This window comes from Streptomyces sp. NPDC015532, from assembly GCF_043078065.1.
In the GTDB taxonomy this organism is placed as follows: domain Bacteria; phylum Actinomycetota; class Actinomycetes; order Streptomycetales; family Streptomycetaceae; genus Streptomyces.
In genome coordinates this window covers 73,589-131,259 of record NZ_JBIBSY010000020.1, presented here as the reverse complement: position 1 = coordinate 131,259, position 57,671 = coordinate 73,589, and the positions used below count along the sequence as shown (strand labels likewise).

The following is a 57,671-nucleotide window of genomic DNA, read 5'->3' as shown; positions in this document are numbered from 1 at the left end:
CAGCCCCGGCGAACGCAGAGCGCCCAGCCAGTGCGCCTCACGCGGAGCCGAACGCCACGCGCGCGAGGGCTCCGAGACGACCACGGAGAGGGCGCCCAGGACACCGATGACGCCCAGGATCAGCAGGGCGGCCTGCGCGGACCAGAGCGACACGCACAGCGTCACCAGCAACGGTCCGACGGTGAACATGATCTCCTGCGCCACCGCGTCCATCGCGTACGCGGTGTGCACCTGCTCCTCCTTGCCCAGCACGGAGGGCCACAGCGCCCGCAGGCCGCCCTCCAGCGGAGGCGTGAAGAGCCCGGCCACCGCCATCGCGGCACAGGCGAGCGCCACCGGCTCCGTTCCGGCCAGGGCGAAGACGCCCATGCCGAGCGCCGAGACGACGGCGGCGGGCAGCTGCACCCGGGGCTGGCCGTACAGGTCCACGAGCCGGCCCAGCAGCGGCTGCCCGACCGCGTTGGCCACCCCGTACACGGCCGCGAGGGCGCCCGCCAGGCTGTACGTGCCGCCCCCGGCCCGCACGAAAAGCACGACGGCGATGGCCGCCGTGGCGTTCGGCAGCCGTCCCACCAGCGTCCCCGCGAGCAGCCTGGCGGCATGCCTCGCCCTGAGGATCTCCAGGTATCCCGCGGCCATGGCGTGCCCTTCCGGTAGCGCGTGACGTCCAAGTGTTACGTATAACGTCCTCCTCAATACGTACCATGTGCGCTGACCGGGAGTCCAGACGAAGGAGCAGGCCCACGGTGGCAAGAGGTAGCACGCGCCCCACCAGCCGGGACGTCGCCGAGGCCGCCGGGGTCTCCCAGGCGGCCGTCTCCCTCGTCCTCGGCGACAAGTGGCGCGGCCGCGTCTCCGCCGCGACCGCCGACCGCGTCCGCGACGCGGCCCAGGAACTCGGCTACCGCCCCAACCTCGCCGCCCGCAACCTCCGCCTCGGCCGCACCCGCACCGTCCTGCTGGTCGTCCCCGCCCTCACCACCGAATTCTTCGCGGGCGTCTACACCGGCGCCGCCCGCGTGGCCGCCCAGCACGGCTTCGGAGTCGTCCTCTACCCCTCCCCCGAAGGAATCGGCCCCGCCCGCGACCCCTTCGGCTCCGCCCAGGCCGCCCTCGACGGCGTCATCGCCTCCTCCATGGCGGCCGACGCCCTCACCGCGATCCGCGGCGACCAGCTCCCCCTCGTCATGCTCGACAGCGACCCCGCCGGCAGCCAGGGCGCCGCCACCGTCAACCTCGACATCGCCGACGGCATACGCCAGGTCACCGACCACCTCCTGGAACTCGGCCACCGCCGCTTCCTGCACCTCGCGGCCGACATCCCCTCCTGGACCTTCGAGGTCCGCGCCCGCGAACTGGCCTCCTGCCTCGTCGAAGTCCCCGGCACCAGCCTGCGCGTCGCCCGCGCCCCCATCTCCTTCGAGGACGCCCTGGCCGCCGCCCAGACCGCACTCTCCACCCCGGGACCCCGCCCCACCGCGATCATCTGCGACGACGACAAACTCGCCGCCGGCGCCTACAAAGCCGCCCGCCGCCTCGGCCTGCGCATCCCCGACGACATCTCCGTCACCGGACTCGACGACCTCGCCCTGGCCCGCGCCCTCGACCCCGAACTCACCACCGTCCGCCTGGACGCCGAACGATTCGGCGAACAGGGCATGAAAGCCCTCCTGGCCGTCCTGGACGGCCGCACGCCCCCACAGGAGGACATCCCCGTCGAACTTGTCGTACGGGGCTCCACGGCCCCACCGGGCCCGTAGAACAGCCCTCGCCTCCCGGCGCACACGGAAGGGGCCGCACCGGTCTGCACCGGCACGGCCCCTTCCGTACGGACACCAGGTCCGACCACGAACTCACTCGTCGTCGGCGTCCTCGGCCTCCGTCGCCGTCTCCGCGCCCCCGGCCTCCAGCAACCGGGACAGCTGACGGCCCACGATCCGCTTGAACTTCCGCTTCTGCGGCCGCGACCGGTCCAGCACCGCGACCTCCAGCCGCTCCGCCGGAATCTCCCGCTCGCCACCGTTCGGCTCCCGGGACAACGACTGGACGGCCAGCTTCAGCGCCTCGGCCAGCGACATGCCGTCCTGGTGCTGCGTATCCAGATACGTACTGATCTGCTCGGCGTTACCACCGACAGCGACCGAACCGTGCTCGTCCACGATCGAACCGTCGTGCGGCAGCCGGTAGATCTGGTCGCCGTCCGGCGTCTCCCCGACCTCGGCGACCACCAGCTCCACCTCGTACGGCTTCTCCGCCGCCGACGAGAAGATCGTGCCCAGCGTCTGGGCGTACACGTTCGCCAGACCACGGGCGGTCACATCGGCACGGTCGTACGTGTAGCCGCGCAGATCGGCGTAACGCACACCGCCGATCCGCAGGTTCTCGTACTCGTTGTACTTGCCGGCGGCCGCGAAGCCGATCCGGTCGTAGATCTCGCTGAACTTGTGCAGCGCGCGGGACGGGTTCTCGCCGACGAACACGATGCCGTCGGCATACTGCAGCACGACCAGGCTGCGGCCACGGGCGATGCCCTTGCGGGCGTACTCCGCCCGGTCGGCCATCGCCTGCTGGGGTGAGACATAGAACGGCGTCGACACCGGCTATCCGTCCCTTTCTGTCGAAGTCACTGGATCACCTGGGAAAAGAGGCCGGACTCAGAGCAGCGCGGCGCGCGGGCCGTCGGGCTGCTCCAGTCGCCGCTCCAGGATCGTGCGGGCGATCTCGGAGGACTCCTCGTCGGTGAGCCGGCGGAAACCGCTCTCGGTGATCACGGTGACGATCGGGTAGATCCGGCGCGCGACATCGGGACCACCGGTCGCCGAGTCGTCGTCGGCCGCGTCGTAGAGAGCCTGGATGACCAGCGTCGTCGCCTGGTCCTCCGTCAGATCCCTGGCGTAGAGCTTCTTCATGGCACCGCGCGCGAAGAGCGAGCCGGAGCCCGTGGCCGCGTAGCCGTGCTCCTCGGAGCGGCCGCCGGTGACGTCGTAGGAGAAGATGCGGCCCTTGCCGCGGTCCACGTCGAAGCCCGCGAACAGGGGGACCACGGCCAGGCCCTGCATGGCCATGCCGAGGTTGGAACGGATCATCGTGGACAGGCGGTTCGCCTTGCCCTCCAGGGAGAGCTGCGCGCCCTCCACCTTCTCGAAGTGCTCCAGCTCCAGCTGGAACAGCTTCACCATCTCCACGGCCAGGCCCGCCGTGCCGGCGATGCCCACCGCCGAGTACTCGTCGGCCGGGAAGACCTTCTCGATGTCGCGCTGGGCGATGACGTTCCCCATCGTGGCCCGCCGGTCACCGGCGAGGACGACTCCCCCCGGGAACGTGACGGCGACGATCGTCGTGCCGTGCGGGGCCTCGATCACACCCTGGACGGGCGGCAGTTGCCGCTTGCCCGGGAGCATCTCCGGCTGGTGCTCGGACAGGAAGTCCATGAAGGACGACGACCCGGGCGTCAGGAAGGCAGCCGGTAGACGCCCGGTGCTACGAGTGTTGGCTTCCACGCGTTTCCTTCCAGGTATGTCGCAGCCCGCCTCATGACATCGGGCCGATCCTTGAACTGCCCCAGCGCAGCGTTGCAGCTGAAGCACAGTACGCCTCGGACCCTACCCGTCTGATGGCAGTGATCCACATGTTCGGCAGGGGCGGTTAGGCAGATACAGCAGATTCCCCGCTGCTCCGCGACCATCGCGTCCAACTCGGCCGGAGTGAGGCCGTACTTGCGCTGGAAATAGCTGACCCGGTTCCGCCCCGCACGACACTCACGGCAATAGCTGGCCCAGCCGTCCGAGGAGGACTTGTTGCGCTCCCATTCGGAGTGCGGTTTCACGGCCTCGCACTGCGGACAACGCTTGTGACCGCGAGGTACAGGCACCTTGACGCGCACGGTGCTGCCCTTGGCCTCCTGACGCTGCCGGTAGTACTCCGCGGAGCACTCCCGGCAATACGCCTGGAGGCTGTCAGGCATGGACCTGTTGCTCGCGAAGGCCGCCCGCGGCTTGTTCTGCTTACACCGCGAGCAGCTCCGCTCTCCCAGTTCCTCAGCCACACTCGACCCGAACCTACGATTCGATGGAAAAGGCGGCTTACTGCCCGCCCTTCTGAACGAAGGACCTCACGAAATCCTCGGCGTTCTCTTCCAAGACATCGTCGATCTCGTCCAGAACCGAGTCGACGTCGTCGCTCAGCTTTTCCTGGCGTTCCTTGAGGTCGTCGGTCGCCTGCGCGTCCTGTGTCTGCTCCTCGGCCTCCTCGGTGGAACGCGTCGCCTTCTGCTGTCCGCCGCCGGTGTCCTTGGTCGCCATAACCCTCACCCCGCTCGGTTCGACGTTCTTGATCAGACCCTACAAGCAGGGTCCGACATCGGCCCCGCAGTTGCTTCAACGTACGGGGACCACCTCGATGATTCCCGTAACGCCGTGTGTTCCACCCTGTCCGGCCGGTGCCGTCCCGGGGGAATCTCAGTTGCCCGACAGCACCCTGACCAGGTCCTCGGCCGTACGGCAGCGGTCCAGGAGCTCCTTGACGTGATTACGCGTTCCGCGAAGCGGCTCCAGGGTTGGGACGCGCTGGAGCGAGTCCCGGCCGGGCAGGTCGAAGATCACCGAGTCCCAGGAGGCCGCCGCCACGTCGTCCGCGTACTGCTCCAGGCAGCGTCCGCGGAAGTAGGCGCGGGTGTCCTCCGGTGGTGTCGTGCGGGCCCGCTCGACCTCTCCCTCGTCCAGCAGGCGCTTGATCTTGCCCCGGGCGGCCAGCCGGTTGTAGAGGCCCTTCTCGGCCCGTACGTCGGCGTACTGGAGGTCGACCAGGTGCAGCCGGGCGGCGTCCCAGTCGAGGTCGTCGCGGCGCCGGTAGCCCTCCATGAGCTCCCGCTTGGCGACCCAGTCGAGCTCTCCGGCGAGGCTCATCGGGTCGTTCTCCAGGCGGTTCAGGGTGTCCTCCCAGCGCAGGAGGACGTCCTTGGTCTGTTCGTCGGCGTCCGCCCCGAACCGCTCCTCCACGTACTTGCGCGACAGCTCGAAGTACTCCATCTGCAGCTGCACGGCGGTGAGCGTGCGGCCGCTGCGGAGCGTGACCAGGCGCTTGAGGGTCGGGTCGTGGGAGACCTGGTGGAGGGTGCGCACGGGCTGGTCGACGGCCAGGTCGACGGCGATGAAGCCGTCCTCGATCATGGAGAGGACCAGTGCCGTCGTGCCGAGCTTGAGGTAGGTCGAGATCTCGGAGAGGTTGGCGTCTCCGATGATCACGTGCAGCCGGCGGTACTTCTCGGCGTCGGCGTGCGGTTCGTCGCGGGTGTTGATGATGGGGCGCTTGAGGGTGGTCTCCAGGCCGACCTCGACCTCGAAGTAGTCGGCGCGCTGGCTGAGCTGGAAGCCGTGCTCGTGTCCGTCCTGGCCGATGCCGACGCGGCCCGCTCCGGTGACGACCTGGCGTGAGACGAAGAACGGCGTGAGGTGCCGCACGATGTCCGAGAAGGGGGTCTCCCGCTTCATCAGGTAGTTCTCGTGCGTGCCGTAGGAGGCGCCCTTGTTGTCGGTGTTGTTCTTGTAGAGGTGGATCGGCTGCGCGCCGGGAAGCTGGGCGGCGCGCTCCGCGGCCTCGGCCATGATGCGCTCGCCGGCCTTGTCCCACAGGACCGCGTCCCGCGGGTTGGTGACTTCGGGGGAGCTGTATTCCGGGTGTGCGTGGTCGACGTACAGCCGTGCACCGTTGGTGAGGATGACATTGGCCAGGCCGATGTCCTCGTCGGTGAGCTGGCTGGTGTCGGCGGCCTCCCGGGCGAGGTCGAAGCCTCGCGCGTCCCGCAGCGGGTTCTCCTCCTCGAAGTCCCAGCGGGCGCGGCGCGCCCGGTGCATCGCCGCCGCGTAGGCGTTGACGATCTGGGACGAGGTGAGCATGGCATTGGCGTTGGGGTGACCGGGGACGGAGATCCCGTACTCCGTCTCGATGCCCATTACTCGCCGTACGGTCATGCGGCCCTCCTAGCCCGGCGGCGCCCTCGGTCGGGGGCGCTGCTCAAGTACCGCTGGCGCTCCGGTGCGTGTGCGGTGCCCGTCCCCGCACTGCGCGACTCGGCGGTACGAAAGAGCCTAGAACGCCTCTGCGCTGGTGGGGAGATCATTTGCGTCATTGCTGTACTCCGGCCTTGTCCTGAAAAACAGTCGGCTGCGGGTACCCGTCGAGGGCACCCGCAGCCGCCCTGTCTTTTACAGGTACTGACCGGTGTTGGCCACCGTGTCGATGGAGCGTCCGGTGTCCGCGCCCTGCTTTCCGGTGATGAGCGTACGGATGTAGACGATCCGTTCGCCCTTCTTTCCGGAGATCCTGGCCCAGTCGTCCGGGTTGGTGGTGTTGGGCAGGTCCTCGTTCTCCTTGAACTCGTCCACGCAGGCCTGGAGGAGGTGGGAGACCCGGAGGCCCTTCTGGCTGTGTTCCAAGAAGTCCTTGATGGCCATCTTCTTGGCGCGGCCCACGATGTTCTCGATCATGGCGCCGGAATTGAAGTCCTTGAAGTAGAGGACTTCCTTGTCACCGTTGGCGTAGGTGACCTCCAGGAAGCGGTTCTCCTCCGATTCGGCGTACATCTGCTCCACGGCTGTCTGGATCATGCCGTGGACGGTGGCCGCCCTGTCGCCGCCGTGCTCTCCGACGTCCTCGGAGTGCAGGGGGAGACGCTCGGTGAGGTACTTCTGGAAGATGTCCTTCGCCGCCTCGGCGTCGGGGCGCTCGATCTTGATCTTCACGTCGAGCCGGCCGGGTCGCAGGATGGCGGGGTCGATCATGTCCTCGCGGTTCGAGGCGCCGATGACGACCACGTTCTGCAGGCCTTCCACGCCGTCGATCTCGGCGAGCAGCTGCGGGACGATGGTGTTCTCCACGTCCGAGCTGACGCCCGATCCACGGGTGCGGAAGAGGGATTCCATCTCGTCGAAGAAGACGATGACGGGGGTGCCCTCGCTGGCCTTCTCCCGGGCACGCTGGAAGACGAGGCGGATCTGCCGCTCGGTCTCGCCGACGTACTTGTTCAGGAGCTCGGGGCCCTTGATGTTGAGGAAGAAGCTCTTGCCGGTGGCCTGTCCGGTCACTTCGGCGACCTTCTTGGCCAGTGAGTTGGCCACGGCCTTGGCGATGAGCGTCTTTCCGCATCCGGGGGGTCCGTAGAGCAGGACTCCCTTCGGCGGACGCAGTTCGTGTTCCTTGAAGAGGTCGGGGTAGAGGTACGGGAGCTCGACCGCGTCGCGGATCATCTCGATCTGGCCGCCCAGACCGCCGATCTGCTCGTAGCCGATGTCCGGGACCTCTTCGAGGACGAGTTCCTCGACCTCGCTCTTGGGAACGATCTCGTAGACGTAGCCGGAACGGGGTTCGAGGAGGAGGGCGTCTCCGGGACGGATATTGACGTCCAGGAGTGGTTCGGCGAGCCGTACCACCCGTTCCTCGTCGGTGTGCCCCTGTACGAGGGCGCGCTCGCCGTCCTCCAGGATCTCCTTGAGGGTGACGATGTCGCCGACGCTCTCGTACTCCATGGCCTCGACCACGTTGAGGGCTTCGTTGAGCATCACTTCCTGGCCGCGCCGGAGCTCGTCGAGCTCGACGCTGGGGCTGACGTTCACCCGGAGCTTGCGGCCCCCGGTGAAGATGTCGGCGGTGCCGTCCTCGTTCGCCGTGAGGAAGACACCGAAGCCGGCCGGCGGCTGTGCGAGCCGGTCGACTTCCTCTTTGAGGGCCACGATCTGGTCGCGGGCCTCACGGAGCGTGTTCGCCAGTCGTTCGTTCTGTGCGGACACGCCTGCCAGGTTGGTCTGCAACTCGACGATCCGCTCTTCGAGAATCCTCGTGTGTCGCGGAGAGTCGGCGAGCTTGCGTCGCAGGACGGCGATCTCCTGCTCAAGGTAGGCAATCTGCCCGGCGGGGTCATCGGACCCTCTTCCCGGGCGGATGCCGCGGTTCATGTCGTCGTCGTGGGCTGCCACGGTCCTCACCTCCTCCAAGGGGAGCTGGACGCTTCCAGACCCTACCTGGGTGGGTGTCGATTGAAACCCCTAGATCACAAAGACTGTCGGGGTGTGTCCGATCTTCACCCTTGCGCTCTCCCTCACGCCAGGGGAATACCCACCGAACATGATTGGGAAGCGGGCGGAGGTAGGGTCGAAGTGTTCAACACCCGTCAGAGCTGGCCCGATTCCCCAGTCTTCGGTTCGCTCGACGCAGAAAATGGCAGGAGAAATGACCGTGCAGCAGGAGGCCGGAGTCGACGGCGAGGCGCTTGAGGTCTGGATCGACCAGGATCTCTGTACCGGCGACGGGATCTGTGTCCAGTACGCGCCCGAGGTCTTTGAGCTGGACATTGACGGCCTGGCCTATGTGAAGGGCGCCGAGGACGAGCTTCTGCAGGCCGTGGGGGCCACAACGCCCGTGCCCCTGCCGCTTCTGCGCGATGTGGCGGACTCGGCGAAGGAGTGTCCGGGGGACTGCATCCATGTCCGTCGCGTTTCGGACAAGGTCGAGATCTTCGGGCCGGACGCGGAGTGACCTCCCGGGTACCCCGCGTCACCGGGTGACCGGTTCCTCACACCCTCCGCGTCGCGGAGGGTGTCGTCTTTTGTTCGGGTCTTGCGCCGGGGGCGCGTTCAGGCGCCGCGTGCTTCGGGCGGTGTCGAGCGGATGAACGCGCCGTTCTTCCACTGCCACTTGGCGGTCTGTCTCAGGTCCGGGCAGCAACTCGGTACGTCGGCCGAGGAGTAGCCCAGCAGCGTGGCGGTGACGTCTCCGTCGCGGACCGCGAAGTCCGTGACGCTGAGGCGGTCCTTGGGATCGATCAGGGTCGCGACGATCCGGGGCCGCTGTGCTTCCTCGGCCTGGGTGAGGACGTAGACGCCGTTGGGCGGGGTGCCGGAGCCGGCGTCGCAGCGGACGACGGCCACGGTCTCCGGGCGGCCGTCGCCGTCCAGGTCGCCGGAGGCCTTCTTCTGGACGAGGACCTTCACGGGGCCGCAGTCGATCGGGTAGTCCACGCCGGCCGGGTCGGGGGCTTTCGCCGGGGCCGCCGGGGCCGCCGCCGCGCTGGGGCCCTTGCCGGACTGGGCCGCCGTCGCCGGATCGGGCTGGACGAGGGAGGACAGCGCCACGACTCCGGCGATGGCGGTGGCCGTGGCGACCCACTGGATGGGGCTTGTCTGTGTATGCGCCAGTTCCGGGACAACGGATTGCTGCACTTGGAGTGTCTCCCGCGAGGGCTGTGCCGGTGGGGTGGGTGTCCCGCATGGTGCCACACGTCACAGGCTGGTGGAACGGCGGGGTCCGGACTTTTGAGGGGTTCCCGCGCGCCCTCCGGCGGGGCTCCCGCACGGCTCCGGCGAAGACTCCGGGAGGGGTCAGGAGGGGTGCGCGGTCTGCCGAGTCCCGGCGGGCCGTGCCGCTGAGGTCAGGGCATGGCGGGACGGTCCCGGGGTTCGTCCGCGACGCGGTCCGCGGACGCGCGGGTGAGAGGCGTGAGCGGGGCGTCGGCGGCCGCCGACGGCCCGGGGCCGGCGGCGCTGTGCCCGGCCGGCCGGGACGGCCCCGGGAGGTCGGTCGCCGCGGCTTCGGCGGTGCTTCCACCGGTTACTGGTGGCGGGTCAGCGGGTCGGCGGGTCGGCGGGTCAGCGGGTCAGCGGGTCAGCGGGTCAGCGGGTCAGCGGGTCAGCGGGTCAGCGGGTCAGCGGGTCAGCGGGTCAGCGGGTGGGTCAACGCGAAAGCACTGTGGCCGAGTTCCCGGAGGGTTCCGGGAACTCGGCCACAGGCGTGGTGCGTTGGGTACGTCAGCGGGCAGCGCCGCCGTCGGCGTTGGGACCGGAGTAGTCCTCGCCGTACGCGCCCTTGGCGGGGCGGCGGCGGCGCATGGGCGGCTCGACGCCGTCCGCGAGGCGGCGGGCGGTGAGCAGGAAGCCGGTGTGGCCGATCATGCGGTGGTCCGGGCGGACTGCCAGGCCCTCGATGTGCCAGTTGCGGATCATCGATTCCCAGGCGGTCGGCTCGTTGAAGCAGCCGATCTCGCGGATGGACTCGACGGTCCGCGCGAGCTGGGTGGTCGTCGCCACGTAGCAGCAGAGGATGCCGCCGGGGACGAGTGCCTTGGAGACGGCCTCCAGGCACTCCCAGGGAGCGAGCATGTCGAGGATGACCCGGTCGACGTCGGCGTCGCTCAGGTTGTCCTGGAGGTCGCCGACGGTGAGCTGCCAGGCGGGGTGGGGGCCGCCGAAGTAGCGCTCCACGTTCTGCTGGGCGATCTCGGCGAAGTCCTCGCGGCGCTCGTAGGAGTGCAGCATGCCCTGGTCGCCGATGGCGCGCAGCAGGAAGCTGCTCAGCGAGCCGGAGCCGACTCCCGCTTCCACGACGCGGGCGCCGGGGAAGATGTCGGCGAAGGCCAGGATCTGCCCCGCGTCCTTGGGGTAGACCACGGCGGCGCCGCGGGGCATGGACAGGACGTAGTCGGGGAGCAGGGGGCGCAGCGCGAGATAGGCGACGTTTCCCGTGGTGCGGACAACGCTGCCCTCGGGAGCGCCGATCAGCTCGTCGTGGGGGAAGGAACCCTTGTGGGTGTGGAAGTTCTTCCCGGCCTCGAGCGTGAACGTGTAGTGGCGGCCCTTGGGGTCGGTCAGCTGAACCTGGTCCCCGACCTTGAAGGGCCCGCGCCTGCGGGCGGCACCGGTCGGTTCGGACATGTGAACAGCCTACCGGTCCCCGGCGGGGCCGCCGACCACGGTCAGGAGGGGCGTGCCATGGCCTTCACGAAGGCGCGTTCCACGTCGGCGGCGGACAGGACGCCGTAGATCTCGCCGGAGTCCTCGACGACGAGGTATTCGGTGGCGGGGCTGGCGCGCAGGACGTCAAGGAGGTCTTCTCCGGCGAGTTCGGCGGAGACCCGCATGCCGTCGGTGAGGTCCTGGGCGAGGCCGCCGACGGCGACCCAGGGGCGGCGGTGTTCGGGGACGCCGACGATGGCGGCTTCGCGGACCAGGGAGAGGGGTTCGCCGTCGGCGTCGACGACGACGAGGGCGCGGGCGCCGACGTCGTTGGCGCGGCGCAGTGCCTCGGAGAGAGGGGTGGCGGTCTCGACGGGGACGGCGCGGCGGGTGAGGGAGCGGGCGCGCAGTTCCGGCAGGTGTTCGCGCAGGCGGGCCATGCGGAGGCTGTTGCCGGCGCCGGTCCAGATGATCGCCGCGAGGATGGCGGCGAGGAGGGCGTCGGTGATGGTGTCCATGCTGCCGACGTTCTCGGGGGCGGCGCCGAGTGCCTCGGACTGGGTCAGGAGGGGCAGTCCGACGAGTACGGAGACGGCGAGGGCGCGGCCGACCCAGGCGGCGGCGACGGTGCCGCTCATGGCTCTGCCGGTGATCTTCCAGACGACGGCGCGGAGCATGCGGCCGCCGTCGAGGGGGAGGCCGGGGAGGAGGTTGAAGGCGGCGACGATGAGGTTGGAGATCATCAGGCCGGCCAGCAGGACGCCGGGGACGGTGCCGGGCTCGACGGGCAGCATGGCGAGGTAGAAGAGGCCGGACAGGACGAGGGAGAGGAGGGGGCCGACGAAGGCGAGGACGAATTCGCGGCCGGGGGTCTCGGCTTCCTTCTCGATCTCGGAGACGCCGCCGAAGAACTGGAGCTGGATGCGGCGGACCGGGAGTTTGAAGCGGAGGGCGGCGACGGTGTGGGCGAGTTCGTGGACGAGTACGGAGGCGTAGAAGGCGACGGCGAAGAAGAGGGAGACGAGGTAGCGGGCGGCGCCGAGTTCGGGCAGGACGCGGTCGAGCTGGCCGCCGAAGACCCAGGTGATCAGGGCGGCGACGAGGAACCAGCTGGGTGCGACGTACACGGGTACGCCGAAGGGGCGGCCCATGAGGAGTCCGCCGCCGGGGTCCTTGGGCCGGCGCGGGGGGCGTCCTTTGGTGGTGCCGGTGCGGCGGGCGGTGCGTCCGTCGTGGTCCTCGCCCTGGGCCTGGCCGTAGGCCGGCCGGGAGGGATCAGCGGGCTCGGAGGGTTCGCCGTGGGGGGCGGTCTCCTCGGTGCGCCCGGTGGAGGCGGGTGCCTTCGCCAGGGGGTCGCGGGCCGGTGCGGGGTGGGCCGCGGGCTCGGGTCGGGGCACGGGGGGCGTCTCGGATCCGGGCACGGGGGGCGTCTCGGGTCCGGGCACGGGGGGTGTCTCGGGTCCGGGTCGGCCGCGATCCGTGGTGGCGTCGTGGGGGCCGGTCTCCGGCTGGTGAGGGGTCTCCCCGCCCGGGCGGGGGGTGTCCTCGGATGGTGCGGTGGGCTCGCTCCCGGCCCGGGGACCGGCGTCCGTGCCGGACCGCGTCCGGGTCCGGGATTCGTGATCGGGGGCCGTGGGCTTCGGCCCGGTGGTCTCGGGGCCTGCCGGTCCGGGGTGCGCGCCGGAGGCCGGGCCGGTGGAGGCCGAGGGCCTCTCGTGGCGCTCGGTCGCCTCGCCCGTGCCGGACCGCGGCTGCCCGCTCCCGCCGCTCTCGTCCACGATGTCCCCTCGTTCGAAGCGTCCCCCGCCCCCGGTTCCTGCGGAGCGGGAGGGTCTGGGTCGATGGTATGCGGCCGTCGCGGCGCGTTCCGCCCCGGCACCCCTTCTCTTTTCCGCGCCGCCGGGCCCGCCGGGACCGGTTCGCTGTCGGTGGCGGGCCGTATGGTCTGTTGTCATGGAAACCAGCACCGAGGGCGCCGTGCCCGAAGAAGCGGCCGTGGCGGGCGGAGCCGTCGCCGACGGTCCGGCTCCCGTCCTCGCGCGCGCACCCGCCTCGCTGTCGCCCTCGCGTGCCAGTGACTTCATGCAGTGTCCGCTGCTGTACCGGTTCCGGGTGATCGACAAGCTGCCGGAGAAGCCGAGTGAGGCGGCGACCAGGGGGACGCTGGTGCACGCGGTCCTGGAGCGGCTGTTCGACGCGCCGGCCGTGGACCGGACGGCACCGCGTGCCAAGTCGTTGATCCCCGCTCAGTGGGACCGGCTGCGGGAGACGAAGCCGGAGGTCGTGGAGCTGTTCGCGGACGACCCGGAGGGCGAGCGGCTGGCCCGCTGGCTGTCCGAGGCGGAGCGGCTGGTGGAGCGCTGGTTCACGCTGGAGGACCCGACGCGGCTGGAGCCGGCCGAGCGGGAGTTGTTCGTGGAGGCGCGGCTGGATTCCGGGCTGACGCTGCGCGGGATCATCGACCGGGTCGATGTGGCGCCGTCGGGCGAGGTCCGGATCGTGGACTACAAGACGGGGAAGGCGCCGCGGCCGGAGTACGCCGAGGGTGCTCTGTTCCAGATGAAGTTCTACGCGCTGGTGGTGTGGCGGCTGAAGCGGGTGGTTCCGCGCCGTCTTCAGCTGGTCTATCTGGGCAGCGGTGACGTGCTGACGTACGACCCCGAGATCGGGGATCTGGAGCGGGTCGAGCGCAAGCTGCTCGCGCTGTGGGACGCGATCCGGGAGGCGACGGAGACGGGCGAGTGGCGGCCGCGTCCCACGAAGCTCTGCGGCTGGTGTGATCACCAGGCGGTGTGTCCGGAATTCGGTGGTACTCCCCCGGCATATCCGCTCCCGGTCAGGGCGCCCGGGTCGGGCACCGGCCGGCAGGGCATGATGGGGCCGGACTAGCGAAGGAGACTTACGTGGCCATCCGCGTCCTACTGGTCGACGACCAGCCGCTGCTGCGCACCGGCTTCCGGATGATTCTGGAGGCGGAGCCGGATCTCGCGGTCGTCGGCGAGGCCGGTGACGGTCTCCAGGCGCTCGATCAGGTTCGTGCCCTGCAGCCCGATGTGGTTCTGATGGACATCCGTATGCCGCGGATGGACGGTGTGGAGGCGACGCGGCAGATCACCGGCCCCGGGCGGGACGGTCCGGCGAAGGTTCTGGTGCTGACGACGTTCGACCTCGACGAGTACGTGGTGGAGGCGCTTCGGGCGGGTGCCAGCGGTTTCCTCCTCAAGGACGCGCCGGCCAATGAGCTGGTGCAGGCGATCCGGGTGGTCGCGGCGGGCGAGGCGATGCTCGCGCCGAGCATCACGCGTCGGCTGCTGGACAAGTACGCGGGTCATCTGCCGTCCGGGGACGAGCCTGTTCCGGACACGCTGCACACGCTGACCGACCGTGAGGTCGAGGTGCTGAAGCTGGTGGCGCGTGGTCTGTCGAACGCGGAGATCGCGGCCGATCTGTTCGTCAGCGAGACGACGGTCAAGACGCATGTGGGGCATGTCCTGACGAAGCTGGGGCTGCGCGACCGGGTGCAGGCCGCGGTGTACGCGTACGAGAGCGGGCTGGTGCGTCCCGGGGCGCAGTAGCGCCGGCCGGTACCGGTCTGTAGGCAGCGCGAAGGGCGCCCGTTCCCCTGGGGAACGGGCGCCCTTCGTGTGCGTGGATCGGGTGCGGCGCACCGCGGGACCGCGGGCGGTCCCGCGGGGCGCGCCCGGGCCGTGCCCCGGCGTGAACGGCGGTACCTGCCACGGCGTGGGTGCGGGCGCGTTCCGCGTCCTGGAACCCGAAAGACCCGGGACCGTCGGGTCCCGGGTCGGGCCCGGGGCTTCACAGCCCCGGGTCGGATGCTTGGGTCACTCGCTGACGCCGCGGCTCAGCTCCCACAGCTGCAGGGTGGAGGAGGAGTTGAGCGCCCACTCCGAGCCCGTGATGTCGTCACGCGCGGCGATGTACTGCTTGCCCTGCCAGAGCGGGATGATCGGGACATCGTCGGCCACGATGTTCTGGATCTCCGTGAGGCTCTTGGACGCGGTGAGGCGGTCGGCCTCACGGCGGGAGTCCGGGATCAGGGTGTTGTTGATCTTGGTGTTCACGTACGGCGAGCCAAGGAAGTTGTCCTTGTCGAGGAACGGCGCCAGGTAGTTGTCGGCGTCGGGGAAGTCGGGGAACCAACCCATGCCGTAGACGTCGTAGGCGCCCTTCTGCTCCGCCGGGCGGAACTTGGCCCAGGGCGTGCCCTTGATGTCGACGTTGAAGAGGCCGCTCTTGTTGAGCTGGCTCTTCAGGACCTGGAACTCCTGCTCGGTGACCGTTCCGTAGTGGTCGGTCGTGTAGTGCAGGGTCATCTTGACCGGGGTGGTGATACCGGCCTTGGTGAGCAGCGTCTGGGCCCTGCTGACGCTCGGGTCGCCGTACTTGTTGAAGAAGGCGTTGGCGTGGCCCGTGATGGTCGCCGGGACGAGCGAGTAGAGCGGCTCGGCCTGGGAACCGTAGACCTTGGAGACGAGCTCGCCGCGGTTGATGACCTGGGCCATGGCCTGGCGGACGGCCGCCGACTTCACCGACGTGGCGTTGGTGTTGAAGGCCAGGTAGCGGATTTCGAGGCCGGGCATCTCGTTCAGGTTGACGTTGCCGCCCGAGGCGTTGTCCAGCTTGTTGATCTGGTCCGGCGTCATCGAGCGCGTCATCAGGTCGATGTCGCCCTTCTCGAGGGCCGCGCCCATGGTGTCGGCGTCCGCGAAGGAGCGCATCTCGACCTGGGAGTTCTTGACCTTCAGCTGACCCGTGTAACGGGAGTTCTTCGTGAAGACGGCCTTGGTGACGGTGTCGTCCTTGGACTCGATCTTCACGGTGTACGGGCCGGAGCCGTCCACGGAGAAGCCGTCGCGCAGCTTGTCCTTCTCGTAGTCGTTCGGGTTCACGATGCCGGCGACCGGGGTCGACAGCTTGAACGGGAAGGTCGCGTCGGCGATCTTGAGGTGGAAGATCACCTCGCGGTCACCGCGGGTCTCGACGGTGTCGATGGTGGACAGCAGGGCGGCCACACCACTGTCGGCCTTGATGCCCCGCGCACGGTCGATCGAGTACTTGACGTCCTTCGCGGTGATCGAGTCACCGTTGGAGAACTCCAGGCCCTCGCGCAGGGTGCACGAGTAGCGCTCGTTCCCGCTGTCGGTGAACCCGCACTTCTCGGCCGCCTCGGGCTGGGGCTCGCCGTCACCACGCGGCTGGACCATCAGCGTCTGCACGGTCTGGCGCAGGACGTTCCAGGTGCCGACGTCGTACGCGTAGGCCGGGTCGAACGGCGCCGGGGCCTCCTTGGAGGCGGTGAACTGGTCCGTGGTACCGACAACGATGGCATCGCCGCTGTCGCCCCCGCTGGCGGACCCGCCGCACGCGGCGAGCACTGGGGCGAGCAGGCCGACCACGGCCGGCATCACCAAAGTCTTGCGGTTCATGCTCGTGTTTCTCCAGAGCTGTAGGTTCCGCGAACCGGCATGCAGGGGTGGCGCGGCGGGTCACGGGGTTACGGCGATGTTCTCGCGATGACATTAGTCCGCACCACAGGGTCGGCAATCCGAAACGGGAGCGGTCTTCCGCTCACGCTGCGAAACGGGGCGTGGACGCACCGATAACCCGACACGGGAAGGATTAGTGCAGGGTTTCACCAATCGGGACACAAGGGCACGTCGAGGCCTCACGAAAGGGGGGTGCGGGCACAAGTCGGTCCCGCTGTCGACCCTCCGTCACGTGGCGAACGTCACACAGTAAAATTGATTGAGGCTTCCGGAATTAGTCGTTCCGCCCCGATATGCATTCCACCGGACCCTCGCCCGCGCTTACCACACGCGACGGCCGAGCCCTTTTCGCGCATTCGGCTCGGCACGCTGCGTGATGAATCCGGCGACGTTCGGTGATCGCGTCAGTGCGCTTTTGTCATCAGACGATGCAGAAAGGGCAGGTCGACCTCTTCGAGGGAATTCACGACGGTGCGACGGGCGGCCGGGGCGATGGGCGCGACCGAGGGCACCGCGATCACCTGACAGCCCGCGGCCTCGGCGGAGGCGACCCCCGTCGAGGTGTCCTCGATGACCGCGCAGCGTGCCGGTTCGGCGCCGAGCCGGGCGGCCGCGAGGAGGTACGGGTCGGGGAACGGCTTGGTCCGCTCCACCTCGTCGCCCGCGACGGTCAGGGCGAAGAAGTGCGAGCCGAGCGCCCCCAGGACGCGGTCGATGATCCGCCGGTGGGAGGCGGAGACGAGCGCGGTGGGGATCTCGTGCGCCGCGAGTTCGGCGAGCAGTCGGGCGGCACCCGGCATCAGCGGCAGGGAGCGGCCGATGCGCTCCTCGAAACCGTCGTTGAGCAGCACGGACACCTCGGGCAGCGTGATGTCGGCGCCGGTGGCCTCGATGAGGAAACCCACGCTGCGGGTCATCGGGCCGCCGACCACCACATGGCGCCAGGAGTCGTCCAGCGCGTGCCCGAGTGCCGCGAAGACCGCGACCTCCACGTCCCACCAGAAACCCTCGGTGTCCACCAGGGTTCCGTCCATGTCGAGGAGTACGGCCTGCAGGGCTGAGCCTTCGGCCGTACGGATTCCGAGCGCGGGGACCGTACTGGTCATCCTGGCGCACCTCCTTGAGGGACGACCAGGCCGGTCGCTCCCTGGAGCGCCAGGGGACAACCGGCCTGCGATGGACCGATAAGTGTACGACTTATCCGATCAGCGTGCGCCATGGCGCGTGCCCGCGGCGCGTCGGACCCTCACCGTGCGTTGAAGTACTTGGCCTCGGGGTGGTGGATCACGATGGCGTCGGTCGACTGCTCGGGGTGGAGCTGGAACTCCTCGGAGAGGTGGACGCCGATGCGCTCGGGCTCCAGGAGCCGCGCGATCTTGGCGCGGTCCTCCAGGTTCGGGCAGGCGCCGTAGCCGAGGGAGAAGCGGGCCCCGCGGTACTTGAGGGAGAACATGTCGGCGATCTCGGAGGGGTCCTCCCCCGCGAAGCCGAGCTCGGAGCGCACGCGGGCGTGCCAGTACTCGGCGAGGGCCTCGGCGAGCTGCACGGACAGGCCGTGCAGTTCGAGGTAGTCGCGGTAGGCGTTGGCCTCGAAGAGCTTGGCGGTCTCCTCGCCGATCCGGGAGCCGACGGTGACGACCTGGAGGCCGACCACGTCGGTCTCCCCCGACTCCTCGGGGCGGAAGAAGTCGGCGAGGCACAGCCGGCGGCCGCGGCTCTGGCGGGGGAAGGTGAAGCGGGTCCGCTCGTTGCCCTGGTCGTCGAGGATGATCAGGTCGTCGTCCTTGGAGACGCAGGGGAAGTAGCCGTAGACCACGGCGGCTTCCAGCAGGTTGTCGGTCTGGAGCCGGTCGAGCAGCCCGCGCAGTCGCGGCCGGCCCTCGGTCTCTACGAGTTCCTCGTAGGTCGGGCCGTCGCCGGCCCGGGCCTGCTTGAGGCCCCACTGGCCCTTGAAGAGGGCGCCCTCGTCCAGCCAGGAGGCGTACTCCTTGAGCTGGATGCCCTTGATCACGCGGGTGCCGGTGAAGGGAGTCTTCGGTACGGGGTTGTCGGTGGAGATGTCGGAGCGGACGTGTCCCTCCTGCGGGCGCTCCTCGGCCTCGGTGGAGGCGGTGGCACGCACCCGGCGCTGCTTGAGTTCGGGCAGGACCGCGCCGGGCACTCCGCGCTTGACGCCGATCAGCGCGTCCATGAGACGCAGGCCCTCGAAGGCGTCGCGGGCGTAGCGGACCTCGCCCTGGTAGATCTCGTGGAGGTCCTGTTCGACGTAGGCGCGGGTCAGGGCCGCGCCGCCGAGGATGACGGGGTAGTCGGCGGACATGCCCCGCTGGTTCAGCTCCTCCAGGTTCTCCTTCATGATCACCGTGGACTTGACCAGGAGCCCGGACATGCCGATGACATCCGCCCGGTGCTCCTGTGCGGCGTCCAGGATCGCGGAGACCGGCTGCTTGATGCCGAGGTTGACGACGTTGTAGCCGTTGTTGGACAGGATGATGTCGACGAGGTTCTTGCCGATGTCGTGGACGTCGCCGCGCACGGTGGCCAGCACGATGGTGCCCTTGCCCTCCGCGTCCGACTTCTCCATGTGGGGTTCGAGGTAGGCGACGGCCGTCTTCATGACCTCGGCGGACTGGAGCACGAAGGGCAGCTGCATCTGGCCGGAGCCGAAGAGTTCGCCGACGACCTTCATGCCGTCGAGCAGGGTCTCGTTGACGATGTCGAGGGCCGGCCGGTCCTGGAGTGCGTCGGCGAGGTCCTTCTCCAGGCCGTTCTTCTCGCCGTCGATGATCCGCCGCTTCAGGCGCTCGTCCAGGGGCAGCGCGGCCAGTTCCTCGGCCTTGCCCGCCTTCAGGGACTTGGTGGTGGCGCCCTCGAACAGGGCCATGAGCTTCTGCAGCGGGTCGTAGCCCTCGGCGCGGCGGTCGTGGATGAGGTCGAGGGCGGTGGTGACCTCTTCCTCGCTGAAGCGGGCGATCGGCAGGATCTTGGAGGCGTGCACGATCGCCGAGTCGAGGCCCGCCTTGACGCATTCGTCGAGGAAGACGGAGTTGAGCAGGATGCGGGCGGCCGGGTTGAGGCCGAAGGAGATGTTGGACAGGCCGAGGGTGGTCTGCACGTCGGGGCGGCGGCGCTTGAGCTCACGGATCGCCTCGATCGTGGCGATGCCGTCCTTGCGGGACTCCTCCTGGCCCGTACAGATCGTGAAGGTCAGGGTGTCGATGAGGATGTCGGCCTCGTGGATGCCCCAGTTCGTGGTGAGGTCCTCGATGAGCCGTTCGGCGATGGCGACCTTGGTCTCGACGGTGCGGGCCTGGCCCTCCTCGTCGATGGTCAGGGCGATCAGCGCGGCGCCGTGCTCGCGGGCGAGCTGGGTGACCTTCGCGAACCGGGACTCGGGTCCGTCGCCGTCCTCGTAGTTGACGGAGTTGAGGACCGCGCGCCCGCCGAGGCGCTCGAGGCCCGCGCGCAGGACCTCGACCTCGGTGGAGTCGAGCACGATCGGCAGGGTGGAGGCGGTGGCGAAGCGGCCGGCCAGCTCGTCCATGTCGGCGACGCCGTCGCGGCCGACGTAGTCGACGCACAGGTCGAGCATGTGGGCGCCCTCGCGGATCTGGTCGCGGGCCATTTCCACGCAGTCGTCCCAGCGGGCCTCCAGCATGGCCTCGCGGAACTTCTTGGAGCCGTTGGCGTTCGTGCGTTCGCCGATCGCCATGTAGGCGGTGTCCTGGCGGAACGAGACCGTCTGGTAGAGGGAGGCGGCACCGGGCTCGGGCTGCGGGCTGCGCTCGGGGGGCGTGAGGCCGTTCACCCGCTCCACCACCTGGCGCAGGTGCTCCGGGGTCGTGCCGCAGCAGCCGCCGATGAGAGAGAGGCCGTAGTCCCGTACGAAGTTCTCCTGGGCGTCGGCCAGGCCCTCGGCGTCGAGCGGGAAGTGGGCGCCGTTCTTCGTCAGGACCGGCAGACCGGCGTTCGGCATGCACAGCAGCGGGATGCGGGAGTGCCGGGTGAGGTAGCGCAGGTGTTCGCTCATCTCGGCGGGGCCGGTCGAGCAGTTCAGGCCGATCATGTCGATGCCGAGCGGCTCCAGCGCGGTCAGCGCGGCGCCGATCTCGGAGCCGAGCAGCATGGTGCCGGTGGTCTCGAAGGCCATCGAGACCAGCAGGGGCACCCGGACGCCGGTCGCCTCCATGGCGCGGTGCGCGCCGAGGACGGAGGACTTCGTCTGCAACAGGTCCTGGGTGGTCTCGACGATCAGTGCGTCGGCGCCGCCGGCGAGCAGACCCTCGGCGTTGGCCTGGAAGCCGTCGCGCAGGGTGCCGTAGGAGACGTGACCGAGCGTCGGCAGCTTCGTGCCGGGGCCGATCGAGCCCAGCACCCAGCGCTGGCGGCCGTCGCGGGCGCCGAAGGAGTCGGCGACCTCGCGGGCGATCCTGGCGCCGGCCTCGGAGAGTTCGTGGACGCGGTCCGCGATGTCGTACTCGGCCATCGCCGAGTGGTTCGCCCCGAAGGTGTTCGTCTCGACGCAGTCGACGCCGACCTCGAAGTACGCCTCGTGGACGGAGCGCACGATGTCGGGACGGGTGATGTTGAGGATCTCGTTGCAGCCTTCGAGGTTCTCGAAGTCGTCCAGCGTCGGGTCCTGCGCCTGAAGCATCGTGCCCATCGCGCCGTCGGCCACCACGACACGGGTGGCGAGCGCTTCTCGGAGTGCGTCGGTTCGCTGCCGGCCTTCGGAAGGGCCGGACGAAAGGGACGGGTTCGGCAACGAGGCCATGAAGGTGCTCCCTGGAGTGCGACGGCTGTCGGCTTTGCGCTTCCCATGGAAGGCGCACGCCGTCAGGGTATCCGGAGCACCGCGGATCAGGCATGGGCGTCCACGACGCGGACGGGCGTGGCGTGGGTGACGGCGGTGTGGAGACAGACGGAACGTGGGGCGACCACCCATTGGCGGGAGCTCGGTGACGACCGGTAGTGTTCGACATTGCCGAACGGCTGCGGCTCGTCGCGCCGGCGGTCGAAGGGGACGGAGGCAGCACGGCGATGGCACGGAACATCCAGTCGCTCGAACGGGCAGCGGCGATGCTGCGGCTGCTCGCGGGCGGCGAGCGACAGCTCGGTCTGTCGGACATCGCCTCCTCGCTGGACCTGGCCAAGGGTACGGCCCACGGCATCCTGCGCACCCTCCAGCAGGAGGGGTTCGTCGAGCAGGACACGGTCTCCGGGCGCTATCAGCTGGGCGCCGAACTGCTGCGTCTGGGCACCACCTATCTCGACGTCCACGAACTGCGGGCGCGCGCCCTGGTGTGGACCGACGACCTGGCCCGCTCCAGCGGCGAGAGCGTCTATCTGGGCGTGCTGCACCAGCAGGGCGTCCTGATCGTGCACCACGTGTTCCGGCCGGACGACAGCCGGCAGGTCCTGGAGGTGGGGGCGATGCAGCCGCTGCACTCCACGGCCCTGGGCAAGGTGCTGTCGGCGTACGACCCGGTGGCGCACAGCGAGGTCCTGGAGGTCGACCGCAAGGCGTTCACCCCGCGGACGATCAGCGAACTGGACGACTTCGAGGGCGTCCTCGACGTGACCCGCGCGCGGGGGTACGCGGACGACGTCGAGGAGACGTGGACGGGGGTCGCCTCGGTCGCGGCCCCGATCCACAACCGGCGGCGCATGCCGGTCGGCGCGGTGGGCATCACCGGGGCCGTGGAGCGGGTGTGCAAGGACGGGGAGCTGCGTCCGGAGCTGATCGCCGCGGTGCGCGACTGTGCCCGCGCGGTGTCGCGTGACCTGGGCGCCGGGCGGTTCTGACGCGAACACCGTTCGCCGGGCCGTCCCGCCGCCCGTCGGACCGCACACCGTCCGCCGGACCATGACGCCCGACGGCTGAGCCTGACGACTCACGGCTCACCGCACACGGCTGACGGTACGAACACTGTTCGCCCGGCGGCCCCGACCGCGTACACCGTCCGCCGGGCGGTCCCGGCGCGCACGCCGTTCGCGGAACCGTTCCGGGCCGCACGCCGTCGCGGGCCCTCGCGGCGCGCGTGCCGGTTTTCGGCAGACGCCGCTCCCGGTTTCGTACGAGGGCGAGGTCCGCGTTTCACAGCGGCCGCGACCGGGATTCACAGGAGCCGAGGCCGGGAAGCGGAATGCTTCCCGGCCCCCTTCGTATGCCCTCGGACGAGCGACGACGCACCGATAGCACACATCAATCAATAACGATCGCGTTTTCGATAACCGAACCCTTGACGAGGCGACGAAGCGAGAGCAAGACTCCCGTCCATCGGTCGGCATTGTCGAACACCTACCGGCAATAGACGCTAGGGTGTGGCAATGCCGGGGCCGACATCGCTCTCACTCCCCGAGAGCACGAACCACCGGTGGGACCCGGGGTTCGGCTTCCCCTGGACGAAGGACAAAGGAGTCGCGGGTGTCCAGCTCCGACATCTTCATCGGCGAGACCATCGGTACCGCCGTTCTCATCCTGCTGGGCGGTGGCGTGTGCGCCGCCGTCACACTGAAGGCCTCCAAGGCGCGGGGCGCCGGATGGCTCGCCATCGCCTTCGGGTGGGGCTTCGCGGTCATGACCGCGGTCTACATCTCGGCGCCGCTCTCCGGCGCTCACCTCAACCCGGCCGTGAGTCTCGCCCTCGCGATCAAGGACGACGACTACAGCAACCTCGCCACCTACTGGGGCGGGCAGCTGTTCGGCGCCATGATCGGCGCGGCACTGGTCTGGGTCGCCTACTACGGCCAGTTCCTCGCGCACCTCACCGACCCCGAGATCGTCGGTGGCCCCGAGGAGCAGGCCGTGAAGGCCGTCGAGGCCGAGGAGGCGGGCGCCGGCCCGGTGCTCGGTGTCTTCTCCACCGGCCCCGAGATCCGCAACGTCGCGCAGAACCTCGCCACGGAGATCATCGGCACCGTGGTGCTGATCCTCGCGATCCTCACGCAGGGACTGAACAACGACGGCGACGGCCTCGGGGTCCTCGGCGCCCTGATCACCGCCTTCGTGGTGGTGAGCATCGGTCTCTCCCTCGGTGGCCCCACCGGCTACGCGATCAACCCGGCCCGTGACCTCGGTCCGCGCATCGTGCACGCCCTGCTCCCCCTGCCCAACAAGGGTGGTTCCGACTGGAGCTACGCCTGGATACCGGTCGTCGGCCCGCTCATCGGCGGCGCGATCGCAGCAGGCATATACAACGTCGCCTTCGCCTAGGAGCCCCCGCTCCAGCACGCTTGGAAGCCGCGCCCCATGCACCATGAGCCGCACAGCACCGCTTTGAAGCACCGCGCCGTAGACAGCCCCTCTCCCACGGACACCAGGAGCACACCGTGACCGACGCACACACCGCCGGCCCCTTCATCGCCGCCATCGACCAGGGCACCACCTCGTCGCGCTGCATCGTCTTCGACCGCGACGGACGCATCGTCTCCGTCGACCAGAAGGAGCACGAGCAGATCTTCCCGAAGCCGGGCTGGGTCGAGCACGACGCCGCCGAGATCTGGACCAACGTCCAGGAGGTCGTCGCCGGAGCCATCTCCAAGGCCGGCATCACCCGTGACGACATCAAGGCCATCGGCATCACCAACCAGCGTGAGACCACGCTGCTGTGGGACAAGAACACCGGTGAGCCCGTCCACAACGCGCTCGTCTGGCAGGACACCCGCACCGACGCCCTGTGCCGGGAGCTCGGCCGCAACGTCGGCCAGGACCGCTTCCGCCGCGAGACGGGCCTGCCCCTCGCGTCGTACTTCGCGGGGCCCAAGGCCCGCTGGCTGCTCGACAACGTCGAGGGCCTGCGCGAGCGCGCCGAGGCCGGGGACATCCTCTTCGGCACCATGGACACCTGGGTCATCTGGAACCTGACCGGCGGTGTCGACGGCGGCAAGCACGTCACCGACGTCACCAACGCCTCCCGCACCATGCTGATGAACCTGCACACCCTGGCGTGGGACGAGAAGATCGCCGAGTCGATCGGCGTCCCGCTGGCCATGCTGCCCGAGATCCGCTCCTCGGCCGAGGTGTACGGCGAGGTCACCGGCGGCCCGCTCGGCGAGCTGCTCGGCGGCATCCCGGTCGCCTCCGCGCTCGGCGACCAGCAGGCGGCCCTGTTCGGCCAGACCTGTTTCTCCGAGGGCGAGGCCAAGTCCACCTACGGCACCGGCACCTTCATGCTGATGAACACCGGTGACAAGATCATCAACTCGTACTCGGGCCTGCTGACCACGGTCGGCTACCGGATCGGCGACCAGAAGCCGGTCTACGCCCTGGAAGGCTCCATCGCCGTCACCGGTTCGCTGGTGCAGTGGATGCGCGACCAGATGGGCCTGATCCAGTCCGCCGCCGAGATCGAGACGCTCGCGTCCTCGGTCGAGGACAACGGCGGCGCCTACTTCGTGCCGGCCTTCTCCGGCCTGTTCGCCCCGTACTGGCGTCCCGACGCCCGCGGTGTGATCACCGGACTGACCCGGTACGTCACCAAGGCGCACATCGCGCGCGCCGTCCTGGAGGCCACCGCCTGGCAGACCCGTGAGATCAGCGACGCCATGACCAAGGACTCCGGCGTCGAGCTCACGGCGCTCAAGGTCGACGGCGGCATGACCTCCAACAACCTGCTGATGCAGACCCTGGCCGACGTCCTGGACGCCCCCGTGGTGCGCCCGATGGTCGCCGAGACCACCTGCCTCGGCGCCGCCTACGCCGCCGGCCTCGCCGTCGGCTTCTGGACCAACACCGAGGACCTGCGCGCCAACTGGCGCCGTGCCGCGGAATGGACCCCCAACATGGACGCGGATGTCCGCGACCGTGAGTACAAGAGCTGGCTCAAGGCCGTCGAGCGGACCATGGGCTGGATCGAAGACGAGAACTGACGAGGAGTAAGAACCCGCAATGACCAGCCAGTCCACCCTGCAGTCCGTGCCTGCCCTCGGTACGCGCCCGGCCTCCGGCTCCAACCCGAGCCGCGCCGAGACCCGGGAGCAGCTCTCCAAGGCGACGTACGACCTTCTCGTCATCGGCGGCGGCATCCTGGGCATCTCCACCGCCTGGCACGCCGCGCAGTCCGGGCTGCGGGTGGCTCTGGTCGACGCCGGTGACTTCGCCGGCGCCACCTCCTCCGCGTCCTCCAAGCTTCTCCACGGCGGTCTGCGCTACCTGCAGACCGGCGCGGTGAAGCTGGTGGCGGAGAACCACTTCGAGCGCCGTGCGGTCTCCCGCCAGGTGGCCCCCCACCTGGCGAATCCGCTCACGTTCTACCTCCCCGTGTACAAGGGCGGGCCGCACGGCGCGGCGAAGCTCGGAGCGGGCGTGTTCGCCTACTCCGCCCTGTCGGCGTTCGGTGACGGCGTGGGACATCTGCTCAGCCCCTCCAAGGCCGCGCAGGACGTTCCCGAGCTGCGCACCGCCAACCTCAAGGCCGTGGCCGTGTACGGCGACGACCAGATGAACGACTCCCGTATGGCCCTCATGACGGTCCGCGCGGCCGTCGAGTCGGGGGCCGCCGTCCTGAACCACGCCGAGGTCACGGGACTGCGCTTCACCCGGGGCCGGGTGACGGGCGCGGAGCTGCGGGACCGGCTGTCCGGCGACGAGTTCGGCGTGAACGCCCGGCTCGTGCTGAACGCGACCGGCCCGTGGGTCGATCACCTGCGCAAGCTGGAGGACCCGAACGCGGCCCCCTCCATTCGCCTTTCCAAGGGCGCGCACCTGGTCCTGAAGCGGACCTCTCCGTGGAAGGCCGCGCTGGCCACCCCGATCGACAAGTACCGCATCACCTTCGCCCTCCCCTGGGAGGACATGCTGCTGCTCGGCACCACCGACGAGGAGTACGAGGGTGACCCGGCGGACGTGTCGGTCACCGAGAAGGACACCGCCCAGATACTCGACGAGGCCGCGTTCTCCATACGCGACCAGCAGCTCTCGCGTGACCTGATCACGTACTCCTTCGCCGGTCTGCGGGTGCTGCCGGGCGGCCCCGGCGACACCTCGAAGGCCAAGCGCGAGACGGTCGTCACGGAGGGCCGGGGCGGCATGCTGTCCGTCGCGGGCGGCAAGTGGACCACCTTCCGGCACATCGGCCGTACGGTCATGAAGAAGCTGGAGTCGCTGCCGGGCCACCCCCTGGGCGAGGACTTCGAGCCGATCTCCGAACTGCCGAAGAGGATGCCGCTCCCCGGCGTCGCCAACCCGCGCGCGGTCGCCCACCGCCTGCTGGTGGACGGCCCGGCGCCCGGCCCGCGTATGGCCGCCGACACGGCCAGGCATCTGTCCACCCACTACGGCTCGCTGGCCTTCGACATCGCCCGGCTGGCGAACGAGAACCCGGCGCTCGGCGAGCGGGTCCACCCGGACGCCCCGGAGATCTGGGCGCAGGTCGTCTACGCCCGGGACAACGAGTGGGCCGAGACGGCGGACGACGTGCTGCGCCGCCGTACGACGCTGACGATCCGCGGTCTCGCCACGGACGAGGTCCGCGGCAAGGTGCAGGATCTGCTCGACGGCAAGTAGACGCCCACACCCGGTTGCGGGGCGGCTCCCACGGGGGGTGCCGCCCCGCAGCGGGGTGAGGGACGGCTGCGAGCAGGAGCCCACGGCGGGGTCAGGGGCGGCATCCACGGGGGAGGTGCCGCCCCTCACCCCGGGTGCGGGTGCCGGGTGCTTCCTGGCGACTTCCCGCGTGGCAACCCTCACGGTTCCCCGGTGAGTTGACCGGGGAGGGCCCGGACGGGCGCGGAGGGGTGGCTGCTCGCGTGTTTCCCGGCCTTCGACGGGGCAGTGATCCGTTCACTCCCCCGTGCAAGGGGGCTGCGGAGGTCCCCTCGGCACGCCGTAAGGTTGAGGCGTACGCGAGGACACATCGGAAGGAGGCGCTGGGTGATCGAGCTGGAGGGGGTTCCCGAGCTGATCGACCCAGTCATGGTGGCCGCGTTCGAGGGCTGGAACGACGCCGGCGACGCCGCCTCCGCCGCGGTCGCGCATCTGGACCGGGAATGGAAGGGCGAGGTCTTCGCGGCGCTGGACGCCGAGGACTACTACGACTTCCAGGTGAACCGCCCGACCGTGTGGCTGGACAATGGCGTACGCAAGATCACCTGGCCGACCACGCGTCTGTCGGTGGTCCGGATCGGCGGCGAGAAGCCGCGCGATCTGGTGCTGGTCCGCGGCATAGAGCCGTCGATGCGCTGGCGCTCGTTCTGCAACGAACTGCTCGGTTTCGCGCACGAACTGGGCGTGGAGCTGGTGGTGATCCTGGGCGCGCTGCTCGGCGACACCCCGCACACCCGTCCGGTGCCGGTCAGCGGTGTCACCTCCGACGCCGACCTGGCCCGCACGATGGATCTGGAGGAGACCAAGTACGAGGGCCCCACGGGCATCGTCGGCATCCTCCAGGAGGCGTGCACGCACGCGGGCGTCCCGGCCGTGTCCCTGTGGGCGGCCGTACCGCACTACGTGTCGCAGCCGCCCAACCCGAAGGCGACCCTGGCGCTGCTCAACCGCCTCGAAGACCTCATCGACCTGCGCATTCCCCTGGGCGAGCTGCCCGAGGACGCGCGTGCCTGGCAGCTGGGCGTCGACCAGCTCGCCGCCGAGGACAGCGAGGTCGCCGAGTACGTGCAGACGCTGGAGGAGGCCCGGGACACCGCCGAGCTGCCGGAGGCGTCCGGCGAGGCGATCGCCCGCGAGTTCGAGCGTTATCTGCGCCGCAGGGACGGCGGCGGTCCGACGGCGGGGCCCCCGGGCCACGCGTCGGAGAGCGGCGAGCCGGCCTCGTACCTCCGCGACACTCCCGGCGGCCGCACCCGGCCGCCGCTGACCCAGCGCCCCGAGTCCGGCAACGGACAGGACGCCGGCCCGGACGAGGAGTCGGCGAAGGACGGGGAGCCGGAGCGCGCCGGCGGCGGCACCGTGCCGGACGCCCCCGGCCGCCCGTCCGGTTCCGGGGACACCTCGGGCACGCCGGACGCGCCGGAGTCCACGGACACACCGGATTCCTCCGGCTCCTCCCGCTCTTCCGAAGCGGACGACTCCTCCGAGGACTGACAGGCCCGGAAGGGGCGGTGCGCGCCACGCGCACCGCCCCTTCCGGCTGTCCGGGCCCCTTGCCGCGGCCCCGCCGCACGCCCCAGGAGTGCCGTCCGGGCGCACCACCGGCGGTCAACCACCGCTGCCGCCCCGCCGCATGACATCCGCCTCGATGGCCTTCGGCCTGAATTCGGCGTGACATCTGTTTCAGGACGGATTGCACAGGTTGCCCAATTCAACTTGTTCCCAAACCAAGTTGGCGAATTCGGGGTGGACGGGACGCCGTGGGCGTGCCAGGTTGTGCCTCGAAGGCGCCGCACCGCCAAGGGACATGGCGCCCGCCGCCGGCCGGAGGACAGCGCACGGCACGGCGTACGGCACGCACATCGAACGGCACACGCAGGGACCGGCACCCCAGGGATCGAAGGGAGCGGTACGCGATGACCGACCAGGTACAGCCGGCGCAGGGCCCGGGAACGACCGGGCCGGGGCCCGACGGAGCGGGATTCACCTACCGAGGAGCCGAGCGGGAACTGATCGTCGTCGCCCGTCCGGAAGCCAGGCTGCGCGCACGGGCCGAGGGCGTCCGCTCGGCGGCGGGCGCCGACGTCTCGGCCCTCGACATGTTCCTCAGTGACGAACAGCTCGTCCTGGAGCCGCTGTTCGGCAGCGAGGAACGCCTCCGGCAGCCCGCGGCGGCGGGCGCCGGGAGCGGTCCCGACCTCGCGCTCTTCTACCGGCTGCGCGGCGCGGGCGGCCGCGCCCAGGAACTGCGGGCTCGGATCGCCGCGTTGCCGGGCATCGACGCGGCGTACGTGAAGCCCGGCGCCGTTCCCGCGGCGCCGGAACCGGGGCCGTGGACCGGCGGGAGCTCCGAGGACGGCCGGCGGCTGAAGGAGGGGGCGCCGGTCACCCCCGACTTCACCAGCAGGCAGGGCTACTTGCGCCCGGCGCCCGAGGGTGTCGACGCGTACTGGGCGTGGCAGCGGCCGGGCGGTTCGGGCCGGGGCGTCACCGTGATCGACGTGGAGGGCGCCTGGCAGCTCGGACACGAGGATCTGGCGTCGAAGCTCGCCGGCGTCGTCGTCGGCACTCCGCACACGGACCTCGCCTGGCGCAACCACGGAACGGCCGCCATCGGCGTGATCGGCGGCGACCGCGACGAGCACGGGATCACCGGGATCGCGCCGGACGCCGTGACCGCGGCCGCGTCCGTCCGGGGCATCGGGACGGCCGCCGCGATCCACGCGGCGGCGGAACGGCTGGCCCCCGGTGACATCATCCTGGTCGAACTGCACGCTCCGGGGCCCCGGTTCGACTTCGAGGAGCGCGACAGCCAGGCGGGCTACATCGCGCTCGAATGGTGGCCCGACGACTTCGCCGCCATCCAGGACGCGACCTCCCGGGGCATCCTCGTGGTGGCGGCGGCGGGCAACGGCGGCGAGTCGCTGGACGACGCGCTCTACGAGCGGCGCCCGCCGGAGTTCCCGGAGTGGTGGCGCAATCCCTTCAACCCCTCGCATCCGTCCTCCGGGGCGATCCTGGTCGGCGCGGGCGCACCACCGCCCGGCACCCACGGCCGCGATCACGGGCCGGACCGTTCACGGCTCGCGTTCTCCAACCACGGCGCGCGCGTGGACGCGCAGGGCTGGGGACGCGAGGTCACGACCACCGGTGGTTTCTGGGACCGGCCCGGCGATCTGCAGGGCGGGGCCGAGGAGATCGCCTGGTACACGGACACGTTCTCCGGGACCTCTGCCGCCTCCCCGGTGGTGGTCGGCGCCCTGGCGGCCCTTCAGGGCATGCTCAAGGCCGCGGGCCGGCCGCCGATGTCCTCGGAACGTGCGCGCGTCCTGCTGCGGTCCACGGGTTCCCCGCAGCAGGACGCGCCGGACCGGCCCGCGTCCCAGCGGATCGGCAGCCGGCCCGACATCAAGGCGGCGGTCACCCGTCTGCTGCCGGAGGCGGTCGGCTCGGGCCAGGCCGAACGGTACTGGGACGAGTTGCTGCCGTATCCGCGCGAACTCCCGCCGAGGCTCCGGCTGTACGTGTCCGGTGCCTGGCGCAACCTCGACCACCCGTCCCCCGAGATCCGTCAGGCGGTGCGCTCCGCCTTCGCGGGGGGACGGCCCGATGTACGGGTCTGGTTCTCGGACGACGAGATCGTCGGCCTGGTCGTCACGGGCTGAGGACGTGGTCCCACCGGACCGAGACGGAACGCAACCAACCATGGATGGAAGGTGGCACCCCGCATGAGCACGATCCCGCAGATGAGCCAGCAGGGACAGCAGGGACAGCAGCAGTTCCCGAGCACGTCGCCCTACCAGCAGCAGGGCATCGCCCAGCAGCAGCCGTTCGGACAGCCGATGCCCTTCGGACAGCAGATGACCGGGCAGCAGACGCCCATGGGGCAGCAGGCGCCGATGGGGCAGCAGGCTCAGCAGCCCTTCGGCCGGCACGAGACCGGGCAGCAGGTCCCGCAGTACCTCCAGCAGCAGCTCCAGCAGCTCGGCCAGCAGCAGCCGTTCCAGCAGCTGCTCCAGCAGCTCGGCGGACAGCAGCACCAGCAACAGCACCAGCAGATCCAGCAGGGTGAGCCGCTGATCCTGCCGAGCGCCGTCGAGACCCGGACCCTGGCCATCGGCACGGCCCAGCACTTCCAGGACGTCGTGACGCCGCTTCCCGGCCAGCCGCAGGCCCTGTACCTGTTCATCGACAACGGCTGGCGCAGGCTCGTCCACCCCGACCCGGTGACCCACGACGTGGTCCAGAAGGCCTTCGCCTACGGGCAGCAGGTCTACGGGGTCTACGACACCGGCACCGGCGCCCTCCAGTCCGTCATCGTGAGCAGGTAGAAACGGAGGTTCCGGAACATGGCGAGTGCCGGGCGGGGATTCCCCGCCCGGCACTCGCGTGTCCCGCCGCGCTCGGTGGAGTGCGGCGGGACGGGGTCCTACAGGGCGACGCCGAGAAGGGCGTCGACGGCCCGCGAGACGATGCCGGGGGCACCCTCGTCCGTGCCGCCCGTCGCGTGCTGGAGCGCCGCCCAGCGGTCGACCGCGGCGAGCGCGGCCGGTGCGTCCAGGTCCTCGGCGAGCGCGGCGCGGATCTCCTCGACGAGCGCGTCGGCGGGCGGCCCGTCGGGACGGGACACCGCGGCCCGCCAGTCGTCCAGGCGCGCGACGGCCTCGTCGAGAACGGTGTCCGTCCATTCCCAGTCGGACCGGTAGTGGTGGGCGAGCAGGGACAGCCGGATGGCGGCGGGGTCGACCCCGTCACGCCGCAGCCGGGACACGAAGACGAGGTTGCCCTTGGACTTCGACATCTTCTCGCCGTCCAGCGCGACCATGCCGGCGTGGACGTACGCCTTGGCCATGGGGAACTCGCCGGTCAGCACCTGGGCGTGCGAGGCGCCCATCTCGTGGTGGGGGAAGGCGAGGTCGGAGCCGCCGCCCTGGACGTCGAAGCTCATGCCCAGGTGGTCGAGGGCGATGGCGACGCACTCGATGTGCCAGCCGGGCCGGCCGCGGCCCAGCGAGCCGCCGTCCCAGCTCGGCTCGCCGTCGCGGGCGGCCATCCACAGCATCGGGTCGAGGGGGTTCTTCTTGCCGGGCCGGTCCGGGTCGCCGCCGCGCTCGGCGGAGAGCAGGCGCATCGTCGCGGCGTCCAGGTTGGACACCCTGCCGAAGTCGGGGTCGGTCTCGACGGAGAAGTAGACGTCGCCTTCGAGCTCGTAGGCGGCTCCGGCGTCCCGCAGCCGCTCGACGAGCGGCACGATGCCGGGTATCGCCTCGACGGCGCCTATGTAGTGGCGCGGCGGCAGCATCCGCAGGGCCGTCATGTCCTCGCGGAAGAGGGCGGTCTCCTTCTCGGCGAGTCCCACCCAGTCGACGCCGTCGCGCTCGGCCCGCTCCAGCAGCGGGTCGTCGACGTCCGTCACGTTCTGGACGTAGTGAACCTGCCGCTTGGTGTCGAGCCACACGCGCTGCACCAGGTCGAACGCGTTGTAGGTCGCCGCGTGTCCCATGTGGGTGGCGTCGTACGGCGTGATGCCGCAGACATAGATTCGGGCGACGGGACCGGGGTCGAGGGTGACGAGTCCCCCGGTCGCGGTGTCGTGGATCCGGAGGTCGCGGCCCTCACCAGGCAGGGCGGGGACCTCAGAAGCGGGCCAGGCATACATGTCATGAGCCTAACCGGACGGGACTTCCGTATACGAACCGGGCAGCACCTGGGGGCCGCGGGACGGGCGTGCCCGGGCCCGCGCGGCGCGAAAGCGGCGCCGCGCTACACCGGGGGCCAGGGAATCGCGGGCCAGTCCCCGCTCGGTTCCGGGTGCTTTCCGGAGGCGAGCATGGCCTCGACCCGCGCGCGCGTGGCCTCGATCTCGACGGCGGAGACGAGTTCGGCCAGGCGGGTGGCCAGGGGCGCGCCCTGCGCCAGGCCCTCGCGCAGGGAGGCCAGGACCTCCAGGGCCTCGTCCGTGAGCGGCTCCCCCGCCCATCCCCACAGCAGGGTGCGCAGCTTGTTCTCGGCGTTGAAGGTGACCCCGTGGTCGATGCCGTAGAGGCGGCCCTCCTGGGCGGGGAGCAGATGGCCGCCCTTGCGGTCGGCGTTGTTGATCACGGCGTCGAGGACGGCGAGCCGCCGCAGCCGGGCGTCGTCGGCGTGCACGAGCAGGGCCGTCGCTCCCTCGCCGACGTCGGCGAAACCGATCGCCTTCCAGCCCTCGGCGGGCTCCTCGCCCTCCACGAGGGCGAGCAGTCCGTCACCGTCCTCGGTCGCGGACGGCTCGATCCACATCTGGCACATGCCCTCGCCGTACGGCCCGTCACGCAGCACGGTGGTGGGCACGAGCCCCCAGCCGGTCGCCTCGGAGACCTCGTAGGCCGCGACCTCGCGCTGGGCGAGGGTGCCGTCGGGGAAGTCCCACAGCGGCCGCTCCCCGGCGACGGGCTTGTAGACGCAGAAGGCCTCGCGGCCCTCGTAGGACACGGAGCAGTAGAGCACCGCGTTCGAGGCCTCACGGATCTGGCCGCGTACCTTCAGCTCGCCCCGGGCGAGCAGCTCGGCGGTCGTCACGCTCCGCGGCGGTATCCGTTCTGGCGCGGACATACGTGTCCTTCCGGGTCGAGCGGGAGGCTGCACAGCGGGCAGGGGGGCCGGCCGGCGTTGACGACGTCGAGTGCGCGCTTGGCGAAGGCCCTGGCCTGCGCGCCGGTGAGCCGGACCCGGAGCATGGGCGGGCCGTTCTCCTCGTCCTGGAGCAGCCGTTCCTCGGCCTCGGCGAGGTCCTCGTCGGACTCCGCCTCGACCTCCACCAGGGCCTGCGCCTCGACGATCATGCGCTGTTCCTCACCGTCCCAGGCCAGCGCCATGGTGCCGACCCGGAACTCCTCCTCCACGGGGGTGTCGAGGGGGGCGGTGTCGGACACCTCGGTCGAGGCCATCGCCGGGACCGGGGCACTGCCCCCGGTGCGCCGGACGACCTCGTCGAGGAGTTCGTCCATCCGCTCGGCGAGTGCGGCGACCTGGGTCTTCTCCAGGGCCACACTCGTCACCCGGGGGCCGGAGGTTGCCTGAAGGAAGAAGGTACGACGTCCGGGCAACCCGACCGTGCCGGCCACGAAGCGGTCCGGGGGGTCGTAGAGGAACACCTGACGTGACACGTCCTGTCTCCATTGAATCGGCATGGGGGCCGGCAGACGGCGCCGGCCCGCATCGGCTGAGAACGGGTTGACAACTGCTGTGCTGGTTCGACCGCTTCACCCTACTGCGGCCGACGATCACGGTGCGCCCGCACCGCCCCCGACCGGTGCGTCGCCGCCCGCCGGTTCCTCGCGCGGGGCCAGGGAGGCGAGATCACCGGTGTCCCCGAGACGCACGAGAAAAGGCCTCAGCCGGGTGTAACGGATCGCTGTGATGGAACACGGTTCGACAGAGATCCGTTGAAAGAGGTCGAGATGAAGTCCGAGTGCGTCGGCGACGAGCGACTTGATGATGTCGCCGTGCGAACACATGAGGTAGACCGCGTCACCGCCGTGGTCGCGCTCCACGCGCGCGTTCCACTCGCGTACCGCCTCGGCGGCGCGGGTCTGCATGGCGCGCATCGATTCGCCGCCCGGGAACGCGGCCGCGGACGGGTGCGCCTGGACGACGTCCATCAGCGGCTCGTCCTTGAGTTCGGCGAGCTTGCGGCCCGACCAGTCGCCGTAGTGGGCCTCCCCGATCCGTTCCTCGGTGTGCACGGGGACGTCGGGGCGGGCTTCCAGCAGCGGCTGGACGGTCTCCCGGCAGCGCTGGAGGGGGCTGGTGACGACCTCGGCGATCGGCAGTCCGGCCAGCCGGCCGGGGAGGGCGGCGGCCTGCTGCGTACCGCGCTCGTCGAGCGCGACGCCGGGCGTCCAGCCGGCGAGCAGTCCCGCGGTGTTGGCGGTGGAACGTCCGTGCCGGACGAGGATCAGGGTGGGCATGCGGCCCAGCGTAAACGGAGGGCGCGGGAAGGCGGCGGGCCCTGTGGAAAGCGGCCCCCGGTGTGCGGTGGGGCCCCGGCGGCGGGAGAATCCTCACCGTGATCGTCGACTGCGCCATCTACCGTGACGGCCGGCGGACCGAGGGCCGGGGGGATCTCTCCGACGCCCTGGCACAGTGCCGCGCCGGGGGCGACGCCTTCGTGTGGATCGGTCTGTACGAGCCCACGGAGAACGAGTTCGAGCTGGTCACGGAGGAGTTCGCGCTCCATCCGCTGGCGGTCGAGGACGCGCTCAAGGCCCATCAGCGCCCCAAGCTGGAGGTGTACGAGGATTCGCTCTTCGTCGTCCTCAAGCCGGTGGCGTACGAGCCGAAGAGCGACACGGTCACCTCCGGCGAGGTCATGGTGTTCGTCGGCGACTCGTTCGTGGTGACCGTCCGGCACGGCGAGGAGTCGCCGCTCAAGACGGTCCGGGAGCGTCTGGAGTCGGATCCCGAGACGCTGCGGCACGGGCCGACGGCGGTGCTGTACGCGATCGCCGACGCGACGGTGGACCACTATCTGGAGGTGGCGACCGAGCTCGGCACCGACCTGGAGCAGTTGGAGGCGGAGGTGTTCTCTCCGCAGGCCGGAGGCTCGCGGAACACCGCGTCGCGGATCTACGCGTTCAAGCGGCAGGTCCAGGAGTTCCGCAGGGCGACGGTCCCGCTGTCGGTGCCGCTGGCCCGGCTCTCGGGCTCGGGCCCGAAGGCGACGGACGTGCCGTTCGTGAACGAGAAGGCGCAGCCGTTCTTCCGTGACGTCAACGACCACCTGCTGCGGGTCAACGAGTCGGTGGAGGGTCTGGACCGGCTCGTGTCGGACATCCTGTCGGCGCATCTGGCGCAGATGAGCGTGCGGCAGAACGACGACATGCGGAAGATCTCCGCGTGGGCGGCCATGGCGGCGGTCCCCACGATGGTCGCGGGGATCTACGGCATGAACTTCGACCACATGCCCGAGCTGCACTGGCGGTGGTCGTATCCGGTGGTGATCGGGGGCCTGGTCGTCCTGGAGTTCCTGCTGTTCCGGCTCTTCAAGCGGCGGGGCTGGCTGTAGGCCCGGCCGGTCAGGCGAATTCCGGTGCGGTCGCGGCGGGGCCGTCGAGCGCGCCGCGCCGCTCGGGCGCCTTCAGGGTGACCATGCGGCGCCAGCCGGCGGCCCGCTCGTAGGCGTACACGGCGTGGATGCCCGCGGCGAGGACGGCCGCCCTGGCCCTGGACCAGCCGAGGACGCGGCCCATGCGGGCCATCACGGCGAGGCTGACGTCCCGGTAGATGCGGATCTCGGCGAGCGCGCACTCGCGCAGGGCCCGCTGGATGGCGCGGCCGTGTCCGGCGTGGGCGAAGCGCAGCAGTTCCTCGTGGCAGTAGGCGAGGTGGTTGTCCTCGTCGGCCGCGATCATCCGCACCGCGCGGCCGATGTCGGGGTGGTCGGCGAAGTGCCTGCGCAGCAGGTCCATCTGCTCGGAGGCACGCTGTTCGGTGACCCGGCTGTGGGCCAGATAGGTGACGATGTCCCGCACGGTGAGGGGCTGGTCGCCCTTGAGCCTGTCGTGTGCGAGGCCGATGCCGTGCCGCTCCAGGAGCATCGTGTAGTCGGTGTCGGACGGTACCTCGACGGGTTCGAGGCCGCGCTTCCTCATGAGGGCGTTGAAGATCCGGCCGTGCTTGTCCTCGTCGGCGCCGTGCCGGGCGATCTTGGGGGCGAGGGCGCGTTCGTCCGCCGGGACCAGTGCGGCGATCCGGGCGTTCTCCCAGCCGCCCTGCGACTCCCCGCTGGCGGCGATGGAACAGAAGAGGCGGTACGACTCGTCGTTGTCGAGGATTTCCTCGAACAGGCTCTTGGCGGACAGCATCATTGACACCCTCTCTGCAGAGTTGTGCAGAAAACGAGTCAAATGGGTTGTCTGTGACCTGGCAACCGATGTGTCCGACAAATCCGCCGAACGATGGACGGCCAGGTGGTCCGGGCGCGTAACCAAGCGGCCGTCGGCGCGTTGTTCCCCGTGACGGCCGTGGCGGGGAAGACCCCCGAGCCCCCACCACGGCCGCAGAACTCTCCCGGCGGGGTTACGCGAGTCCGGCCCGCTCCAGGGCCTCGGAGCCGGCCCGCAGCGAGGCGATCCGGTCCTCCAGCGTGAAGCCCGCGGGGGCCAGCGTGAGCGTGGTGACACCGACGGCGGCATAGGCCTTCATGCGGTCGGCGATGCGGTCCACCGAGCCGAGCAGCGTCGTCTGGTCGATCAGCGTGTGCGGAATCGCGGCGGCCGCCCCGTCCTTGTCGCCGGACAGGTACTTGGTCTGGATCTCGGCGGCTTCCTTCTCGTAGCCCATGCGCTGGGCGAGCTGGTTGTAGAAGTTCTGCTTGAAGCTGCCCATGCCGCCGACGTACAGCGCGGTGTACGGGCGGAACATGTCGGCGAGCGCGGGAACGTCCTTGTCGGCGCCGACGGCGAGCGGCACGGTCGGACAGACGTCGAACCCTTCCATCGTCTTCCCGGCCTTCTCGCGGCCCGCGCGCAGGTTACGGATCGCGGTGTCCTCCAGGTGCTCGGCCGAGGGGAAGATGAGCAGCGCGCCGTCGGCGATCTCGCCGGTCTGCTCTAGGTTCTTCGGGCCGATCGCGGCGATGTACAGCGGGATGTGCTCGCGCTCCGGGTGCACGGTCAGCTTGAGCGGCTTGCCCGGACCGCCGGGCAGCGGCAGGGTCCAGTGCTCGCCGTCGTGGGACAGCCGCTCGCGCGTCATGGCCTTGCGCACGATCTCCACGTACTCGCGGGTGCGGGCGAGCGGCTTGTCGAACTTGACGCCGTACCAGCCCTCGGAGACCTGCGGGCCGGAGACGCCGAGGCCGAGGCGGAAGCGGCCTCCCGACAGCGAGTCGAGGGTCGCGGCGGTCATCGCGGTCATCGCGGGCTGACGGGCCGGGATCTGGAAGATGGCCGAACCGACGTCGATGCGCTCGGTCTGGGCGGCGACCCAGCTGAGCACGGTGGCCGCGTCGGAGCCGTACGCCTCCGCCGCCCAGCAGACGGCGTATCCGAGCCGGTCGGCCTCCTGGGCGACGGCGAGGTTGTCCGCGTCCATTCCGGCGCCCCAGTAGCCGAGATTGATGCCGAGCTGCATGGCCGATCTCCTTACCGATCAGTAACGTCCCTTGTGCCCGAGACCCTAGCGTGCGGGTGCCCCGGCGGGGAGCGGCACGTTCCCGGTGCGGCCGCGGCGCTCCGCCACGGGCGCCCGTGCCCGGCGCCCGGCGGCCCCTCGCGTCCGTCCGGCGCCGCCCTCGCGCGCGCCCGCGTACGCCGGTGACGGCCGCCGCCTCGTGCCACCGGCCGTCCCGGGCTGCCTTTCCCGGGATTTCCGTTGTCCACAGGCCCCCACACCGCCGGTGCCGGACAGTAATCTCGGCGTCCATGGAGCAGAGGCATCTCGGCCGTACCGGCCTGCGTGTTTCCCGGATCGGACTCGGCACCCTCACCTGGGGGCGGGACACCGACGAGCATGACGCCGCGGACCTCTTGAAGACGTTCTGGGAAGCGGGCGGGAACCTCGTCGACACGGCGGACGTGTACGGCGACGGGGAGGCCGAGTATCTCCTCGGGCAGCTGATGGAAGGGCTCGTTCCGCGCCGGGACCTGATCATCTCGACGAAGGCGGGCAGCGTGCGCGAGCCGGACCGCCGCTTCGACGGCTCGCGCAGTCATCTCCTGTCGGCCCTGGACGCCTCGCTCGCCCGCCTGGGCACCGACTACGTGGACGTGTGGCACGTGCACGCCTACGACCCCCGGACACCGCTCGACGAGACCCTCCAGGCCCTCGACCTGGCCGTCAGCAGCGGCCGCGCGCGCTACGCGGGGGTGTCCAACTTCTGCGGCTGGCAGCTCGCCAAGGCCGCCACCTGGCAGCTCGCGGCACCCGGTATACGCACCCGGCTGGCCAGTACGCAGATGGAGTACTCCCTGTTGCAGCGCGGCATCGAGCGGGAGGTGCTGCCCGCCGCCCTCGACCTGGGCGTCGGCCTGCTGCCCTCCTCGCCGCTCGGGCGCGGTGTGCTCACCGGCAAGTACCGGGGCGGGACGCCGGCCGACTCCCGGGGCGGTTCGGAACATCTGGCGCCCTTCGTGGCGCCGTATCTCGACGACACGGCAGCCGGTGTCGTGGAGGCCGTGACGACCGCGGCGGACGGTCTCGCCGTGACCGCGCTCCAGGTGGCGCTCGCCTGGGTCCGCGACCGGCCGGGGGTCGTCGCCCCCATCGTCGGCGCGCGCAACGCGCAGCAGCTCACGGCCGCGTTGTCAGTGGAGACGCTTAGTCTTCCTGACGAGATCTGCCGGGCGCTCGACGACGTGTCGGCCCCGGTGCACCACTATCCCGATCACGACTGGAGCACGCTGTGAGCACGGAGCCCGAGACCACTCAGGACGCGGAGCCGGGGACGCCGGGCGCGGACACCGCCGCCGACGCCCCTGAGCCGACGGGCGAGCACGTGGACCGGGCGGACGCGCGCCCCGGGGACGGCGACGGGGACGGCTCCGGGGACGGGAACGACTCCGGGGACGAGGGCACCGAACCGGGCGACGGGAAGACCGCCGAGGGCACGGAACCGGGCGACGGCACGGCCGCCGAGGGAACCGGGTCCGCCGAAGGCGCCGCGCAGGTGTCCGAGGCGGCGGCCGAGTTGGCGGCCCAGCGTCTGGAACGGGAGCGGATCGAGCGCCGGAAGGCGGAGAAGCAGGCGCCGATCGAGGCCGGGGGCAAGCTCAGCGGCACGGCCGCCGACCTGCTCGCGGCGGTGCGCGCCGTGGAGAGCGGCGAGAAGCCCGTGGCCACCGCCTTCCGCGAGCCGGATCCCGCGCCGCGCAGGACCGCCCTGGAGCCCGCACGGCGGCCGCAGCCGATCGCGGCACAGGCCGCACCGGCACCCGGAGCGGCGCCGGAGGCGGTCGCCGCCGTCCGCGCCCTGCTGGCCGGGGCCGGCGCCCCCGAGACGCTCGCGGCGCAGGTCGTCGCGGTTCTGGGCGAGGGCGCCGACGACCGGCTCCGTGAGGACCCCTGGCAGTTGCTGCGGGTGCCCGGAGTGCGCCCCGAGCAGGCCGACGGGTTCGCCCGGGCGCTGCTCGGCGCGGAGTGCGGCCCCGACGACGAGCGCCGGGGCACGGCGCTGACCGTGTGGCTGCTGGAACAGGCGGCCGTCGCCGGGCACACCGCGCTGGACGCCTCGGCCCTCGTCGCCGCGCTCTCCCAGCGCTCGGTGCCGGACCCGGACGCGGCCGTGCAGAGCGCTCTCGCGGAGGGCGAGGCCCTGGTCTTCCAGGACGCGCTGGACACCGCTCCCCCGGCCCCGGCGGCGCCGGACGACACGGAGGAGCCGCAGGAGCGCCCGGTACGGATCCTGATCGGCCTTGAGCGGTACGCGCTGGCCGAGGAGAGCCTCGCCGACGGACTCGCCCGGCTGATGAACTCGGTGCCGAAGCAGGACGGTTCGGCCGACGCGTGGGAGCGGGCCGCGGCCTCGGCACCCCGCTCCGCCGGGGAGCTGATCCGGGCGGCCGCCGCTCACGGCCTCGTGCTGCACACCGGCGGCGAGGCCTCGCGGTCCGAGGCGGCGGCGCTGCTGCACGCGGCACGCGCGCTCGGTCTGCGCGGCTGGGCCGCCGCGCACACCGCGGGCGGGCGCGACGGCTTCGCGGCCGGGCACGAGCCGGCGGACGGCGCCGCGGAGCACCCCACGGACGGCCCGGCGACGGAGGCCGCCACGGTCGCCGGACTCCTCTCCGGCTCCGAGGGACCGGGCCGGGACGCGGACGGCGCCCTGGACCTGGACGTCCTGGTCGTCCTGGACGCTCCGCAGCTCGACGTCGAGACGGCGGCGATGCTCGTGGAGTCGCTGCCGGACGGGGCGCGGCTCGTGCTGAGCGGTGATCCGGGCGTGCTGTGGTCGGCCGGCCCCGGCCGGGTCTTCGCGGACCTGATCGCCGCCCGTGCCTGCCCGCAGGTGGCCTCGCGGACCCCTGACCCCGGGCCCATCGGCGAACTGGTCTCCGGGATCGGCATCGGCGAGCTCAACCAGGTCGAGGCGCCGGGCAAGGAGGTCGTGATCGTCCCGGTGCGCGACGCGGGCGAGGCGGTCCACCGGACCGTTCAGCTCGTCGCGGACTCGGTGCCGCGCGCGATCGGTATCCCGGCCGAACAGACGCAGGTCATCACCCCGGGGCACGGTGGCGCGGTCGGCACCCGCGCGCTGAACACCGCGCTCAAGGAGCGGCTGAACCCCGGTCCCGGGCGCTTCGGCGGCTTCGACCCGGGCGACCGGATCGTGTACTCCCCCGCACCGGGCCGGGCGCTGCCGGGCCGCGTGGTGAAGGCCGACGCCGAGGGGCTGCACCTGGACTGCTCGGGCACGCCCGTGGTCGTACCGAAGGAGCGGGTGGAGCAGACCGTGCGGCACGGCTGGGCGCTCACCGCGCACCAGGCGGTGGGTCTGCGCTGGCCCGCCGCGGTCGTGGTGCTCCCGGGCGACGCCGCGGCGGCCCTGACCCGCCCCTGGGTCTACACGGCCTTCGGGCGGGCCGAGCGTCATCTCTCCGTCGTGCACGGGGTGGAGCAGGCCTTGCCGCACGCGGTGGCCGAGGTCCCGCAGAAGCCGCGCACCACCCGCCTCCAGGCCCTGCTGAGGGCGCAGACACCGACGGCGGGCTGATCGGCACCGGGCTCCCGCGGCCCCCGAGAAACACCAGTGGCGGTCACCGGAATCCGGTGACCGCCACTGGCGTGGGCCGGTCCGTGCCGGGCAGGCTCAGCGATCCGCGTCCAGCGGGTCCGGGGAGCCGGTCTCCCCTTCGGAGCCGAGGTCGGTGTCCAGATCGTCGTCCAGGTCGTCGTCCGACTCCTCGTCGAACACCGCGCTGACGTCGAAGCGGCAGACGACACGCTGCGGGTCGATCGACTCGAAGGGTGTCTCCAGCCATTCACCGGGCTCGGCCGGTTCGTCGGCGGCGGTCACCCAGAGCGTGGAGTCGCCCTCCTCCAGTCCGAATTCCTTGTGCCGGGAGGCGATCTCGTCGGGCTCGAACTCTCCGAAGAGAACCCCGAGCGCGCCGTGAACGGTGCCGGACGCCGCGTCGAAGCCCTCGTCGGCGGTGGCGCCGTCCTCCTCCACCGCCTCCACCCGCTGAGCCTGCGCCAGCAGCCGCTGCGGCTCCACCACCGCGTAGTCCCGGCGGATCACCACGCTCAGCGCGTTCGGCTCCTCGGGTCCGGTGTACGGAGGCAGCGTGTCGTCACCGCCGGGGATCTCGAAGGGCGTGACCTCGTCGTAGCGGTCGTAGAGGAGCTCGTCATACTCCTCGGCCGCCGCGGCGAGCTCGTTGAAAGCCTCGTAGACGTCCGGGTCGTCATCGCCCGTCCTGCGCTCGACCGCGGCCAGGTGGCGGTCGAGTGCGGTCTTGACCGCCTCTGCGGCGGCGCGTACCTCGGCAGCGGTGGGCTGCACAGCATCAGACATAGTGCAGACGCTATCCGTACAGGGCCTCTGCCCGCACAATAGATGCGATGCCGGAATACGAATTTGTCGACGTGTACGTACCTCGCGGGGTCTCCCGCAAGGACACGACACGTCTGCTGACGGACCATGCCGAGTACGGACACTGGGAGTTGGACCGCCTGAGCCTGCTCCGTGACGGCAGCCGCAGAGTGCGGTTGCGCCGGCGGATCATCCGCCAGGTACGCGCCACGTGGTGACAGAAGGCCGCTGAACGGGAGCGGGCCCCGTCATCACGGGGCCCGCACCGTCACTCCTGTCACGGGGAAGGCCGTGGCACCCCGGTCGTGCCGCGCGGCGATCGGGCCTGCGCGCCGGGTGATGTCCACGCCTCACTCCCCGATGCGATCATCACATCGGCATCGCGTCAGGCCCCTGCTTCACGCCGCAGCGCGCGCCCGGCGGTAGAGCACGGCGCCGGCCAGCAGCGCGGCGGCTCCCGCCGGTACGGCCGCTCCGATCGGCAGCTCACTGCCCGTGTGGGCCAACTGGGGCGCACCGGCCGTGGCGGGCGTCCGCACCGCGGCCTCCGAGCCGGGCAGGCCCACCGGCACGGCGTCGGCGCGGTGCTTGCCGCCGCCCGGGGTGGACGTACCCGGGTGACCCGGGGTTCCGGGGTGACCCGGGGTTCCGGGGTTGCCCGGGGTTCCGGGGTTGCCCGGGGTTCCGGGGTTGCCCGGGTGGCTGGGGGTTCCGGGGTGGCTGGGGGTTCCGGGGTGGCTGGGGTGGCCCGGAGTGCCCGGAGTTCCGGGGTGGCTGGGGTGGCCAGGGGTTCCGGGGTTGCCCGGGTGTCCGGGGTGACCCGGGTGCTCACAGTGACCGTCGTGGCCCGGGTGGCCGGGCTGACCAGGGTGGCCCGGGTGACTCGGATGTCCGGGCTGACCAGGGTGCCCAGGGTGACTCGGGTGACCGGGGTGTCCCGGATGCCCGGGGTGGTGTGCCTGGTGGCCGCCGGTGGATCCGCCGTTCTCGCAGCTGTCGCCCGCCGCCGCGTTGCCGATCCCCACCACGTTCACGCTGTTGCCGCAGACGTTCACCGGGGCGTCGACCGGCACCTGTACGTGATTGCCGGAGGCCACCCCCGGCGAGTGAGCCGCCTGGCCGGCGGCCCGCGAACCGCCGCCGGAGTGGGTCTCCCGGCCGGCGTGACCGCCCTGACCGCTGTGACCGCCCCGGCCTTCGGACGAGCCGCCGTGGTTGACGCAGGTGTTGCCCATCGCCGGGTTGAGCAGCCCGACCACGTTCACGGTGTTTCCGCAGACGTTGACCGGCACGTGCACTGGCGCCTGCACGGTGTTGCCCGACAGCACGCCGGGAGAGTCCGACGCGGAGCCGATCGCCCCCGAGTCGGCGTGCGCGGAGACGCCGGTGACCGCGAGCACACCACCGGCCGCCGCCACGGTCATCAGGCCCTTGCGGGTGACCTGTCGCATAGCTGAAATCCCTGCCTTCAGTCCTTGGGACGTGGACCGACAGTCCTTGAGACGTGGACCGTCGAGAGCACGCGCACGCCACAGGACGTGCGCGGGAAGCCGGTCGGCCCCGGAGCGCATGGCGCGCACTCCGGGGCCGACGGGCTCAGACCTTCACGAAGTGACCCTCATGAGGTGACCCACGGGATCCCCCCACAGAGCAAGAGGCGCAACGTCAGTGGTTGAAGCAGGTGTTGCCGAAGGCGGGGTTCAGCAGCCCGATCACGGAGACCGTGTTGCCGCAGACGTTGACCGGGACGTGGACGGGCACCTGAATGACGTTGCCGGAGGCGACGCCCGGGGACTGCACAGCGGCACCCTGGGCGCCCGAGTCGGCGACGGCCAGACCCGCACCCGCGAGAACCAGACCACCCGTGGCAGCAGCGGCGGCGACGATCTTCTTGATCATTATTCCTCCTGATAGGCAAACGCGGTCCAAAGCAGCGGATCGCAACACCTGTAACGAGGAGGGAGTAGTAGGGCTATGGGCTTATGGTCGCATTCACCCGTCCCGGGCGATTGCCGCACAGACGGGCGAATGCCGGCGTCAACACCTCGCACCTCCACGGCGGCGCGGCAGGTCAGCCCGCCGGCACCGTGCCGGGGCGTGCCGCCGGCGGTACGTCACGACGCGTCGATGAATCGGTCCAGTACACGAACGCCGAACTGGAGCGCGTCCACCGGCACCCGCTCGTCGACACCGTGGAACATGCCTGCGAAGTCCAGCTCGGGGGGCAGCTTCAGCGGGGCGAACCCGAAGCAGCGGATGCCGAGATCGGCGAAGGACTTGGCGTCGGTGCCGGCCGAGAGCATGTAGGGAACGGCACGCGCGATCGGGTCCTCGGCCGAGAGCGCGGTCTGCATGGCGTCGACGAGGGCCCCGTCGAAGCCGGTCTCCAGCGCCTTGTCCGCGTGCACGTCCTCGCGCTTGACCCGGGGGCCGAGGATCCGGTCGAGGTCGGCCAGGAACTCCTCCTCGTAGCCCGGCAGGTAGCGGCCGTCGACGTGGGCCGTGGCCTGCCCCGGAATCACGTTGACCTTGTAACCGGCGCCCAGCTGGGTCGGGTTGGCGGTGTTCTGCAGCGAGGCGCCGATGAGCTTGGCCATGCCGCCGAGCTTGGCGAGCGTCTCGTCCATGTTCTCCGGGTCGAGCTCGGTGCCCAGGGCGTCACCGAGCTCGTCGAGGAAGTGCCGCAGGGTCTTCGTCACCCGCACCGGGAACGTGTGGCGGCCGAGCCGCCCGACGGCCTCGGAGAGCTCGGTGATCGCGTTGTCCTTGTGGATCATCGACCCGTGTCCGGCGGTGCCGTCCACGGTCAGTTTCATCCAGTGCATGCCCTTCTGCGCGGTCTCGATCAGGTACAGCCGCAGCTTCTCGTTGACCGTGAAGGAGAACCCGCCGACCTCGCCGATCGCCTCCGTGACGCCCTCGAAGAGGTCCGGGTGCTTGTCGACGAGATGCCGGGCGCCCCACGTGCCGCCCGCCTCCTCGTCGGCGAGGAAGGCGAGGACGATGTCGCGCGGGGGCTTGCGGCCGGTGCGCATCCGCTCCCGTACGACCGCCAGGGTCATGGCGTCCATGTCCTTCATGTCGACCGCGCCGCGGCCCCAGACCATCCCGTCGGCGATCTCCCCCGAGAAGGGGTCGTGGGTCCAGTCCGCCGCGTTGGCCGGTACGACATCGGTGTGGCCGTGGATGAGGAGCGCGGGCCGCGAGGGGTCCTCCCCCTCGATACGGGCCACGGTGGAGGCACGCCCCTTGTGCGACTCGAAGACGCGCGGCTCCAGGCCGACCTCGGCGAGTTTCTCGGCGACGTACTCCGCGGCCTTGCGCTCGCCGGGGCCCGAGTGGTCCCCGTAGTTGCTGGTGTCGATCCGGATCAGCTCACGACAGAGGTCCACGACCTCGTCCTCGCCCGTGACGTTCCTGGTCGTGCCGCTCTCGCTCACGCTGCTTCCTCCCGCTGTCGCCGCTGGTGGTCCCCCTCATCCTCTCTCCGACCCGCCTTCCCGCCCAAGGGCGGCCCCCACCCGTCACACGCAGTTCACGCCGCGACGGGGGGTGATCGGGGACTCTCGAAAGCCTGGTAATGTTTCACCTGTCGCCGCGAGGGAAACCCGCGCGACAAACACCTTGTCCGGGTGGCGGAATGGCAGACGCGCTAGCTTGAGGTGCTAGTGCCCTTTATCGGGCGTGGGGGTTCAAGTCCCCCCTCGGACACCAGCGAGGACCCCACTTGATGTGGGGTCTTTTTGCATGTCCGGACCCCCTTCGCACCGCACCGGCGTCTCCGGCTCCGCCGCGCCCCACCGGACGGTCGGCCGATTCTTCGAAACTTTCGAAAAATCCGTGACCCTATCCGATCTTGGTCGATACGCACCCGACGGACAGCCACTTCAGAGCAAACCCTTCGATGCAGCTGAACAGGCATGACGCCATCTCTCGCCATTGCCAGCTCGGACGAATGTTTCGGCTTGAGTGTCGAAAGTATTGACAGTTGACAGGGCCGGTTCAAAACTGTCGGCGATTCACAGCGCTCCACCTCACACGAACGAGGAGGAAACACGCACATGATCGACGCACCCGCACCCCCTCCGGGCCGCCGCGGCGGCCGCTCAGGGGCGTTCCGTCACCTCAGGCTGCTCATCACCGGTGTCTGCACCATGCTGCTGGTCGCCGTGGCCGCCATGACGCTGCCCGGCACCGCCCAGGCCGACACGGTCATCAGCTCGAACCAGACCGGCACCAACAACGGGTACTACTACTCGTTCTGGACCGACAGCAGCGGCACGGTGTCCATGAACCTGGGCTCCGGCGGCAACTACAGCACCTCGTGGAGCAACACCGGGAACTTCGTCGCCGGCAAGGGCTGGACCAACGGCGGACGCAGGAGTGTGACCTACTCGGGCACCTTCAACCCGTCCGGCAACGCCTACCTGGCCGTCTACGGGTGGACCGCCAATCCGCTCGTCGAGTACTACATCGTCGACAACTGGGGCACCTACCGGCCCACGGGAACGTTCAAGGGCACGGTCACCACCGACGGTGGCACGTACGACATCTACAAGACGACGCGGACCAACGCGCCGTCCGTCGAGGGCACCCGCACCTTCGACCAGTACTGGAGCGTCCGGCAGTCGAAGCGGACGGGCGGGACCATCACCACCGGCAACCACTTCGACGCATGGGCCCGCGCCGGAATGAACCTAGGCAGCTTCAACTACTACATGATCCTCGCCACCGAGGGTTACCAGAGCAGCGGCAACTCCAACATCACGGTGGGTGACACCGGATCGGGCGGCGGAACCGGGGGCGGCTCCGGCGGCGGAACCGGCGGATGCGCCGCGGCCCTGTCCGCGGGCCAGCAGTGGAACGACCGCTACAACCTCAATGTCGCGGTCACCGGTTCCAGCAACTGGACCGTGACGATGAACGTGCCGGCGCCGGCGAAGATCCTCTCGACCTGGAACATCAGCGCCGGCTACCCCAGCGCCCAGGTCCTGACGGCCAAACCCAACGGCAGCGGCAACACCTTCGGCGTCACCGTCCAGGCCAACGGCAACTGGACCTGGCCCACGGTCTCCTGCAGCGCGAGCTGACCCCTCCCCCCGACCCCCGAGGCTGAAGGACCATCGCATGACCTTCCGCACGAGAGTCCGGACGACGTCCGGACCACCGCGCTCGTTACGCTCGCTGATCACGGGGCTGGCCGTCGTCGTGACGGCCGTCGTGAGCCCCCTCGCCCTCGACGCCGCACCCGCGCACGCCGCCACCTGCGGCGGGTACGTCGGACTCACCTTCGACGACGGACCGTCGAGCAGCACGGGGAGCCTGCTCGCCGCCCTGAAGCAGAACGGCCTGCGGGCCACGATGTTCAACGAGGGCCAGTACGCGGCGTCCAGCCCCGCGCAGGTACGGGCCCAGGTCGACGCCGGCATGTGGGTGGGCAACCACAGCTACACCCACCCGCACCTCGTCCAGCAGAGCCAGGCGCAGATCGACTCGGAGATCTCCCGGACCCAGCAGGCGATCTCCGGCGCCGGCGGCGGCACGCCGAAACTGTTCCGTCCGCCGTACGGAGAGACCAACGCGACGGTGAAGGCGGTCGAGGCCAAGTACGGGCTGACCGAGATCATCTGGGACGTCGACTCGCAGGACTGGAACGGCGCGAGCACCGACGCGATCGTCCAGGCGGCCGGCCGGCTCACCAACGGCCAGGTCATCCTCATGCACGACTGGCCGGCCAACACGATCGCCGCGATCCCGCGCATCGCGCAGGGACTGGCCTCGCGCGGCCTGTGCGCCGGGATGATCTCCCCGGCGACCGGCCGGGCCGTGGCTCCCGACGGCGGCGGCACAGGTGGCGGCGGAGGCGGTGGCGGCGGGTGCACCGCCACCCTGTCCGCCGGCCAGCAGTGGAGCGACCGCTACAACCTCAACGTCACGGTCACCGGTTCCGGCAACTGGACCGTGACGATGAACGTGCCCGCGCCCGAGAAGATCCTCTCGACCTGGAACATCACCGCCGGCTACCCCAGCGCCCAGGTCCTGACGGCCAAACCCAACGGCAGCGGCAACACCTTCGGCGTCACCGTTCAGACCAACGGCACCTGGACGTGGCCCACGGTCTCCTGCGCCGTGGGCTGACCCGGCCGGACCGCACCGAGGAACAGCGCGCCCGGCGTGGCGGCCCGAGCCGCCGCGCCGCCCCGCCGCACCTGGCACAGCGAGGGCCCCGGTCATCCGATCGGGGCCCTCGCTCACTGTGTCCGCGATGTCACGCAAAGATGTGGGGCAGATCTCGTCACGCTGACATGTCCCCACGTCACAGCGCTGGAGCGAGGGCCCGGACGAGCCTCTGGGGGACGCCTCGCATCGCTGATCCCCAGGTCCGAAGCTAGCGTCGTACTAAAATTGCAGGCTTGTTCGGAGCTGGACCGGAATATCCCCAGGCGTACCTGCGGGCCCACCGGCTCCCCGGAGTATCCGGGAACAACACGTGAGGACCCGATGGCAGCCCTCCAGCAAGGCCCCGCACTCGCGTTGTCCGACGACGACGTGCGTGCGGAGTTCGGCGACCAGGCGCGCTTCTCCGCCGGTTCGGCCGCCTCGCCGCGCACGCTCGTCGACATCCTCGACGCCTCGGTACGGGCGTACCCCGACGAGCCCGCTCTCGACGACGGCCGGCGCGCCCTCACCTACCGCGCCCTGGCCGCCGAGGTCGAGGCCGTGCGGTGGCGGCTCGCGGAGGCCGGGGTCGGTCTCGGCGACCGGGTCGGCATACGGGTCCCGTCCGGTACGAACGAGCTGTACGTGGCGATCCTCGCCGTCCTCGCGGCCGGGGCCGCCTATGTCCCGGTGGACGCCGAGGACCCGGACGAGCGGGCCGAGCTGGTCTTCGGCGAGGCCGGCGTGCGCGCGGTCGTGGGCGCCGGGCTCGAACTGACCGTCGACGGACGTTCGGACATCCCCGCCGGGCGGCCCGGTGTCGAGGACGACGCGTGGATCATCTTCACCTCGGGTTCCACCGGCAGGCCCAAGGGCGTGGCCGTGAGCCACCGCAGCGCCGCGGCCTTCGTCGACGCGGAGGCGGACCTCTTCCTGGCCGAGGAGCCGATCGGCCCCGGCGACCGGGTCATGGCGGGCCTGTCCGTGGCCTTCGACGCCTCCTGCGAGGAGATGTGGCTGGCGTGGCGGTACGGAGCCTGCCTGGTGCCCGTACCGCGCTCCCAGGTGCGCAGCGGCGCCGACCTCGGACCCTGGCTGGTCGAGCAGGAGATCACCGTCGTCTCCACCGTGCCCACCCTCGCCGCCCTGTGGGAGCCCGAGACCCTCAACGAGGTCCGGCTGCTGATCTTCGGCGGCGAGGCCTGCCCGCCCGAGCTGACGCAGCGCCTGGTGACCGAGGGCCGGGAGGTGTGGAACACGTACGGGCCGACCGAGGCGACCGTCGTGGCCTGTGCCTCGCTGCTGACCGGCGACGAGCCCATCCGTATCGGACTGCCGCTCAACGGCTGGGAGCTGGCGGTCGTCGACGAGGCGGGCGAGCCGGTGCCGATGGGCGGCAGCGGCCAGCTCGTGATCGGCGGGGTCGGGCTCGCCCGCTATCTCGACGCGGAGAAGGACGCCGAGAAGTACGCGCCGCTCACCTCGCTGGGCTGGCAGCGGGCGTACCGCAGCGGTGACCTGGTCAAGGCGGAACCCGAGGGGCTGATCTTCCTCGGCCGGGCCGACGAGCAGATCAAGCTCGGCGGACGCCGGATCGAGCTGGGCGAGGTGGACGCGGCGCTCCAGGCGCTGCCCGGGGTCGCGGGCGCCGCGGCCGCCGTGCGGACCGCGCGGGGCGGCAATCAGCTCCTGGTCGGCTATGTCGTCACCCAGGACGGCTGGGACCAGGCGGCCGCCGTCGAGAAGCTGCGCGCCGAGCTGCCCGCCGCGCTGGTCCCGCTGATCGCGCCGGTCGAGGACCTGCCGACCCGGACGTCGGGCAAGGTCGACCGGAACGCGCTGCCCTGGCCGCTGGAGGGCCTGGAGACGGCCGGCGCCCAGGAGGAGCTGTACGGCACCGAGGCCTGGCTCGCCGAGCAGTGGGGCGAGGTGCTGGGCATCCCCGTCGGGGCCGCCGCCGCCGACTTCTTCGCGATCGGCGGCAGCAGTCTGGCGGCCGCCCAGCTCACGACGCGACTGCGCGCCCGCTACCCGAACGCCGCCGTGCTCGACATCTACCAGCAGCCCGTGCTGCGCAAGCTGGCCCGGCATCTGGAGAAGTCCCGCCAGGACGACGGTGCCGAGCGGGTCGTCGCGCCGGTCCCGCTGCGCGCCAAGCTGGTCCAGTTGCTCGTCCTGATCCCGCTGTTCGGCCTGCTCGGGCTGCGCTGGACCGTGGCGCTGGCCGCGCTCGGCAACGTACTGCACTGGTTCGGTCCGTATCCGTGGGCGCCCGGCACCTCGTGGTGGCTGGTGGGCGCCGGTGCGCTCGTGCTCTTCAGCCCACCGGGGCGGCTCGCCGTCGCCGCGGGCGGCGCGCGGCTGCTGCTGCGCGGGGTGAAGGCCGGCCGGTATCCGCGCGGTGGGAGCGTTCATCTGCGGCTGTGGACGGCCGAGCGGCTCGCCGGGTTCAGCGGCGCGACCTCGCTGACCGGGTCCTGGCTGGAGCGGTACGCCCGTGCGCTGGGCGCCAGGATCGGCCCGGACGTGGATCTTCACTCGCTGCCTCCGGTGACCGGCATGCTCAAGCTGGGCCGGGGTGCCGCCGTCGAGTCCGAGGTGGACCTGTCGGGGTACTGGCTGGACGGTGACCGGCTGGAGATCGGCGCGGTGAAGGTGGGCGCCGGTGCCGTCGTCGGGACGCGCAGCATCCTCTTCCCGGGCGCCCGGGTCGGCAAGCGTGCCGAGGTGGCGCCTGGTTCGGCCGTGGCGGGGCAGGTTCCGACCGGGCAGCGCTGGGCCGGCGCGCCCGCGGTCAAGCTCGGCAAGGCGAAGCGCGCGTGGCCCAAGGACCGGCCGCGGCGCGGCACGTCCTGGCGGGCGATGTACGGCGCGAGCGGGTTCGCGCTGAGCGCGCTGCCGGCGCCGGCCGCCGTCGCCGCGCTGCTGGTGGCCCGGGTGTTCGTGAGCGCGGACGCCGGGCTCGGCGCTGCGTTGCGCGGTGCGGCCCTCGCCCTGGTTCCGGCGACGCTCGCGTTCGGTCTCGCGTACGCGCTGCTGCTCCTGGTCGCCGTACGGCTGCTGAGCCTCGGGCTGCACGAGGGCACGCATCCCACGCACAGCCGGATCGGCTGGCAGGCCTGGACGGTCACGCAGCTGATGGACCGCTCCCGGGAGACGCTGTTCCCGCTGTACGCGGGGCTGATCACGCCGGTGTGGCTGCGGCTGCTCGGCATGCGGATCGGACGGGGCGCCGAGGTGTCGACCGTTCTGGCGCTGCCGAGTCTGACGACGGTCGGCGACGGCGCGTTCCTCGCCGACGACACGCTGACGGCGCCGTACGAGCTCGGTGGCGGCTGGATGCGCATCGGGCGGGCCGAGATCGGCCGGCGGGCCTTCCTCGGCAATTCCGGGATGACCGCTCCGGGCCGCAGCGTGCCGGACGGCGGTCTGGTCGGGGTGCTGTCGGCGACGCCGAAGAAGGCGAAGAAGGGCAGTTCGTATCTGGGGCTGCCGCCGATGAAGCTGCCGCGGGCGGCGCAGGGCGGCGATCAGAGCCGTACGTACGAGCCGCCGGCCCGGCTGCTGTGGGCGCGCGGTCTGGTGGAGCTGTGCCGGCTGGTGCCGGTGTTCTGCTCGGCGGCGCTGGCCGTGCTGACGGTCGCGGCGCTGTGCGCGTTGGGACCGTGGGCGTGGGTGTTCTCGGGGGCCGTGCTGCTCGCGGTGGGCGTCCTCGGGTGCCTGGTCTCCATCGTGGCGAAGTGGCTGCTGGTGGGCCGGCACCGCGCCGGTGAGCACCCGCTGTGGAGCGGTTTCGTGTGGCGCAACGAGCTGGCCGACACCTTCGTCGAGGTCGTCGCGGTGCCGTGGCTGGCGGGATCCGTGCCCGGTACGCCGCTGATGACCGGGTGGCTGCGGGGGCTCGGCGCCAAGATCGGCAAGGGCGCGTGGATCGAGAGCTACTGGCTGCCCGAGACGGACCTCGTGACGCTCGGGGACGCGACCACGGTCAATCGGGGCTGTGTCCTGCAGACCCACCTCTTCCACGACCGGATCTTGCGGACGGATACTGTGGTCCTCCGTGAGGGCGCCACTCTGGGTCCGGGCGGAATCGTCCTGCCCGGCAGCACCGTCGGGGCCCGCTCCACTCTGGGTCCCGCGTCGCTGGTGATGGCGGCGGAGTCCGTTCCCGACGACACCCGCTGGCTGGGCAACCCGATCGAGGCCTGGCGTTCGTAGCAGAATTGACCTGATCGGACACCGAAGGGCGGTACAGCGGCACGTCGAGCACAGGGCAGGGAGCAGTCGCGGCAGTGAGCGTTCAGCAGACAGCGGGACCGGACCCCTATTTCCCGGCCAACGGCGATTCCCGTTACCGGGTGCACCGGTACGAGCTCGCGCTGGACTACCGCCCCGGCCCGAACCGGCTCTCCGGCACCGCGCGGATCAACGCCATAGCGGGCCGTTCCGCGCTGACCGAGTTCCAGCTGAACCTGGCCGACTTCCGGATCGGCCGGGTGCGTGTCGACGGCAAGACCCCGCACTACACGCACCGGGGCGGCAGGCTGCGCATCCGTCCGCCGAAGCCGGTGCGGGCCGGTGCCGCGTTCACCGTCGAGGTGCACTGGTCGGGCAACCCCAAGCCGGTCGGCAGTCCCTGGGGCGGACTCGGCTGGGAGGAGCTGGAGGACGGGGCGCTGGTGGCGAGCCAGCCGGTCGGTTCGCCGTCCTGGTATCCGTGCAACGACCGGCCGGCCGACAAGGCCGCGTACCAGATCTCGGTCACCACGCCGTCCGCGTACGCGGTGGTGGCCGGCGGGCGTCTGCTGACGCGGACGACGAAGGCGTCGACCACCACCTGGGTGTACGAGCAGGCGGCGCCGACCTCCAGCTATCTGGTGGGCCTGTCGATCGGCAAGTACCAGACGGTGCTGCTCGGCGACCCGGGGCTCGGGGGCGTACCGCAGTCCGGGCATCTGCCCGCGCAGCTCCTCCCGGAGTTCTCCCGCGACTTCGCTCGGCAGCCCGCGATGATGGAGCTGTTCCAGGGCCTCTTCGGGCCGTATCCGTTCGGTGAGTACGCCGTGGTGGTGACCGAGGAGGAGCTCGACGTCCCGGTCGAGGCGCAGGGTCTGTCGCTGTTCGGCGCCAATCATGTGGACGGGGCGCGGGGTTCGGAGCGGCTGATAGCGCACGAGCTGGCGCATCAGTGGTTCGGCAACAGCGTGACGATCGCGGACTGGCGGCACATCTGGCTGAACGAGGGGCTCGCGAAGTACGCCGAGTGGCTGTGGTCGGAGCGCTCGGGCGGGCGCCCGGCGCGTCAGCTCGCCGCCGCCGCGCACCGGAAGCTGTCCGCGCTGCCGCAGGACCTGCTGCTGTCCGACCCGGGCCGCAAGCTGATGTTCGACGACCGGCTCTACCAGCGTGGCGGGCTCACGGTGCACGCGATCCGGTGCGCGATGGGTGACGAGGCCTTCTTCCGCATGCTGCGCGGCTGGGCGACGCTGCACCGGGGCGGCACGGTCACCACGTCCGTCTTCACCGCGCACGTCTCGCGTTACGCGGCCGAGCCGCTGGACGATCTCTTCACGGCGTGGCTGTACGGGACGGCGCTGCCACCGTTGCCGGAGGCCACCCCGCAGGTTCCCGCCCGGCCCGCCCATCCGCCCGCCTATCCGCCCACGAACGCGGACTCGGCCCGGGTCCGGGGAGAATGACGCGATGACCAGCCGTTCCTGTCCTTGCGGGCTCGCCGAGCCCTACGCGCGCTGCTGCGGGCGCTTCCATCGCGGCGAGGCCGCGGCGCCGAGTGCCGAGGCGCTCATGCGGTCGCGCTACTGCGCCTTCGTGAAGGAGGACGAGGGGTATCTGCTGCGGACCTGGCATCCGCGCACGCGGCCGGCCCGGTTGGACTTCGACCCGGGCATGCGGTGGACCGGCCTGGAGATCCTGGACACGGGTCAGGGTTCGGCGTTCCACACCACGGGGACCGTGACCTTCCGGGCCTCCTACCGGGGCGGTTCGCTGCACGAGCGGAGCCGGTTCGAGCGGGTGGACGGGGCCTGGGTGTACGTGGACGGGGAGTTCCTGGACTGACGGACCAGGACCGACCCGGGGCGCGCCGTCAGGGTGCCAGGACGTCCAGTTCCTGGAGTGCGCCGACCGTGATCTCGCGGGTGAGCCGCTCGGCACGGACGGCGTCGCCCTCGCGGACGGCCTCGGCGAGCTGGACGTGCAGGGTGACGGCGGCGGGGTCGGGGTCCTCGAACATGACGTCGTGATGGGTGCGCCCGGACAGGACCTCCGCGACGACGTCTCCGAGGCGGGCGAACATCTCGTTGCCCGACGCCCTGAGGATCACCCGGTGGAAGGCGACGTCATGGACGAGATACCCCTCCAGCTGGTGTCCGCGTGAGGTGGCGACCATGCCGAGCGCGCACTCGGTGAGCTCCGCGCACTGCTCCGCGGTGGCGTGCCGGGCGGCCAGTCCCGCGGCGACGGGTTCGATCGCCGAGCGCAGGACGGTGAGGGAACGCAGCTGGTGGGGACGGTCGGCGCCGGCCAGCCGCCAGCGGATGACCTGGGGGTCGTAGACGTTCCACTCGGCCTTGGGGCGGACCGTCACGCCCACGCGGCGGCGGGACTCGACCAGGTGCATGGATTCGAGCACCCGGACCGCCTCACGCATCACGGAGCGGGACACCTCGAAGCGCTGAGCGAGTTCGTCGGTGCGCAGCACGCTTCCCGGCGGGTAGTCGCCCGCCGTGATCGCCGGCCCGAGGGTCTCCAGTACGTGCCCGTGCAGACCCCGGCCCCGTGTGCTCATGGGGTCAGGGTACGAGGCCGACGCCAGGAACAAAAAGTCAGACTTATATGTCACACACCCTTGAATTAGTCGTACCTAATGCGTTTCAGTATCGTCGACATCAGATGTCGACGAAGACAGCGAGAGCGCGATGCAGCACAGCCCCACCCCCCATGTCGTCGTGATCATGGGCGTCGCAGGCACCGGGAAGACCACCATCGGCCCATTGCTCGCGGCCCGGCTCGGCGTGCCGTACGCCGAGGGCGACGACTTCCACCCGCCGGCCAACATCGCCAAGATGACGGCCGGGACGCCGCTGACGGACGACGACCGGTGGCCCTGGCTGGACTCCATCGGACAGTGGGCGCACGAGCGCGCCGGGCTCGGCGGTGTGGTCAGCGGCTCGGCGCTCAAGCGTGCCTACCGGGACCGGCTGCGGGCGGCGGCGCCCGGGATCGTCTTCGTCCATCTGACCGGCACCCGCGAGCTCATCGAGGACCGGATGTCGCACCGCACGGGGCACTTCATGCCCCCGGCGCTCCTGGACTCGCAGTTCGCCACGCTCCAGCCCCTGGCGGCGGACGAGGCGGGCGTCGAGGTGGACGTGTCCGGCGGCCCCGCCGAGATCACCGAGCGGGCCGTGACGGCGCTCGACGCTCTCTAGTAGCCGAGAGGCGACGCCCCTCGCGACGTCCGCCCCTGCGGTAGCGCCGCACCCCCCGCCCCCATGACAACGCTGTCTCCCTGACGGCGGCTGTTCCGTCACCCGCGCCGCCGTCTCACCCGCGCCCTCCCACCGGAAGGCGCCGCCGCGCCGCCTTCCGGACGGAAGGTTCTCCCCCGCACCCCTCCCCGCGTCCTCTTATCAAGCAAGGGAACAACCGTGACCAGACTCAGTGTCGAGATGCTGGCAGCGGACACCGTCGAACCGATCACCTCGGCGGGCCACGCTCAACTGGGCATAGCAGTGCTGGCGGGCATAGCCGTCATCGTCCTGCTCATCACCAGGTTCAAGCTGCACGCCTTTCTCGCCCTGACCATCGGCTCGCTGGCACTCGGCGCGTTCGCCGGCGCCCCGCTCGACAAGACCATCGTCAGCTTCACCACCGGGCTCGGCTCGACCGTGGCCGGTGTGGGTGTCCTGATCGCCCTCGGCGCGATCCTCGGCAAGCTGCTCGCCGACTCGGGCGGCGCCGACCAGATCGTCGACACCATCCTCGCCAGGGCGGGCGGGCGTGCCATGCCGTGGGCGATGGTGCTGATCGCCTCGGTGATCGGACTGCCGCTGTTCTTCGAGGTCGGCATCGTGCTGCTGATCCCGGTGGTCCTGATGGTCGCCAAGCGCGGCAACTACTCGCTGATGCGCATCGGCATCCCGGCGCTCGCGGGCCTGTCGGTGATGCACGGTCTCATTCCGCCGCACCCCGGTCCGCTGGTCGCGATCGACGCGGTGCACGCGAACCTCGGCATCACCCTCGCCCTCGGCGTCCTCGTCGCCGTCCCGACGGTGATCGTCGCCGGCCCGGTGTTCTCGCGGTACGCGGCCCGCTGGGTGGACGTCCAGGCCCCCGACCGCATGGTCCCGACGCGTGCCTCGGAGGACCTGGAGAAGCGTCCGAGCTTCGGCGCCACCCTCGCCACCATGCTGCTCCCGGTGGTGCTGATGCTGGCCAAGGCGCTGGTGGACATCGTCGTCGACGACCCGACGGACATGACGCAGCGCGTCTTCGACGTCGTCGGAGCGCCGCTGATCGCGCTGCTCGCGGCCGTGATCGTGGGCATGTTCACGCTGGGCCGGGCGGCGGGCTTCACCAAGGACCGCATCGCGACGACCGTCGAGAAGTCCCTCGCGCCCATCGCCGGCATCCTGCTCATCGTCGGCGCGGGCGGCGGTTTCAAGCAGACGCTGATCGACTCCGGTGTGGGGCAGATGATCCTGGAGATCTCCAAGGACTGGTCGATCCCCGCGCTGCTGCTGGCCTGGCTGATCGCCGTGGCGATCCGGCTCGCGACGGGTTCGGCGACCGTGGCCACCATCTCGGCGGCCGGCCTGGTCGCGCCCCTCGCGGCCGACATGTCGACCACCCACACCTCCCTGCTCGTCCTCGCGATCGGCGCGGGCTCGCTCTTCTTCAGCCATGTCAACGACGCCGGCTTCTGGCTGGTGAAGGAGTACTTCGGCCTGAACGTCGGCCAGACCGTGAAGACCTGGTCCGTCATGGAGACGATCATCTCGGTGGTGGCCGGGGGCCTGGTGCTGCTGCTGTCGCTCGTCATCTAGGCGGCCGTTCCGCCGGATCGTGGCGGGGCCGCGGGCGGGGGGGGGGGGGGGGGGCCGGCCCGGGGGGGGCCCCGGCCCCCGGGGGGGGGGGGGGGGGGGGGGGGGGGGGCCCCCGCCCGCGGGGGGGGGGGGGGCGGCCCCCCCCGGGGGGACCCC

46 protein-coding genes and 1 tRNA gene (1 of these 47 cut by a window edge) are annotated in these 57,671 nt (G+C 70.9%); 23 read left to right on the top strand and 24 right to left on the bottom strand.

Annotated features, from left to right (window positions below; all coding sequences use genetic code 11):
• On the bottom strand, window positions 1-639 hold the 5' portion of the coding sequence (locus ACF07B_RS38440; protein ID WP_392182316.1) for an MFS transporter. It extends 621 nt beyond the left edge of the window; the window shows 639 of its 1,260 coding nt (coding positions 1-639); the start codon lies at window positions 637-639; its stop codon lies beyond the left edge, outside the window.
• Between the two features lie 107 nt (window positions 640-746).
• Here ACF07B_RS38440 and ACF07B_RS38435 point away from each other — a divergent pair, with 107 nt between their 5' ends.
• Entirely contained in the window at window positions 747-1,760 is a 1,014-nt protein-coding gene (locus tag ACF07B_RS38435; RefSeq protein ID WP_392182315.1) for a LacI family DNA-binding transcriptional regulator, read from the top strand.
• A 93-nt stretch (window positions 1,761-1,853) separates the two neighbouring features.
• Here ACF07B_RS38435 and prcA read toward each other — a convergent pair whose 3' ends face one another.
• The 6 genes from prcA to arc form a co-directional block, all read right to left on the bottom strand.
• Window positions 1,854-2,597: a proteasome subunit alpha gene (gene prcA, locus ACF07B_RS38430; protein ID WP_369485514.1), complete on the bottom strand. Its 744-nt coding sequence runs from the start codon at window positions 2,595-2,597 to the stop codon at window positions 1,854-1,856.
• A 57-nt stretch (window positions 2,598-2,654) separates the two neighbouring features.
• Entirely contained in the window at window positions 2,655-3,500 is an 846-nt protein-coding gene (gene prcB, locus ACF07B_RS38425) for a proteasome subunit beta (RefSeq protein ID WP_329298745.1), read from the bottom strand.
• On the bottom strand, window positions 3,452-3,964 hold the full coding sequence (locus ACF07B_RS38420; RefSeq protein ID WP_392182314.1) for an endonuclease VII domain-containing protein: 513 nt from the start codon (window positions 3,962-3,964) through the stop codon (window positions 3,452-3,454). Before ACF07B_RS38420 ends, prcB begins: the two co-directional genes overlap by 49 nt.
• A 118-nt stretch (window positions 3,965-4,082) precedes the next feature.
• Window positions 4,083-4,301 (bottom strand): ubiquitin-like protein Pup, encoded by a 219-nt coding sequence (locus ACF07B_RS38415; RefSeq protein ID WP_328667880.1) that lies wholly within the window; start codon window positions 4,299-4,301, stop codon window positions 4,083-4,085.
• Window positions 4,302-4,457: 156 nt separating this feature from the next.
• Window positions 4,458-5,969: a depupylase/deamidase Dop gene (gene dop, locus ACF07B_RS38410; RefSeq protein ID WP_362406716.1), complete on the bottom strand. Its 1,512-nt coding sequence runs from the start codon at window positions 5,967-5,969 to the stop codon at window positions 4,458-4,460.
• Window positions 5,970-6,203: 234 nt separating this feature from the next.
• Window positions 6,204-7,970, bottom strand: coding sequence for a proteasome ATPase (arc, locus tag ACF07B_RS38405; protein ID WP_339128326.1), 1,767 nt, complete (start codon window positions 7,968-7,970; stop codon window positions 6,204-6,206).
• A 253-nt stretch (window positions 7,971-8,223) separates the two neighbouring features.
• On the opposite strand from arc, the gene ACF07B_RS38400 reads away from it, so the two are divergent.
• Window positions 8,224-8,529, top strand: coding sequence for a ferredoxin (locus ACF07B_RS38400; protein WP_362406719.1), 306 nt, complete (start codon window positions 8,224-8,226; stop codon window positions 8,527-8,529).
• A gap of 98 nt (window positions 8,530-8,627) precedes the next feature.
• Here the strand turns inward: ACF07B_RS38400 and ACF07B_RS38395 are convergent, their stop codons facing one another.
• The 3 genes from ACF07B_RS38395 to ACF07B_RS38385 form a co-directional block, all read right to left on the bottom strand.
• Window positions 8,628-9,212: a hypothetical protein gene (locus ACF07B_RS38395; protein WP_384237850.1), complete on the bottom strand. Its 585-nt coding sequence runs from the start codon at window positions 9,210-9,212 to the stop codon at window positions 8,628-8,630.
• A gap of 585 nt (window positions 9,213-9,797) precedes the next feature.
• Window positions 9,798-10,700, bottom strand: a complete 903-nt coding sequence (locus tag ACF07B_RS38390; protein WP_326788764.1) for a tRNA (adenine-N1)-methyltransferase — start codon at window positions 10,698-10,700, stop codon at window positions 9,798-9,800.
• Window positions 10,701-10,741: 41 nt separating this feature from the next.
• Window positions 10,742-12,118, bottom strand: a complete 1,377-nt coding sequence (locus ACF07B_RS38385; protein WP_392182313.1) for a site-2 protease family protein — start codon at window positions 12,116-12,118, stop codon at window positions 10,742-10,744.
• A gap of 556 nt (window positions 12,119-12,674) precedes the next feature.
• On the opposite strand from ACF07B_RS38385, the gene ACF07B_RS38380 reads away from it, so the two are divergent.
• Both ACF07B_RS38380 and ACF07B_RS38375 read left to right on the top strand, forming a co-directional pair.
• Entirely contained in the window at window positions 12,675-13,610 is a 936-nt protein-coding gene (locus ACF07B_RS38380; RefSeq protein WP_369486673.1) for a RecB family exonuclease, read from the top strand.
• Between the two features lie 14 nt (window positions 13,611-13,624).
• Window positions 13,625-14,296, top strand: a complete 672-nt coding sequence (locus ACF07B_RS38375; protein ID WP_037628456.1) for a response regulator transcription factor — start codon at window positions 13,625-13,627, stop codon at window positions 14,294-14,296.
• Window positions 14,297-14,563: 267 nt separating this feature from the next.
• On the opposite strand, the gene ACF07B_RS38370 is transcribed toward ACF07B_RS38375, so the two are convergent.
• The 3 genes from ACF07B_RS38370 to metH all read right to left on the bottom strand — a co-directional run bounded on the left by ACF07B_RS38370 (window position 14,564) and on the right by metH (window position 21,002).
• Entirely contained in the window at window positions 14,564-16,168 is a 1,605-nt protein-coding gene (locus ACF07B_RS38370; protein WP_369485499.1) for an ABC transporter substrate-binding protein, read from the bottom strand.
• Between the two features lie 464 nt (window positions 16,169-16,632).
• Window positions 16,633-17,334: an HAD family hydrolase gene (locus ACF07B_RS38365; RefSeq protein WP_392182312.1), complete on the bottom strand. Its 702-nt coding sequence runs from the start codon at window positions 17,332-17,334 to the stop codon at window positions 16,633-16,635.
• Window positions 17,335-17,474: 140 nt separating this feature from the next.
• Entirely contained in the window at window positions 17,475-21,002 is a 3,528-nt protein-coding gene (gene metH, locus ACF07B_RS38360) for a methionine synthase (protein ID WP_392182311.1), read from the bottom strand.
• A 266-nt stretch (window positions 21,003-21,268) separates the two neighbouring features.
• On the opposite strand from metH, the gene ACF07B_RS38355 reads away from it, so the two are divergent.
• From ACF07B_RS38355 to ACF07B_RS38325, 7 genes are all read left to right on the top strand, one after another.
• Complete coding sequence (locus ACF07B_RS38355) at window positions 21,269-22,033, top strand: IclR family transcriptional regulator (RefSeq protein WP_369485512.1); 765 nt, start codon at window positions 21,269-21,271, stop codon at window positions 22,031-22,033.
• A gap of 622 nt (window positions 22,034-22,655) precedes the next feature.
• The gene (locus ACF07B_RS38350) at window positions 22,656-23,444 is read left to right on the top strand and encodes an MIP/aquaporin family protein (RefSeq protein ID WP_369485502.1); all 789 of its coding nucleotides are present in this window, start codon (window positions 22,656-22,658) and stop codon (window positions 23,442-23,444) included.
• 116 nt (window positions 23,445-23,560) lie between these two features.
• Window positions 23,561-25,099 carry a glycerol kinase GlpK gene (glpK, locus tag ACF07B_RS38345; RefSeq protein ID WP_392182310.1) on the top strand — a complete coding sequence of 513 codons (1,539 nt, stop codon included), beginning with the start codon at window positions 23,561-23,563 and terminating at the stop codon, window positions 25,097-25,099.
• Window positions 25,100-25,118: 19 nt separating this feature from the next.
• Window positions 25,119-26,735 (top strand): FAD-dependent oxidoreductase, encoded by a 1,617-nt coding sequence (locus ACF07B_RS38340; RefSeq protein ID WP_392182309.1) that lies wholly within the window; start codon window positions 25,119-25,121, stop codon window positions 26,733-26,735.
• A 366-nt stretch (window positions 26,736-27,101) separates the two neighbouring features.
• Window positions 27,102-28,268: a PAC2 family protein gene (locus ACF07B_RS38335; protein ID WP_392182308.1), complete on the top strand. Its 1,167-nt coding sequence runs from the start codon at window positions 27,102-27,104 to the stop codon at window positions 28,266-28,268.
• Between the two features lie 422 nt (window positions 28,269-28,690).
• A complete protein-coding gene (locus ACF07B_RS38330; protein WP_392182307.1) occupies window positions 28,691-30,439 on the top strand; it encodes a S8 family peptidase in 1,749 nt (582 codons plus the stop codon).
• Between the two features lie 63 nt (window positions 30,440-30,502).
• The gene (locus tag ACF07B_RS38325) at window positions 30,503-31,105 is read left to right on the top strand and encodes a hypothetical protein (RefSeq protein ID WP_392182306.1); all 603 of its coding nucleotides are present in this window, start codon (window positions 30,503-30,505) and stop codon (window positions 31,103-31,105) included.
• Window positions 31,106-31,203: 98 nt separating this feature from the next.
• Here ACF07B_RS38325 and mshC read toward each other — a convergent pair whose 3' ends face one another.
• From mshC to ACF07B_RS38305, 4 genes are all read right to left on the bottom strand, one after another.
• Window positions 31,204-32,433 (bottom strand): cysteine--1-D-myo-inosityl 2-amino-2-deoxy-alpha-D-glucopyranoside ligase, encoded by a 1,230-nt coding sequence (mshC, locus tag ACF07B_RS38320; RefSeq protein ID WP_369485507.1) that lies wholly within the window; start codon window positions 32,431-32,433, stop codon window positions 31,204-31,206.
• 104 nt (window positions 32,434-32,537) lie between these two features.
• Window positions 32,538-33,365, bottom strand: coding sequence for an SCO1664 family protein (locus ACF07B_RS38315; protein ID WP_392182305.1), 828 nt, complete (start codon window positions 33,363-33,365; stop codon window positions 32,538-32,540).
• On the bottom strand, window positions 33,329-33,919 hold the full coding sequence (locus tag ACF07B_RS38310) for a DUF3090 domain-containing protein (RefSeq protein WP_355764310.1): 591 nt from the start codon (window positions 33,917-33,919) through the stop codon (window positions 33,329-33,331). The genes ACF07B_RS38315 and ACF07B_RS38310 overlap by 37 nt, the downstream gene beginning before the upstream one ends.
• A 117-nt stretch (window positions 33,920-34,036) precedes the next feature.
• A complete protein-coding gene (locus ACF07B_RS38305) occupies window positions 34,037-34,723 on the bottom strand; it encodes a histidine phosphatase family protein (RefSeq protein ID WP_362407314.1) in 687 nt (228 codons plus the stop codon).
• 98 nt (window positions 34,724-34,821) lie between these two features.
• On the opposite strand from ACF07B_RS38305, the gene corA reads away from it, so the two are divergent.
• Window positions 34,822-35,820: a magnesium/cobalt transporter CorA gene (gene corA, locus ACF07B_RS38300; protein WP_362407353.1), complete on the top strand. Its 999-nt coding sequence runs from the start codon at window positions 34,822-34,824 to the stop codon at window positions 35,818-35,820.
• A 10-nt stretch (window positions 35,821-35,830) separates the two neighbouring features.
• Here the strand turns inward: corA and ACF07B_RS38295 are convergent, their stop codons facing one another.
• Both ACF07B_RS38295 and ACF07B_RS38290 read right to left on the bottom strand, forming a co-directional pair.
• Complete coding sequence (locus ACF07B_RS38295; RefSeq protein WP_369485510.1) at window positions 35,831-36,619, bottom strand: ferritin-like domain-containing protein; 789 nt, start codon at window positions 36,617-36,619, stop codon at window positions 35,831-35,833.
• A 214-nt stretch (window positions 36,620-36,833) separates the two neighbouring features.
• Window positions 36,834-37,889 carry an LLM class F420-dependent oxidoreductase gene (locus ACF07B_RS38290; RefSeq protein WP_392182304.1) on the bottom strand — a complete coding sequence of 352 codons (1,056 nt, stop codon included), beginning with the start codon at window positions 37,887-37,889 and terminating at the stop codon, window positions 36,834-36,836.
• Between the two features lie 290 nt (window positions 37,890-38,179).
• On the opposite strand from ACF07B_RS38290, the gene ACF07B_RS38285 reads away from it, so the two are divergent.
• Both ACF07B_RS38285 and ACF07B_RS38280 read left to right on the top strand, forming a co-directional pair.
• Window positions 38,180-39,163, top strand: a complete 984-nt coding sequence (locus ACF07B_RS38285; RefSeq protein ID WP_369486762.1) for an aldo/keto reductase — start codon at window positions 38,180-38,182, stop codon at window positions 39,161-39,163.
• Window positions 39,160-41,466, top strand: coding sequence for a helix-hairpin-helix domain-containing protein (locus tag ACF07B_RS38280; protein ID WP_392182303.1), 2,307 nt, complete (start codon window positions 39,160-39,162; stop codon window positions 41,464-41,466). The genes ACF07B_RS38285 and ACF07B_RS38280 overlap by 4 nt, the downstream gene beginning before the upstream one ends.
• 96 nt (window positions 41,467-41,562) lie before the next feature.
• Here the strand turns inward: ACF07B_RS38280 and ACF07B_RS38275 are convergent, their stop codons facing one another.
• Window positions 41,563-42,270, bottom strand: coding sequence for a hypothetical protein (locus ACF07B_RS38275; RefSeq protein ID WP_369485638.1), 708 nt, complete (start codon window positions 42,268-42,270; stop codon window positions 41,563-41,565).
• 47 nt (window positions 42,271-42,317) lie between these two features.
• On the opposite strand from ACF07B_RS38275, the gene ACF07B_RS38270 reads away from it, so the two are divergent.
• Window positions 42,318-42,506: a DUF5703 family protein gene (locus tag ACF07B_RS38270; RefSeq protein ID WP_326788735.1), complete on the top strand. Its 189-nt coding sequence runs from the start codon at window positions 42,318-42,320 to the stop codon at window positions 42,504-42,506.
• Window positions 42,507-42,686: 180 nt separating this feature from the next.
• On the opposite strand, the gene ACF07B_RS38265 is transcribed toward ACF07B_RS38270, so the two are convergent.
• The 3 genes from ACF07B_RS38265 to ACF07B_RS38255 all read right to left on the bottom strand — a co-directional run bounded on the left by ACF07B_RS38265 (window position 42,687) and on the right by ACF07B_RS38255 (window position 45,728).
• Window positions 42,687-43,739 carry a chaplin family protein gene (locus tag ACF07B_RS38265; RefSeq protein WP_392182302.1) on the bottom strand — a complete coding sequence of 351 codons (1,053 nt, stop codon included), beginning with the start codon at window positions 43,737-43,739 and terminating at the stop codon, window positions 42,687-42,689.
• A gap of 214 nt (window positions 43,740-43,953) precedes the next feature.
• On the bottom strand, window positions 43,954-44,187 hold the full coding sequence (chpH, locus tag ACF07B_RS38260) for a chaplin ChpH (protein ID WP_359021972.1): 234 nt from the start codon (window positions 44,185-44,187) through the stop codon (window positions 43,954-43,956).
• 215 nt (window positions 44,188-44,402) lie between these two features.
• The gene (locus tag ACF07B_RS38255) at window positions 44,403-45,728 is read right to left on the bottom strand and encodes a M20/M25/M40 family metallo-hydrolase (RefSeq protein ID WP_369485636.1); all 1,326 of its coding nucleotides are present in this window, start codon (window positions 45,726-45,728) and stop codon (window positions 44,403-44,405) included.
• 186 nt (window positions 45,729-45,914) lie between these two features.
• Here ACF07B_RS38255 and ACF07B_RS38250 point away from each other — a divergent pair.
• From ACF07B_RS38250 to ACF07B_RS38225, 6 genes are all read left to right on the top strand, one after another.
• A tRNA-Leu gene (locus ACF07B_RS38250) sits at window positions 45,915-46,002 on the top strand.
• A gap of 347 nt (window positions 46,003-46,349) precedes the next feature.
• On the top strand, window positions 46,350-47,378 hold the full coding sequence (locus ACF07B_RS38245) for a glycoside hydrolase family 11 protein (RefSeq protein ID WP_392182301.1): 1,029 nt from the start codon (window positions 46,350-46,352) through the stop codon (window positions 47,376-47,378).
• Between the two features lie 37 nt (window positions 47,379-47,415).
• Window positions 47,416-48,426 (top strand): polysaccharide deacetylase family protein, encoded by a 1,011-nt coding sequence (locus tag ACF07B_RS38240; protein ID WP_392182300.1) that lies wholly within the window; start codon window positions 47,416-47,418, stop codon window positions 48,424-48,426.
• Window positions 48,427-48,789: 363 nt separating this feature from the next.
• Window positions 48,790-52,665 (top strand): Pls/PosA family non-ribosomal peptide synthetase, encoded by a 3,876-nt coding sequence (locus ACF07B_RS38235; protein ID WP_392182299.1) that lies wholly within the window; start codon window positions 48,790-48,792, stop codon window positions 52,663-52,665.
• Between the two features lie 74 nt (window positions 52,666-52,739).
• Window positions 52,740-54,146 (top strand): M1 family metallopeptidase, encoded by a 1,407-nt coding sequence (locus ACF07B_RS38230; protein ID WP_392182298.1) that lies wholly within the window; start codon window positions 52,740-52,742, stop codon window positions 54,144-54,146.
• 4 nt (window positions 54,147-54,150) lie between these two features.
• On the top strand, window positions 54,151-54,525 hold the full coding sequence (locus ACF07B_RS38225; RefSeq protein WP_369485632.1) for a YchJ family protein: 375 nt from the start codon (window positions 54,151-54,153) through the stop codon (window positions 54,523-54,525).
• Between the two features lie 28 nt (window positions 54,526-54,553).
• On the opposite strand, the gene ACF07B_RS38220 is transcribed toward ACF07B_RS38225, so the two are convergent.
• Window positions 54,554-55,255 carry a FadR/GntR family transcriptional regulator gene (locus tag ACF07B_RS38220; protein ID WP_369485631.1) on the bottom strand — a complete coding sequence of 234 codons (702 nt, stop codon included), beginning with the start codon at window positions 55,253-55,255 and terminating at the stop codon, window positions 54,554-54,556.
• A gap of 130 nt (window positions 55,256-55,385) precedes the next feature.
• Between ACF07B_RS38220 and ACF07B_RS38215 the strand changes: the two genes are divergently transcribed.
• Together ACF07B_RS38215 and ACF07B_RS38210 are read left to right on the top strand one after the other, a co-directional pair.
• A complete protein-coding gene (locus ACF07B_RS38215; protein WP_392182297.1) occupies window positions 55,386-55,898 on the top strand; it encodes a gluconokinase in 513 nt (170 codons plus the stop codon).
• A gap of 219 nt (window positions 55,899-56,117) precedes the next feature.
• Complete coding sequence (locus tag ACF07B_RS38210) at window positions 56,118-57,515, top strand: GntP family permease (RefSeq protein WP_369485629.1); 1,398 nt, start codon at window positions 56,118-56,120, stop codon at window positions 57,513-57,515.
• The last annotated feature ends 156 nt before the right edge of the window (window positions 57,516-57,671 follow it).

What these genes read in the sequence shown, in the direction of transcription:
- ACF07B_RS38420 (WP_392182314.1), bottom strand. Translation starts at nt 3,964, where the DNA reads ATGCCTGACAGCCTCCAGGCGTATTGCCGGGAGTGCTCCGCGGAGTAC.
- ACF07B_RS38415 (WP_328667880.1), bottom strand. Translation starts at nt 4,301, where the DNA reads ATGGCGACCAAGGACACCGGCGGCGGACAGCAGAAGGCGACGCGTTCC.
- dop (WP_362406716.1), bottom strand. Translation starts at nt 5,969, where the DNA reads ATGACCGTACGGCGAGTAATGGGCATCGAGACGGAGTACGGGATCTCC.
- ACF07B_RS38400 (WP_362406719.1), top strand. Translation starts at nt 8,224, where the DNA reads ATGACCGTGCAGCAGGAGGCCGGAGTCGACGGCGAGGCGCTTGAGGTC.
- ACF07B_RS38390 (WP_326788764.1), bottom strand. Translation starts at nt 10,700, where the DNA reads ATGTCCGAACCGACCGGTGCCGCCCGCAGGCGCGGGCCCTTCAAGGTC.
- ACF07B_RS38380 (WP_369486673.1), top strand. Translation starts at nt 12,675, where the DNA reads ATGGAAACCAGCACCGAGGGCGCCGTGCCCGAAGAAGCGGCCGTGGCG.
- ACF07B_RS38370 (WP_369485499.1), bottom strand. Translation starts at nt 16,168, where the DNA reads ATGAACCGCAAGACTTTGGTGATGCCGGCCGTGGTCGGCCTGCTCGCC.
- ACF07B_RS38365 (WP_392182312.1), bottom strand. Translation starts at nt 17,334, where the DNA reads ATGACCAGTACGGTCCCCGCGCTCGGAATCCGTACGGCCGAAGGCTCA.
- metH (WP_392182311.1), bottom strand. Translation starts at nt 21,002, where the DNA reads ATGGCCTCGTTGCCGAACCCGTCCCTTTCGTCCGGCCCTTCCGAAGGC.
- ACF07B_RS38355 (WP_369485512.1), top strand. Translation starts at nt 21,269, where the DNA reads ATGGCACGGAACATCCAGTCGCTCGAACGGGCAGCGGCGATGCTGCGG.
- ACF07B_RS38340 (WP_392182309.1), top strand. Translation starts at nt 25,119, where the DNA reads ATGACCAGCCAGTCCACCCTGCAGTCCGTGCCTGCCCTCGGTACGCGC.
- ACF07B_RS38330 (WP_392182307.1), top strand. Translation starts at nt 28,691, where the DNA reads ATGACCGACCAGGTACAGCCGGCGCAGGGCCCGGGAACGACCGGGCCG.
- ACF07B_RS38325 (WP_392182306.1), top strand. Translation starts at nt 30,503, where the DNA reads ATGAGCACGATCCCGCAGATGAGCCAGCAGGGACAGCAGGGACAGCAG.
- mshC (WP_369485507.1), bottom strand. Translation starts at nt 32,433, where the DNA reads ATGTATGCCTGGCCCGCTTCTGAGGTCCCCGCCCTGCCTGGTGAGGGC.
- ACF07B_RS38315 (WP_392182305.1), bottom strand. Translation starts at nt 33,365, where the DNA reads ATGTCCGCGCCAGAACGGATACCGCCGCGGAGCGTGACGACCGCCGAG.
- ACF07B_RS38305 (WP_362407314.1), bottom strand. Translation starts at nt 34,723, where the DNA reads ATGCCCACCCTGATCCTCGTCCGGCACGGACGTTCCACCGCCAACACC.
- ACF07B_RS38295 (WP_369485510.1), bottom strand. Translation starts at nt 36,619, where the DNA reads ATGCTGTCCGCCAAGAGCCTGTTCGAGGAAATCCTCGACAACGACGAG.
- ACF07B_RS38290 (WP_392182304.1), bottom strand. Translation starts at nt 37,889, where the DNA reads ATGCAGCTCGGCATCAATCTCGGCTACTGGGGCGCCGGAATGGACGCG.
- ACF07B_RS38285 (WP_369486762.1), top strand. Translation starts at nt 38,180, where the DNA reads ATGGAGCAGAGGCATCTCGGCCGTACCGGCCTGCGTGTTTCCCGGATC.
- ACF07B_RS38275 (WP_369485638.1), bottom strand. Translation starts at nt 42,270, where the DNA reads ATGTCTGATGCTGTGCAGCCCACCGCTGCCGAGGTACGCGCCGCCGCA.
- ACF07B_RS38270 (WP_326788735.1), top strand. Translation starts at nt 42,318, where the DNA reads ATGCCGGAATACGAATTTGTCGACGTGTACGTACCTCGCGGGGTCTCC.
- ACF07B_RS38265 (WP_392182302.1), bottom strand. Translation starts at nt 43,739, where the DNA reads ATGCGACAGGTCACCCGCAAGGGCCTGATGACCGTGGCGGCGGCCGGT.
- chpH (WP_359021972.1), bottom strand. Translation starts at nt 44,187, where the DNA reads ATGATCAAGAAGATCGTCGCCGCCGCTGCTGCCACGGGTGGTCTGGTT.
- ACF07B_RS38245 (WP_392182301.1), top strand. Translation starts at nt 46,350, where the DNA reads ATGATCGACGCACCCGCACCCCCTCCGGGCCGCCGCGGCGGCCGCTCA.
- ACF07B_RS38240 (WP_392182300.1), top strand. Translation starts at nt 47,416, where the DNA reads ATGACCTTCCGCACGAGAGTCCGGACGACGTCCGGACCACCGCGCTCG.
- ACF07B_RS38235 (WP_392182299.1), top strand. Translation starts at nt 48,790, where the DNA reads ATGGCAGCCCTCCAGCAAGGCCCCGCACTCGCGTTGTCCGACGACGAC.
- ACF07B_RS38225 (WP_369485632.1), top strand. Translation starts at nt 54,151, where the DNA reads ATGACCAGCCGTTCCTGTCCTTGCGGGCTCGCCGAGCCCTACGCGCGC.
- ACF07B_RS38220 (WP_369485631.1), bottom strand. Translation starts at nt 55,255, where the DNA reads ATGAGCACACGGGGCCGGGGTCTGCACGGGCACGTACTGGAGACCCTC.
- ACF07B_RS38215 (WP_392182297.1), top strand. Translation starts at nt 55,386, where the DNA reads ATGCAGCACAGCCCCACCCCCCATGTCGTCGTGATCATGGGCGTCGCA.